The organism is Candidatus Pelagibacter sp. HIMB1623, assembly GCF_052047695.1.
Lineage (GTDB): Bacteria > Pseudomonadota > Alphaproteobacteria > Pelagibacterales > Pelagibacteraceae > Pelagibacter.
This window is the reverse complement of the sequence record NZ_JBNAJN010000014.1, coordinates 1-57,671: the sequence shown is the minus strand read 5'-3', so window position 1 is coordinate 57,671 and position 57,671 is coordinate 1. Positions and strand designations below refer to the sequence as shown.

The 57,671-nt window shown below is 29.7% G+C and carries 60 protein-coding genes and 1 riboswitch (1 of these 61 running past the window's edge); of the genes, 25 read left to right on the top strand and 35 right to left on the bottom strand.

What is annotated here, in order from left to right:
- On the bottom strand, nt 1-92 hold the beginning of the coding sequence (locus ACTTBN_RS07445) for a 5-oxoprolinase subunit PxpA (RefSeq protein ID WP_440681802.1). It extends 682 nt beyond the left edge of the window; only the first 92 of its 774 coding nucleotides appear in the window; it begins with the start codon at nt 90-92; the stop codon falls past the left edge of the window.
- Nucleotides 93-120: 28 nt separating this feature from the next.
- On the opposite strand from ACTTBN_RS07445, the gene ACTTBN_RS07440 reads away from it, so the two are divergent.
- The 10 genes from ACTTBN_RS07440 (at nt 121) to ACTTBN_RS07395 (ending at nt 10,881) form a co-directional block, all read left to right on the top strand.
- Nucleotides 121-798 carry an allophanate hydrolase subunit 1 gene (locus ACTTBN_RS07440; protein WP_440681801.1) on the top strand — a complete coding sequence of 226 codons (678 nt, stop codon included), beginning with the start codon at nt 121-123 and terminating at the stop codon, nt 796-798.
- Nucleotides 788-1,729, top strand: coding sequence for a biotin-dependent carboxyltransferase family protein (locus tag ACTTBN_RS07435; RefSeq protein ID WP_440681800.1), 942 nt, complete (start codon nt 788-790; stop codon nt 1,727-1,729). The genes ACTTBN_RS07440 and ACTTBN_RS07435 overlap by 11 nt, the downstream gene beginning before the upstream one ends.
- The gene (locus ACTTBN_RS07430) at nt 1,729-2,601 is read left to right on the top strand and encodes a DMT family transporter (protein WP_440681799.1); all 873 of its coding nucleotides are present in this window, start codon (nt 1,729-1,731) and stop codon (nt 2,599-2,601) included. The genes ACTTBN_RS07435 and ACTTBN_RS07430 overlap by 1 nt, the downstream gene beginning before the upstream one ends.
- A gap of 31 nt (nt 2,602-2,632) precedes the next feature.
- Nucleotides 2,633-2,722, top strand: a riboswitch (glycine riboswitch).
- A 78-nt stretch (nt 2,723-2,800) separates the two neighbouring features.
- Nucleotides 2,801-3,901 carry a glycine cleavage system aminomethyltransferase GcvT gene (gene gcvT / locus ACTTBN_RS07425; protein WP_440681798.1) on the top strand — a complete coding sequence of 367 codons (1,101 nt, stop codon included), beginning with the start codon at nt 2,801-2,803 and terminating at the stop codon, nt 3,899-3,901.
- Nucleotides 3,901-4,281, top strand: a complete 381-nt coding sequence (gene gcvH, locus ACTTBN_RS07420) for a glycine cleavage system protein GcvH (RefSeq protein ID WP_440681797.1) — start codon at nt 3,901-3,903, stop codon at nt 4,279-4,281. Before gcvT ends, gcvH begins: the two co-directional genes overlap by 1 nt.
- The gene (gene gcvP / locus ACTTBN_RS07415; RefSeq protein WP_440681796.1) at nt 4,281-7,151 is read left to right on the top strand and encodes an aminomethyl-transferring glycine dehydrogenase; all 2,871 of its coding nucleotides are present in this window, start codon (nt 4,281-4,283) and stop codon (nt 7,149-7,151) included. The genes gcvH and gcvP overlap by 1 nt, the downstream gene beginning before the upstream one ends.
- A 6-nt stretch (nt 7,152-7,157) precedes the next feature.
- On the top strand, nt 7,158-8,396 hold the full coding sequence (locus tag ACTTBN_RS07410; protein WP_440681795.1) for an NAD(P)/FAD-dependent oxidoreductase: 1,239 nt from the start codon (nt 7,158-7,160) through the stop codon (nt 8,394-8,396).
- Entirely contained in the window at nt 8,389-9,153 is a 765-nt protein-coding gene (locus tag ACTTBN_RS07405; protein WP_440681794.1) for a DUF1365 domain-containing protein, read from the top strand. The genes ACTTBN_RS07410 and ACTTBN_RS07405 overlap by 8 nt, the downstream gene beginning before the upstream one ends.
- Nucleotides 9,153-10,331, top strand: a complete 1,179-nt coding sequence (locus ACTTBN_RS07400; RefSeq protein ID WP_440681793.1) for a class I SAM-dependent methyltransferase — start codon at nt 9,153-9,155, stop codon at nt 10,329-10,331. The genes ACTTBN_RS07405 and ACTTBN_RS07400 overlap by 1 nt, the downstream gene beginning before the upstream one ends.
- A 10-nt stretch (nt 10,332-10,341) precedes the next feature.
- Nucleotides 10,342-10,881, top strand: coding sequence for a DUF3833 domain-containing protein (locus ACTTBN_RS07395; protein WP_440613940.1), 540 nt, complete (start codon nt 10,342-10,344; stop codon nt 10,879-10,881).
- On the opposite strand, the gene ACTTBN_RS07390 is transcribed toward ACTTBN_RS07395, so the two are convergent.
- Nucleotides 10,882-11,640, bottom strand: coding sequence for an SDR family NAD(P)-dependent oxidoreductase (locus ACTTBN_RS07390; protein ID WP_440681792.1), 759 nt, complete (start codon nt 11,638-11,640; stop codon nt 10,882-10,884).
- Between the two features lie 21 nt (nt 11,641-11,661).
- On the opposite strand from ACTTBN_RS07390, the gene ACTTBN_RS07385 reads away from it, so the two are divergent.
- Together ACTTBN_RS07385 and ACTTBN_RS07380 are read left to right on the top strand one after the other, a co-directional pair.
- Entirely contained in the window at nt 11,662-12,129 is a 468-nt protein-coding gene (locus ACTTBN_RS07385) for a TspO/MBR family protein (RefSeq protein WP_440681791.1), read from the top strand.
- 2 nt (nt 12,130-12,131) lie between these two features.
- Nucleotides 12,132-13,235: an NAD(P)/FAD-dependent oxidoreductase gene (locus ACTTBN_RS07380; protein ID WP_440681789.1), complete on the top strand. Its 1,104-nt coding sequence runs from the start codon at nt 12,132-12,134 to the stop codon at nt 13,233-13,235.
- Between the two features lies 1 nt (nt 13,236).
- Here the strand turns inward: ACTTBN_RS07380 and ACTTBN_RS07375 are convergent, their stop codons facing one another.
- The 6 genes from ACTTBN_RS07375 to ACTTBN_RS07350 are packed head-to-tail and all read right to left on the bottom strand — an operon-like array spanning nt 13,237 to nt 20,846.
- Nucleotides 13,237-14,682, bottom strand: a complete 1,446-nt coding sequence (locus ACTTBN_RS07375) for a protein adenylyltransferase SelO (RefSeq protein ID WP_440681788.1) — start codon at nt 14,680-14,682, stop codon at nt 13,237-13,239.
- 5 nt (nt 14,683-14,687) lie between these two features.
- Complete coding sequence (gene fdhF, locus ACTTBN_RS07370; RefSeq protein WP_440681787.1) at nt 14,688-17,456, bottom strand: formate dehydrogenase subunit alpha; 2,769 nt, start codon at nt 17,454-17,456, stop codon at nt 14,688-14,690.
- Nucleotides 17,456-19,111: an NADH-ubiquinone oxidoreductase-F iron-sulfur binding region domain-containing protein gene (locus tag ACTTBN_RS07365; RefSeq protein ID WP_440681785.1), complete on the bottom strand. Its 1,656-nt coding sequence runs from the start codon at nt 19,109-19,111 to the stop codon at nt 17,456-17,458. Before ACTTBN_RS07365 ends, fdhF begins: the two co-directional genes overlap by 1 nt.
- 16 nt (nt 19,112-19,127) lie before the next feature.
- Entirely contained in the window at nt 19,128-19,967 is an 840-nt protein-coding gene (gene fdhD, locus ACTTBN_RS07360; RefSeq protein ID WP_440681784.1) for a formate dehydrogenase accessory sulfurtransferase FdhD, read from the bottom strand.
- 3 nt (nt 19,968-19,970) lie between these two features.
- The gene (locus tag ACTTBN_RS07355) at nt 19,971-20,447 is read right to left on the bottom strand and encodes an HPP family protein (RefSeq protein WP_440681783.1); all 477 of its coding nucleotides are present in this window, start codon (nt 20,445-20,447) and stop codon (nt 19,971-19,973) included.
- Nucleotides 20,448-20,846, bottom strand: a complete 399-nt coding sequence (locus ACTTBN_RS07350) for an iron-sulfur cluster assembly scaffold protein (RefSeq protein ID WP_440681782.1) — start codon at nt 20,844-20,846, stop codon at nt 20,448-20,450.
- Nucleotides 20,847-20,888: 42 nt separating this feature from the next.
- On the opposite strand from ACTTBN_RS07350, the gene mobA reads away from it, so the two are divergent.
- Genes mobA through ACTTBN_RS07315 form a run of 7 tightly spaced genes read left to right on the top strand, consistent with a single transcriptional unit; the run spans nt 20,889 to nt 28,525 of the window.
- Complete coding sequence (gene mobA, locus ACTTBN_RS07345) at nt 20,889-21,497, top strand: molybdenum cofactor guanylyltransferase (protein ID WP_440681781.1); 609 nt, start codon at nt 20,889-20,891, stop codon at nt 21,495-21,497.
- The gene (locus ACTTBN_RS07340) at nt 21,490-22,743 is read left to right on the top strand and encodes a molybdopterin molybdotransferase MoeA (RefSeq protein ID WP_440681780.1); all 1,254 of its coding nucleotides are present in this window, start codon (nt 21,490-21,492) and stop codon (nt 22,741-22,743) included. Before mobA ends, ACTTBN_RS07340 begins: the two co-directional genes overlap by 8 nt.
- A 49-nt stretch (nt 22,744-22,792) precedes the next feature.
- Nucleotides 22,793-23,707, top strand: a complete 915-nt coding sequence (locus ACTTBN_RS07335; RefSeq protein ID WP_440681778.1) for a DMT family transporter — start codon at nt 22,793-22,795, stop codon at nt 23,705-23,707.
- A gap of 3 nt (nt 23,708-23,710) precedes the next feature.
- Nucleotides 23,711-24,928 carry an aminopeptidase P family protein gene (locus ACTTBN_RS07330; protein WP_440681777.1) on the top strand — a complete coding sequence of 406 codons (1,218 nt, stop codon included), beginning with the start codon at nt 23,711-23,713 and terminating at the stop codon, nt 24,926-24,928.
- A 5-nt stretch (nt 24,929-24,933) separates the two neighbouring features.
- Nucleotides 24,934-26,049 (top strand): serine/threonine protein kinase, encoded by a 1,116-nt coding sequence (locus tag ACTTBN_RS07325; RefSeq protein WP_440681776.1) that lies wholly within the window; start codon nt 24,934-24,936, stop codon nt 26,047-26,049.
- Nucleotides 26,050-26,051: 2 nt separating this feature from the next.
- Nucleotides 26,052-27,104 carry a threonine aldolase family protein gene (locus ACTTBN_RS07320; RefSeq protein WP_440681775.1) on the top strand — a complete coding sequence of 351 codons (1,053 nt, stop codon included), beginning with the start codon at nt 26,052-26,054 and terminating at the stop codon, nt 27,102-27,104.
- 50 nt (nt 27,105-27,154) lie between these two features.
- A complete protein-coding gene (locus tag ACTTBN_RS07315) occupies nt 27,155-28,525 on the top strand; it encodes an aminotransferase (protein ID WP_440681774.1) in 1,371 nt (456 codons plus the stop codon).
- Here ACTTBN_RS07315 and ACTTBN_RS07310 read toward each other — a convergent pair.
- From ACTTBN_RS07310 to ACTTBN_RS07285, 6 genes are all read right to left on the bottom strand, one after another.
- Complete coding sequence (locus ACTTBN_RS07310; protein ID WP_440681773.1) at nt 28,522-29,517, bottom strand: cyclodeaminase; 996 nt, start codon at nt 29,515-29,517, stop codon at nt 28,522-28,524. The two genes, ACTTBN_RS07315 and ACTTBN_RS07310, sit on opposite strands and share 4 nt — an antisense overlap.
- The gene (locus tag ACTTBN_RS07305; RefSeq protein ID WP_440681772.1) at nt 29,507-30,508 is read right to left on the bottom strand and encodes a pyridoxal-phosphate dependent enzyme; all 1,002 of its coding nucleotides are present in this window, start codon (nt 30,506-30,508) and stop codon (nt 29,507-29,509) included. The genes ACTTBN_RS07310 and ACTTBN_RS07305 overlap by 11 nt, the downstream gene beginning before the upstream one ends.
- A gap of 45 nt (nt 30,509-30,553) precedes the next feature.
- Entirely contained in the window at nt 30,554-30,781 is a 228-nt protein-coding gene (locus ACTTBN_RS07300; RefSeq protein WP_440681771.1) for a hypothetical protein, read from the bottom strand.
- A 97-nt stretch (nt 30,782-30,878) separates the two neighbouring features.
- The gene (locus ACTTBN_RS07295) at nt 30,879-31,109 is read right to left on the bottom strand and encodes a hypothetical protein (RefSeq protein WP_440681770.1); all 231 of its coding nucleotides are present in this window, start codon (nt 31,107-31,109) and stop codon (nt 30,879-30,881) included.
- A 46-nt stretch (nt 31,110-31,155) separates the two neighbouring features.
- On the bottom strand, nt 31,156-31,842 hold the full coding sequence (locus tag ACTTBN_RS07290; RefSeq protein ID WP_440681769.1) for a hypothetical protein: 687 nt from the start codon (nt 31,840-31,842) through the stop codon (nt 31,156-31,158).
- A 4-nt stretch (nt 31,843-31,846) separates the two neighbouring features.
- Nucleotides 31,847-32,233: a hypothetical protein gene (locus ACTTBN_RS07285; protein ID WP_440681768.1), complete on the bottom strand. Its 387-nt coding sequence runs from the start codon at nt 32,231-32,233 to the stop codon at nt 31,847-31,849.
- Between the two features lie 297 nt (nt 32,234-32,530).
- Between ACTTBN_RS07285 and ACTTBN_RS07280 the strand changes: the two genes are divergently transcribed.
- Nucleotides 32,531-33,001 carry a GFA family protein gene (locus tag ACTTBN_RS07280; RefSeq protein ID WP_440681767.1) on the top strand — a complete coding sequence of 157 codons (471 nt, stop codon included), beginning with the start codon at nt 32,531-32,533 and terminating at the stop codon, nt 32,999-33,001.
- On the opposite strand, the gene ACTTBN_RS07275 is transcribed toward ACTTBN_RS07280, so the two are convergent.
- From ACTTBN_RS07275 to ACTTBN_RS07255, 5 genes are read right to left on the bottom strand one after another with little or no spacing between them, the layout of a single operon-like run.
- Entirely contained in the window at nt 32,994-33,821 is an 828-nt protein-coding gene (locus ACTTBN_RS07275; protein ID WP_440681766.1) for a phytanoyl-CoA dioxygenase family protein, read from the bottom strand. The genes ACTTBN_RS07280 and ACTTBN_RS07275 overlap by 8 nt on opposite strands.
- Entirely contained in the window at nt 33,818-34,897 is a 1,080-nt protein-coding gene (locus ACTTBN_RS07270) for a Gfo/Idh/MocA family protein (RefSeq protein WP_440681765.1), read from the bottom strand. The genes ACTTBN_RS07275 and ACTTBN_RS07270 overlap by 4 nt, the downstream gene beginning before the upstream one ends.
- On the bottom strand, nt 34,894-35,904 hold the full coding sequence (locus ACTTBN_RS07265) for a Gfo/Idh/MocA family protein (RefSeq protein WP_440681764.1): 1,011 nt from the start codon (nt 35,902-35,904) through the stop codon (nt 34,894-34,896). Before ACTTBN_RS07265 ends, ACTTBN_RS07270 begins: the two co-directional genes overlap by 4 nt.
- 27 nt (nt 35,905-35,931) lie before the next feature.
- A complete protein-coding gene (locus tag ACTTBN_RS07260) occupies nt 35,932-36,612 on the bottom strand; it encodes a formylglycine-generating enzyme family protein (RefSeq protein ID WP_440681763.1) in 681 nt (226 codons plus the stop codon).
- Nucleotides 36,613-36,616: 4 nt separating this feature from the next.
- Nucleotides 36,617-37,441 (bottom strand): phytanoyl-CoA dioxygenase family protein, encoded by an 825-nt coding sequence (locus ACTTBN_RS07255; RefSeq protein ID WP_440681762.1) that lies wholly within the window; start codon nt 37,439-37,441, stop codon nt 36,617-36,619.
- Between the two features lie 11 nt (nt 37,442-37,452).
- Here ACTTBN_RS07255 and ACTTBN_RS07250 point away from each other — a divergent pair, with 11 nt between their 5' ends.
- The gene (locus ACTTBN_RS07250; RefSeq protein ID WP_440681761.1) at nt 37,453-38,226 is read left to right on the top strand and encodes an MOSC domain-containing protein; all 774 of its coding nucleotides are present in this window, start codon (nt 37,453-37,455) and stop codon (nt 38,224-38,226) included.
- Here the strand turns inward: ACTTBN_RS07250 and ACTTBN_RS07245 are convergent.
- From ACTTBN_RS07245 to rpsF, 12 genes are all read right to left on the bottom strand, one after another.
- Nucleotides 38,223-39,551: an MFS transporter gene (locus ACTTBN_RS07245; RefSeq protein WP_440681760.1), complete on the bottom strand. Its 1,329-nt coding sequence runs from the start codon at nt 39,549-39,551 to the stop codon at nt 38,223-38,225. The genes ACTTBN_RS07250 and ACTTBN_RS07245 overlap by 4 nt on opposite strands.
- A 31-nt stretch (nt 39,552-39,582) precedes the next feature.
- Nucleotides 39,583-40,458 (bottom strand): DMT family transporter, encoded by an 876-nt coding sequence (locus tag ACTTBN_RS07240; RefSeq protein ID WP_440681758.1) that lies wholly within the window; start codon nt 40,456-40,458, stop codon nt 39,583-39,585.
- Complete coding sequence (gene gshB / locus ACTTBN_RS07235; RefSeq protein WP_440681756.1) at nt 40,455-41,378, bottom strand: glutathione synthase; 924 nt, start codon at nt 41,376-41,378, stop codon at nt 40,455-40,457. The genes ACTTBN_RS07240 and gshB overlap by 4 nt, the downstream gene beginning before the upstream one ends.
- Complete coding sequence (locus tag ACTTBN_RS07230) at nt 41,368-42,663, bottom strand: glutamate--cysteine ligase (RefSeq protein WP_440681755.1); 1,296 nt, start codon at nt 42,661-42,663, stop codon at nt 41,368-41,370. Before ACTTBN_RS07230 ends, gshB begins: the two co-directional genes overlap by 11 nt.
- Nucleotides 42,664-42,692: 29 nt before the next feature.
- Nucleotides 42,693-43,250 (bottom strand): HD domain-containing protein, encoded by a 558-nt coding sequence (locus ACTTBN_RS07225; RefSeq protein ID WP_440681753.1) that lies wholly within the window; start codon nt 43,248-43,250, stop codon nt 42,693-42,695.
- Between the two features lie 3 nt (nt 43,251-43,253).
- Nucleotides 43,254-44,735, bottom strand: a complete 1,482-nt coding sequence (gene purF / locus ACTTBN_RS07220) for an amidophosphoribosyltransferase (RefSeq protein WP_440681751.1) — start codon at nt 44,733-44,735, stop codon at nt 43,254-43,256.
- The gene (locus ACTTBN_RS07215; RefSeq protein WP_440681749.1) at nt 44,689-45,234 is read right to left on the bottom strand and encodes a CvpA family protein; all 546 of its coding nucleotides are present in this window, start codon (nt 45,232-45,234) and stop codon (nt 44,689-44,691) included. The genes purF and ACTTBN_RS07215 overlap by 47 nt, the downstream gene beginning before the upstream one ends.
- On the bottom strand, nt 45,234-47,624 hold the full coding sequence (locus ACTTBN_RS07210) for an efflux RND transporter permease subunit (RefSeq protein ID WP_440681747.1): 2,391 nt from the start codon (nt 47,622-47,624) through the stop codon (nt 45,234-45,236). Before ACTTBN_RS07210 ends, ACTTBN_RS07215 begins: the two co-directional genes overlap by 1 nt.
- Nucleotides 47,625-47,648: 24 nt before the next feature.
- Nucleotides 47,649-49,067 carry a replicative DNA helicase gene (locus ACTTBN_RS07205; RefSeq protein WP_440681745.1) on the bottom strand — a complete coding sequence of 473 codons (1,419 nt, stop codon included), beginning with the start codon at nt 49,065-49,067 and terminating at the stop codon, nt 47,649-47,651.
- A gap of 68 nt (nt 49,068-49,135) precedes the next feature.
- Nucleotides 49,136-49,594 (bottom strand): 50S ribosomal protein L9, encoded by a 459-nt coding sequence (gene rplI / locus ACTTBN_RS07200; RefSeq protein ID WP_440681743.1) that lies wholly within the window; start codon nt 49,592-49,594, stop codon nt 49,136-49,138.
- A gap of 1 nt (nt 49,595) precedes the next feature.
- Nucleotides 49,596-49,868, bottom strand: a complete 273-nt coding sequence (gene rpsR, locus ACTTBN_RS07195) for a 30S ribosomal protein S18 (protein ID WP_440681741.1) — start codon at nt 49,866-49,868, stop codon at nt 49,596-49,598.
- Entirely contained in the window at nt 49,868-50,221 is a 354-nt protein-coding gene (gene rpsF, locus ACTTBN_RS07190; protein WP_440681739.1) for a 30S ribosomal protein S6, read from the bottom strand. Before rpsF ends, rpsR begins: the two co-directional genes overlap by 1 nt.
- A gap of 87 nt (nt 50,222-50,308) precedes the next feature.
- Between rpsF and fabD the strand changes: the two genes are divergently transcribed.
- The 4 genes from fabD to gmk are packed head-to-tail and all read left to right on the top strand — an operon-like array spanning nt 50,309 to nt 52,897.
- Complete coding sequence (gene fabD, locus ACTTBN_RS07185) at nt 50,309-51,235, top strand: ACP S-malonyltransferase (protein WP_440681738.1); 927 nt, start codon at nt 50,309-50,311, stop codon at nt 51,233-51,235.
- Nucleotides 51,232-51,969: a 3-oxoacyl-ACP reductase FabG gene (fabG, locus tag ACTTBN_RS07180; protein WP_440681737.1), complete on the top strand. Its 738-nt coding sequence runs from the start codon at nt 51,232-51,234 to the stop codon at nt 51,967-51,969. Before fabD ends, fabG begins: the two co-directional genes overlap by 4 nt.
- Before the next feature lie 48 nt (nt 51,970-52,017).
- Entirely contained in the window at nt 52,018-52,257 is a 240-nt protein-coding gene (locus tag ACTTBN_RS07175) for an acyl carrier protein (RefSeq protein ID WP_008544320.1), read from the top strand.
- A gap of 7 nt (nt 52,258-52,264) precedes the next feature.
- A complete protein-coding gene (gene gmk / locus ACTTBN_RS07170; RefSeq protein WP_440681735.1) occupies nt 52,265-52,897 on the top strand; it encodes a guanylate kinase in 633 nt (210 codons plus the stop codon).
- Here gmk and rsmA read toward each other — a convergent pair.
- From rsmA to ACTTBN_RS07150, 4 genes are all read right to left on the bottom strand, one after another.
- Nucleotides 52,886-53,671 (bottom strand): 16S rRNA (adenine(1518)-N(6)/adenine(1519)-N(6))-dimethyltransferase RsmA, encoded by a 786-nt coding sequence (gene rsmA / locus ACTTBN_RS07165; RefSeq protein ID WP_440681733.1) that lies wholly within the window; start codon nt 53,669-53,671, stop codon nt 52,886-52,888. The genes gmk and rsmA overlap by 12 nt on opposite strands.
- Entirely contained in the window at nt 53,671-54,633 is a 963-nt protein-coding gene (locus ACTTBN_RS07160; RefSeq protein WP_440681731.1) for a 4-hydroxythreonine-4-phosphate dehydrogenase PdxA, read from the bottom strand. Before ACTTBN_RS07160 ends, rsmA begins: the two co-directional genes overlap by 1 nt.
- Complete coding sequence (locus ACTTBN_RS07155) at nt 54,623-55,561, bottom strand: peptidylprolyl isomerase (RefSeq protein ID WP_440681729.1); 939 nt, start codon at nt 55,559-55,561, stop codon at nt 54,623-54,625. The genes ACTTBN_RS07160 and ACTTBN_RS07155 overlap by 11 nt, the downstream gene beginning before the upstream one ends.
- Nucleotides 55,551-57,671 (bottom strand): LPS-assembly protein LptD (locus ACTTBN_RS07150; protein ID WP_440681728.1); only part of this gene is annotated, 2,121 nt, incomplete at its 5' end. The genes ACTTBN_RS07150 and ACTTBN_RS07155, both read right to left, overlap by 11 nt.

The window sequence follows — 57,671 nt, the reverse complement described above, 5'->3', positions numbered from 1 at the left end:
GCAGAATTTACTATATCGAGTAAATCTGGATCATATTTATTAGAATGGTGTTTTGATTTTTCACCTAAATCACAATTTATATTAATTTCCATAGTTCTAATTGTTGAAGTATAACATGCCATGATAAAAAATATATCAAATCTTGGTGACGCAGCTGTTTACTGCGATTTTGGTTTAGAGGTAAATAAATCAGTTAACTCTGAAGTAATAAAATATTTTAAAGCTTTAAAAAAAGAAAATATTGAAAGTATTAATAATCTTACTCCTTCTTATAATAAATTAATAGTTTCTTACGACCTTAGAAAAACAAACTTTAAAGAAGTTAAAAAATTGATTGAAAATTTAAATGTTAATGAAACTCAAGACAAAAATAGCACTAAAATAGAAATTCCAGTTTGTTGTGATGATCAATTTTCTCTTGATATAAAAAGATTAGAAGAAAAATTAAATATTAATCGAGATAAAATTTTAGAAAATTTTTTTAGTAAGGAATATTTTTGTTATATGACCGGATTTATTGCCGGTATGCCTTTTTTAGGTGATTTGGATGAAAATATGAGAGTACCAAGATTAGAAACACCAAGAGTAAAAGTCCCCAAAGGATCAGTTGCTTTAACTGAACAATTTGCAAACATTTATACGTTTGAAAGTCCTGGAGGATGGAACATACTTGGCAATACACCTGTAGATGTTTTTGATAATTCAAAAGAAGTTGAACCTAATTTAATAAATCCCGGCGACATAGTAGTTTTTAAACAAATAAATCTTGAAAAATATAATAGTTATAATGACAAATAATTTCGAAATTATAAGAGCTGGTGTAAACACAACCTTTCAAGATCAAGGAAGAAACAATTTATACCATATAGGAATTCCATTTAGTGGAGCAATGGATAATAGGAATTATAGTTTAGCTAATAAGCTGGCAGGTAATAAATTAAATTCACCAGTGATAGAATTTGCATATCAAGGACCACATTTAAAATATTCTGGAGATAAAATTAATATTGTAGTTACAGGTGATGTGGTTTTTAAAATTATTAAAAATGGTACAGAAATTGATGGTAATTGTTATGAGAGTTATCAAATCGAAAGTGGAGATGAAATCAATCTTATCTCAACAAATAAATCAGTTTATGGCTATTTAGCAGTTGGTGGAGAATTAGATTTAAAATTTCAATGGAATAGTTGCTCTATAAATACCAAGGCAAATATCGGATCAAATGATGGAAAAAAATTAGAGAACGGTCAAAAAATAAATATCTTAAATATTAATACAGAACAAAGTAAAAAAAAGACTAATTATATAAACTCTAAAGTTGAAAATATCAGAGTAATAAAAGGACCAAACTTTGATTATTTTTCAGAGGAAGGAAAAAAGATATTTTTTGAAAAAGAATTTTCTGTATCAAAACTCTCAGACAGAATGGGGATGCGTTTAGAAGGTCCAAACATTGAAAATATTATAAATACCAATATTAAATCAGAAGGTTTGTTAAAAGGGGTCATTCAGGTACCAGCAGACGGAAACCCAATTATTATGCTGTCAGACCATGGTACTATTGGAGGATATCCAAAAATTGGTGTGGTAGCCAGCGTTGATTATGATCGTTTAGTACAAATATCACCTGGTTCAAAAATTAAATTTAAAGAGATAAATTTATCTGATGCTGAAACTTTATTTAAATTATATGAGATGGATACTCAGAACTTACTCAATCAAATATAATGAATATTATTAGAAAACTTCCAGGGCCTTTTTTAATTTTCTTAGGTGCGTGTAGTCTCAGTTTTGGAGGCTTGATCGTTAAGTCATTTGAAGGAGCAACTCTTTGGCAAATATTATTTTGGAGAACAGTATTTTTCCTAATTGTAATTAGCTTGTACTTAGCTTTAACTTATAAAAAACAAGTATTTAGATCTTTTTATAATTTAGGATTTCCTGGTTTCTTTGGTGGATTTATTTTGTCACTTGGTTTTAGTGGTTATGTATTTGCGATGTATAACACAACAGTTGCTAATGCTAATTTTATTATTCAAACACAAACAATCTTCCTAGCAATATTTGGTTATTTTTTTTTAAAAGAAAAAATTTCAGCAATCACTCTTACTTCAATAATTCTTGCAATTTCAGGAATACTTCTAATGGTTGGGAGCTCTTTATCTCCAGGCCAAATGTCTGGAAATATTGCAGCTTTCATAATGCCAATATCATTTGCTACTTTAATTTTAGTTGTAAGAAAATATCCAACAGTCGATATGGTTCCTGCTCAATTTGTTGCAGGAGTTTTTGCTTTGTTAATCGGTTATCTAATGTCAGAAAAAATAATGATATCTCCTAATGATATTTTTTTAGGATTTTTAGCTGGGTTTTTACAATTAGGATTAGGTTTTATCTTTATTACTATCGGAGCTCAACGAACACCATCAGCAATGGTTGGAATCATAATGTTAACAGAAGCAGTACTAGGTCCTTTATGGGCATGGTTGTTTATAAATGAACAACCGCCTTTCATAGTAATAATTGGAGGATCAATAGTTATTTTTGCAGTTTTACTTCAATTTTACAATTTATATACCTCAGAAAAAAAAGCGATCTAATAACATTTGACATTAAACAGTATTTATTAGAGTATTTGTTAACGGGAGAGATCACAAACTTTGTGACACCGAAGGAGCAACCGCCCAGGAAACTCTCAGGTAAAAGGACCGTATTATATTAACTCTGGAAAGAGATTGAGTTCTCGCCGAAGGAGTAAAACTCTCAGGCAAAAATACAGATGGGTACGACAGAGTTAGTATGGGAAAAAAAACATCATTAAATAAACTTCATCAAGATAACCAAGCTAAATTTGTAGAATTTGCTGGATACGAAATGCCCATACAATACAGCAAAGGAATTGTTGAAGAGCATAAATTCACAAGATCAAATGCAGGAATTTTTGACGTGTCCCATATGGGCCAATTATTTATTCATGGTAAAGAAGATTTAACTACTGATCTTGAAAAAATTTTTCCACTTGATTTAAAAAATTTGAAACAAAATTGTTCTAAATATAGTTTTTTAATGAATGATAATGCAGGAATTCATGATGATTTGATAATCACTAAAATTGAAAAAGGGTATTTAATTATTTTAAATGCAGCCTGCAAAGAAAATGATTTTAAAATTTTATCAGATTTGCTTAAAGATAAATATGAAATGGTTCTTGATGATCAAAGAGCATTAATTGCAATTCAAGGTCCAAAGTCAGTTGAGATTTTAAACAATACAATAGAGGGTGTTGAAAAACTCAATTTTATGACAGGGAACTGGTTTGATTATAAAGATCAGAAAGTTTTTGTAACAAGGTCAGGTTACACAGGAGAGGATGGTTTTGAAGTATCTATAAATAATGATCTTGCTGAAGAATTTACTCATAATTTGATGGAAAAAGGAGCTCAACTTATAGGACTTGGGGCAAGAGATACCTTGAGATTAGAAGCTGGATTGTGCTTATATGGTCACGAACTTGATATAGAAAAAACACCAATTGAAGCAAACTTAAAGTGGGCGATTTCTAAACAGAGAATTTCAAATGGTGGATTTGTTGGTTTTGATAAAATTATGAAAGAAATACAAGAAGGTACCCCTAAAATTAGAGTTGGTATCAAGCCAGAAGGTAGACTAATTGCCAGAGAAAAAACTAAAATATTTGATGAGTCAGAAAAACTTATTGGCGAAGTTACCAGTGGAACTTTTGGCCCAAGTGTAAATGGTCCAATAGCAATGGGCTATATTGATAAAGGATTTTCTAAAGTTGATACAAAAATTTTACTTGAAGTAAGAGGAAAAAAGTATCCCGCAAGTATTTGTGGGTTACCATTTTATAAAAAAAGTTACGTGAAAGGAGTAAACTAATGAGTGAAGTTAAATTTTCAAAAGAGCACGAGTGGATTACAGTGGAAGGCGATGTTGCTACCGTTGGAATTACAAAACATGCAACGGAAATGTTGGGAGATATTGTTTTTGCTGAACTACCTGAAAAAGGTTCTAATGTTGAAAAAGATGGTACAGCAGGAGTAGTTGAGTCAACTAAAGCAGCAAGTGATGTTTATACTCCAGTAAGTGGTGAAGTAGTAGATACTAACCAAACTATTGTAGATGATCCTGCTAAGATTAACGAAGACCCTGAGGGATCAGCTTGGTTTTTTAAACTTAAATTAAAAGATAGTTCAGAAATGGACAATTTAATGAATAAAGAAGAATACGATAAATTTGCAAAGGAGAGTGCTAGCTAATGTTACATAACTCACAAAAAGACTTTTTAAAAAGACACATTGGACCTTCAGAAGAAGATCAAAATAAAATGCTGAAGGAGCTTAATTATAATTCATTAGACGATTTAATAAAAAGTACAGTTCCAGAAAAAATACAATTGAAAGATGGATTAAACATAGGCGAGTCTAATTCTGAGTATGAAGCATTAAGAAAATTGAAAGCAATTTCAAAAAAAAATCAAATTTATTCAAATTTTATTGGTATGGGATACTATGGAACTTATACTCCATATGTAATTTTAAGAAATATTTTAGAAAATCCAGGTTGGTACACTTCTTACACTCCTTATCAGCCTGAAGTAGCACAAGGACGATTAGAAATGCTTCTAAACTTTCAACAAATGATTGTTGATTTCACAGGTATGGATATTGCAAACGCATCTTTACTTGATGAAGGAACTGCAGCTGCAGAGGCAATGGGGCTAGCTCATCGTCTTAACAAAAAAGATAGTAATTTAGTTTTTGTTTCAGAAAATTGTCATCCACAAACAATTGATGTAATTCAAACAAGAGCAGAACCAATGGGATTAAAAGTACTGGTTGGTAATGAAGATAAAGTATTAGACCAATTAAAAGAGGATTTAGTTTGTGGAATTCTTCAATACCCTGGAACTTTAGGAGACATCAAAGATCCAAGCGAAGCAATTAGCAAAATCCATAAAAAAAATGGAAAAGCAGTATTAGTCTCTGATTTATTAGCTTTAGCACTACTTAAAACGCCAAGAGAATTAGGTGCTGATATTGCAGTTGGAAGCTCTCAAAGATTTGGAATTCCAATGGGTTATGGCGGACCTCATGCAGCTTTCTTTGCAACCAAAGACGAGTTTAAAAGATCTATGCCAGGAAGAATTATTGGTGTGTCAGTAGACAGACATGGGAATAAAGCTTACAGATTATCACTTCAAACAAGAGAACAACATATTAGAAGAGATAAAGCGACAAGTAACATTTGTACTGCTCAAGCATTGTTAGCAATTGTTTCAGCTGCATATGCTATTTACCACGGGCCAGATGGAATAAAAACTATTGCAGAAAGAGTTTCTCAATTAGCTAAAAATTTTGCAGATAAATTAAAACAATCTGGATATGAAATTTATTCAGATAATTTCTTTGATACAGTTACAATTGTAACAAAAGATAAAACTGATCAAATCTATAAAAATGCTTTAGATCAAAAAGTAAACATTAGAAGAGTAAATTCTGAAATGTTGGCTGTTTCTTTTGATGAAAAGAAAAATGTTTATAGAGTAAATCAATTGTTGAAAATTTTTAATGCAGCTGAGTCGATTAAAAAAGAAGACCCAACAGTAAGTTTACCAAATTTACCAAAAAATTTATTAAGAACTTCAAAATATTTAGAACATCCTGTTTTCAATTCATATCATTCAGAAACTGAGATGCTTAGATATTTAAAAAAATTAGAAGATAAAGATATAGCTCTTAACAGAACTATGATTGCACTTGGATCATGTACTATGAAATTAAATGCTACTGCAGAAATGATACCTATTTCATGGAGAGAGTTAGCTGAACCTCATCCGTTTGTGCCAGTAGAGCAGATGGAAGGTTATAGAGCATTATTCACTGATCTTAAAAATTGGCTAAGATCAATAACTGGGTTTAGTGGTGTTTCACTTCAACCAAATGCAGGTGCCCAAGGAGAATATGCAGGGTTAATGGTAATTCGAAAATATCATTTAGATAGAGGAGAAGAAAACAGAAATATATGTTTAATACCAAGCTCAGCACATGGAACAAATCCTGCTAGTGCACAAATGGTTGGTATGAAAGTTGTAGTTGTTGATTGTGATAAAGAAGGGAATGTTGATTTTGAAGATTTAAAGAAAAAAGCAGAAATGCATTCTGAAAATCTTGGAGCATTAATGGTTACATATCCCTCTACCCACGGAGTATTTGAAGAAAAAATTACAGATATCTGTGAATTAATTCATAATCATGGTGGTCAAGTTTATATGGATGGTGCAAACTTAAATGCACTTGTTGGTATTGCAAGACCTGGAAATTTTGGTCCAGATGTTTGCCACATAAACTTACACAAAACATTCTGTATTCCGCATGGCGGTGGAGGACCGGGAATGGGACCAATTGCATGTAAAAGACATTTACAAGTTTATTTACCTAATCACCCAGTTGTTAAAGATTGTGGACCCGCTACAGGAATAGGAGCAGTTTCAGCAGCCCCTTGGGGAAGCTCAAGTATTTTATCAATTTCTTGGATGTATATTAAAATGATGGGATCTGAAGGTTTAAAACTAGCTACGCAAGTCGCTATATTAAACGCAAATTATATAGCTCATAGACTTAAAGATCATTTCCCAATTCTGTACAAAGGCTCAAATGGAAATGTTGCTCATGAATGTATCATTGATATTCGATCAATTAAAAGTGAGACAGGTATCACCGAGGAGGATATTGCTAAAAGATTGATCGATTATGGTTTCCATGCACCTACAATGTCATGGCCAGTTGCAGGAACTATGATGATTGAGCCAACAGAGAGCGAGAGTTTATCTGAGCTTGATAGATTTTGTGATACATTAATTAATATTAAATCTGAAATAGATAAAATTAAGTCTGGCGATTTTGATAAAGTAGACAATCCTATTAAGAATGCTCCTCATACGGATATAGAACTTACATCAGATGTATGGGATCATAAATATTCAAGAGAGCAGGCTGCTTATCCTGCTAAGTTCTTAAAAACTAATAAATTTTGGCCACCAGTTGCAAGAGTGGACAATGTTTATGGAGATAAGAATATCTTTTGTACTTGTCCAAGTATGGATGAGTTTAAAGAAGACGCGGCATAATCATTAATGAAAATTGCCGTAGTTGGTTCTGGGATATCAGGCTTAAGTGCTGCATATTATTTATCAAAAAAACATCATGTAGATCTTTTTGAGAAAGAAGATCATTTTGGTGGTCACTCTCATACAATAGATTTAATTTTTGATGAAAAGAAAGTATCTGTAGATATTGGTTTTATTGTATTTAATTTTCAAACCTATCCAAATTTAATTAATTTCTTTAAAGAAAACGATGTTCAGATTGAAAAAAGTGACATGTCATTTTCAGTATCAGTAGAAAATACAAACTTCGAATATTGTGGAAAAGGTTTGAATGGAATTTTTTCCAATAGATCTAATTTGTTTAATCCTAATTTTTTAAAAATGTTTTTTGATATTATTAAATTTTATAAAAACAGTGATCAAATAAATGTTACAGATCAAAAATTAACTTTAGGTGAATATTTAAAAAACAACAAACTTTCAAAAACCTTTATTGATTACCATATCATCCCAATGGTATCTGCAATCTGGTCTATGCCACCTTATGAAGCAAGTAAAATGCCGATAACATTCTTTTTAAAATTTTTTCAAAATCATGGGCTCTTTAAACTAAAAAATAGACCTCAGTGGTATACCGTAACCAATAGAAGTAGAACTTATGTAAATAAAGTTATTTCAAAAATAAGTGGTGAATACTTTAAAAATTATAAAATTAAAAAAATTATAAGAAAGTCAAAAGGGTTAGATTTATATTATGGAGGTGAAAGTGAATTTTTTGATTATGACAAAGTTGTAATAGCAGCACACGCTGATGAAGCTTTAAAGTTGATCGATAATCCTACTAATGAAGAGACAAAAATTTTATCTAATTTTAGTTATAAAGAAAATATTGCATATATTCATACAGACAAAAGAGTAATGCCAAAAAATAAAAAGGCATGGTCTTCATGGAATTCATCAATCAATGACAAAGATTTAGAAAAAAACTCTATTACTTATTGGTTAAATTTGTTGCAAAACCTTAAATGTGATCAGGATATTTTTTTAACTCTTAATCCTTATTTTGAAATTGATGAGAGCAAAATACTTAAAATAGTTAAATTTACTCATCCTTATTATGATCAACAAGCACTAGATGCCCAATCAGAACTGTCTAGTTTGCAAAATAAAAAAGATTTACTTTTTTGTGGGAGTTATTTTGGTTACGGTTTTCATGAAGATGGAATAAAATCATCTATTGAAATGCTAAAATACCTAAATGACTAACTCATGTATATACATCGGAAAAGTAATCCATAAACGTTTTAAACCTAAAGAGCATTATTTTAAATATAGCGTTTTCTCACTTTTAATTGATTTATCTGAGTTAAGAAAAATAGATCAGGATATAAGCTTCTTTTCATTGAATAAATTTAATTTAATTAGTTTTCATGAAAAAGATCACGGTGAACGTGATGGATCATCTCTTGAAGATTGGGTAAGGAAAAATTTAGAACAAAATAAAATAGAAACTACAAATATAAAAATTAAGCTTCTCTGTTATCCAAGGATTTTTGGCTATGTGTTCAATCCTTTAAGTATTTTTTTTGTTTATAACCAAAATGATAAATTAGTATCTATATTATATGAGGTGAAAAATACATTTGATGAACAACATACTTATGTATTTAGGGTAGATAGTGAAAATAAATTAATTCAGAATAATTGTTCTAAAAAATTTCATGTTTCACCTTTTATAGAAATGAATTGCAAGTATTTCTTTAGAATTCTTAACCCTGATGAAAAACTTTCTGTAATCATTGATCAATATGATCAAGATGGAAAAATTTTATTTGCATCTCAGGATGGAAAAAGAACAAACTTAAATAGTAGTCAATTATTAAAATCATATTTAAAGCACCCTCTGATGACTATAAAAATAATATCAGCAATACATTTTGAGGCCTTTAAATTATGGATGAAAGGAATTAAAATTATTAAAAAAAGAATAAAAATAAGAAACAATTTAACGGTTGAAAATTAATGTTATTAAATAGTGCTGCAGATAAATTAGTTTTTAAATTTTTAGGTAAAATTAAAAACGGTTACCTTGAGATTACCACCTATGAAGATGAGATATTAAAGTTTGGTAATCCTGATCAATCTTTAAAGGCAAATATTAAAATAAAAAATCCAAATTTTAATTATAATTTAATCAGGGGTGGAAGCATTGGTTTTGCTGAAAGTTATATGAGAGGTGAATTTGAAACAGATAATCTTTCAGATCTAATTGAGTTAACAGCTAGAAATATTCAAGTGATATATAAATTCTCAGGTTTGCTTGATCTACCTGTAATTAATTTTATTAAAAATAAAATAATCAAAAATACAAAAAGTCGAAGTAAGGAAAATATTGCAAAACATTATGATCTTGGAAATGATTTCTTTTCATTGTGGCTAGATGATACTTTAACTTACTCAAGTGCAATCTTTGATGATAGTTCAAAAAATTTAAGTGTTGCACAAAATAATAAATACCAAAAATTAATTGATCTAATCAAACCTAGTTCTGGAGATAAAGTTTTAGAAATTGGTTGTGGTTGGGGCGGTTTTGCAGAATATTTAGGTAAGAAATATGATGTCAAATTAGATTGTATTACTATTTCAAAAAAACAATTCGAATACGCAAAAGAGAGAATTCATAAATGTGGATTGAATGAAAAAGTAAATATTGAGATTAAAGATTACCGAGATCTTCAAGGAAAATATAATTCAATCGCTTCAATTGAAATGATTGAAGCAGTCGGGCAAAATTATTTAGAGAGTTATTTTAAAACTATTAAGCATAATTTATCGAATGGGGGAAAGGCTGCAATTCAAGCAATAACAATTGATGATAGCTTATTTGATAGATACAAAAATAAACAAGATTTTATTCAAAAATATATTTTTCCAGGAGGATTTCTTCCCAATAAAAATAGTATTAATAGATATGTTTCAGATAATGGCTTAACAATTAATTCATACATCTCATATGCAGATCACTATGCAGAAACCTTGGCTATATGGAGAAAAGAGTTTTTAAGAAAGTGGGACCAAATTAAAAATCAAGGATTTGATTTGACATTTAAAAGAATGTGGGAATTTTACCTATCTTATTGTGAAGCTGGATTTAAATCTAAAAATATTGATTTGATTCAATTTTCAATGCAGAATAAATAACAACAATAATATGAAAATAATTAAATCAATTTCGTTGATAATTTTGGCATTCTTAATTACAAGTTGTTCAAATAATAGTGCAATGAAACCAGAAGATTTTAAAAATAAAGAACCTAGATTGATTATTGAAGAATACCTAACAGGAAACGTTAAAGCCTGGGGTGTCTTACAAAATAGATCAGGAAAAGTTACAAGACAATTCTCAGCTGATTTAGATGGAACCTGGGATGGCAAACAGTTAATTTTAAAAGAAAAATTTAATTGGGACGATGGTGAAGTTCAAGATCGTGAATGGACAATTACCAAAATAGATGAGCATAATTACGAAGGTACAGCAGGTGACGTTGTTGGAAAAGCAATTGGATATTCTTATGGACCTGCATTTAAGTTTGAGTATGTTTTGTTAGTTCCAGTTAAAGGCAAAGAATTAAAAATTACTTTTGATGACTGGATCTTTAAACAGGATGAAAGAGTTGCAATCAATAGAGCTACAATGACAAAATTTGGATTTAAAGTAGCAGAGCTAACAGTTGTATTTGTTAAAGATTGATTATTTTTTTTGATGCTTAGTCATCTTCCCCACTAATTTAAAATAAAGTTTACTTGGAAGAAAACTAAACAACTTTAAAGTTAAAGTAAGTGCTTTTGGGAAATGTACCTCAAAAACATTTTTATTAATTAATCCATCATAAATTTGATCAGCCGCAAATTCAGGTGTTTTCAAAAATGGCATTTTAAAATCATTTTTATCTGTCATTGGTGTTTTAATAAAACCAGGGGAAACCAAACAAACTCGGACGTTATATCTTTGGAAATCAAAATATAAACTTTCTGCTAAATTATTTAGTGCAGATTTTGAAGGTCCATAACCGGTTGAATTAGGCAATCCTCTATAACCAGCAATGGATGAAACTATAGTAATTATACCATTTTTTCTTTCTCTGTAATATTGCTCCACTGCTTTAATAGAGTTTACTGTTCCAAAAAAATTTACTTTAAAAACATCTTCTATTTGTTCAACATCGATTTCTTTTTCTTTTTTTGGATTCCATGTACCAGTTGAAAAAAAACATATATCAATATTTTCAAACTTAGTTTTGATCTGATTAAAAACTTCTATACATTTTGCTTTGTCAGTAACATCTAATGGGAATGATGAAATATTTTCATAATTTTTTGAAAGCTCATCCAAAAGTTCAACTCTTCTTGCAGATACAGCAACATTCCAACCTTTGTTTGCAAATTTAATTGCTAAAGCTTTGCCTATTCCTGTGCTGCCACCAGTTATCCAAATAGTTTTTTTGCTCATTTTTTGTTATGTATAAACATTATGTTAAAAAATAAAATTGTAACATTTATATTATTTCTTATCATCACATTTTCAGCTTCATTAATTGGAGGATTAGCTACAATTACTTTCAAGGAGCCTTGGTATTCTTTATTAAATAAACCTGTCTTTAATCCACCAGACTGGGTGTTTGGTCCAGTATGGACAATTTTATATTTATTGATGACAATTTCTATTTGGATGTATTGGCATTCCAAAAATAAAGAGATGAATACAGTTTACATTTATTTTATTCATTTAGTTTTCAATGCAACTTGGAGTATAGTTTTCTTTGTATTTCATAAAATGCTTTTAGCTTTGTTAGTATTAGTCGTGCTAATTGCATTCATTATCAATCTAATCGTAAGATATAGACGCGTCACAATGATAAGTTCGTATTTAATGATTCCATATTTACTTTGGTGTTGCTTTGCTCTAATTTTAAATACAAGCTTAATAATATTAAATTAATTATGGATGATGTTGTTGTAGTTGGTGGTGGAATAATTGGAGCAGCAACTGCTTATTTTCTTTCAAAAGAAGGAAGAAAAGTAAAAGTCATAGAAAGAGATCCAACTTACAAAACAGCTTCATTTCCTTTATCTTTAGGAGGCTTTAGAAGACAATTTTTTCAAAAAGAAAATATCTTACTAGGTAAATTTGCAAGAGAATTTATTTTTCAAATACCAGAATTATTGAAAACCGAAAAAAACCCTAATCCAACAGCAAGTATGGTGACCAATGGTTACCTCTTGATGTTTGGTCCTGAACATGCTGAAGAACAATATAAAGCTTTAGAAAATCATAAAGAGTGTGATGCAGGCACAAAAAATATTAAAGGCTCAGAGTTATCAAAAGTATTTCCATATATAAATGATGAAGGTGTTGAGACTGCCACTTACACAGACAATCAAAGTGAAGGTTGGATTGATCCTTTTATGTTTCATAGCGCACTTAAAAGTAAGGCAATAGAACTTGGAGCAGAATTTATAAAAGGAGAGGTTAAAAGTCTTTCAGAGATAAATGCTAAAACAATTGTTTCAGCAGCTGGATGTTGGACTAAAGAATTACTAGAAGACATTCCTGTTGAGCCTCAAAAACACACAGTGTTCAGAGTAAAATGTCCAACTTATATAAAAGAAATGCCTTTAAGTGGTGACTTAACTACTGGTGTATATTGGAGACCTGAGGGTGGAGAGTATTTAGCAGGATCACCATTGTCAGTGTTTGATGCAGAAGATTTAGAGCCAGCATGGAATGATTTTGAAGAATTAGTTTGGCCAGCTCTAGCAAAAAGAATACCAGCTTTTGAAGAATTAAAATTAACTGGAGGATGGGCAGGTTATTACGATTGCAACAGATTAGATAATAATGCTGTTGTTGGAAAGCATCCTAAGTACGATAATGTTTATATGGCTACTGGTTTTACAGGAAGAGGATTAATGCAAGCCCCAGGTATTGGACGAGCATTAACAGAATTGATTACTACCGGCTCGTATCAGACAATTGATATTAGTGATTTTTCAGTTGAAAGAGTATTGGGAAAAAGTGCAAGGCCTGAGCCATACGTATTATAAATTAGGTTCCACAAAAAGTTTGATACTTTTCATTTCCAATTGGTGCAGGTTTTTGAAATTCAATAATATTTTCTTGATCAGAATAAGGATTGCCTAAAACTTTTAAAAGTTTATTCATTGTTTCTAGATTGCCTTTGTCTGCATCAGCTAGAGCCTCTTCTACTTTTTGATTTCTTGGTATAACTACAGGATTATTTTTTTTCATAAGTTCTAAATATGCATCAGATGAATTATTCAGTTTTACTCTTTTTTCCCATTCATTAATCCAACTTTTAAATTCCTCATTTTTGTAGATCTCATCATCAAACTCAACACCCATTAAATAACAGAAGGTGTTTGTGTAATCTGCATTATTATTTTTCATCCAATCTAAAAGTTTGTTAATTAATGTTAGATCGTTTTTATCTTCACCAAATAAACCAAGTTTATCTCTCATCATATTTAACCATTTTTCTTCATAAATATTTTGAAAGTTATCAACTAACTCTGTTGCAATTTTAACTGCTGTACCTTCATCTTTATCAATAAGTGGTATCAGACATTCTGCAAATCTTGCTAAATTCCATTTAGTAATTGGTGGTTGATTTGAAAAAGCATATCTTCCAAATTTATCTATAGAGCTAAATACAGTTTTTGGATCGTATTGATCCATGAAAGCACATGGTCCGTAATCAATTGTTTCGCCAGAAATAGCCATATTATCAGTGTTCATCACCCCATGAATAAATCCAACTCTCATCCAATTGATCACTAACTGACATTGTCTTTCCATTACAAGGCTTAATAAATCTAAACCTTTGTTTTTAGATGATTTAATTTCTAGATAGTGTCTATCAATTGTGTAATCAACTAATGTATTAAGATCCTCTAGATTTTGAGTAGCTGCAATATATTGAAAAGTACCAACTCGAATATGACTGGATGCAACTCTTGTTAAAATTGCTCCATTTAACAAATTTTCTCTGACAACTTTTTCTCCAGTTTTAACAACCGCAAGACTTCTTGTTGTTGGAATATTTAAAGCGTTAATAGCTTCACTAATTATATATTCTCTTAGCATTGGACCTAAAGCTGCTCTTCCATCACCACCTCTAGAAAAAGAGGTTCTTCCTGAACCTTTAAATTGTATATCAAAACGCTTATTTTTATTAACTAAATGCTCTCCCAATAGAACTGCTCTTCCATCTCCAAGCATAGTGAAATGACCAAATTGATGACCAGCGTATGCTTGTGCAATTGAATTAGTTCCATCAGGCAAAATATTTCCTGAAAATATTTCAGCTAATTTTTTTTTATCTATTCCTGAAAAATTTAAATTTAAATTTTTAGCAAGTTCTTCATTTAAAATAATAAGCTCAGGCTCATGAACTGGAGTAGGCTTGATGTCTTCTTTAAATGTTTTTGATAGTTTTGAATATGAATTATCAAAATGCCAACCGATGGTCATTTTAATTAACTTACTTCAGCTTGATGTTCTTTTGGTTTAACTTCTGTTTTAAATTGATTAGAAATTTTTTGAACCTCAACTGATGAAACTTTGTATTCTGCACACATAGTTTCTTCATCTTTTCCATGACCAGTTACCATATTAACCATGTGTTCTGGGAAGTGGAATGTTGTAAATACAATTCCTTCTTTAACTTTATCTGTTACTTCAACTTTTAAAGCAACTTCTCCTCTTCCAGAATATAATCTTCCAATATCACCCGTATTTAAATCTCTATGAGCTGCATCATTTGGATGAATTAATAAAACATCCTCATTAACAATGTTTATATTTTTTGTTCTTCTTGTCATTGTTGCTGCATTGTAGTGCTGTAAAACTCTACTAGTTGTTAAAATTAATGGATAATCTTTTTGATTAGCCTCTATCTCGCTAGATTCTTTCCAATCAAAGTTTTTCAATCTACCTTTACCAAGTTTAAATTCTTCAGTATGTAAAATTTTTGTATCTGTTCCATCTTCTTTAACTGGCCATTGTAATCCAAATTTTCCAAGTCTCTCTCTTGTTACTCCTTTGAAGAAAGGAACAATATCGGCAATTTCTTCTAAAACCTGATCAGCATCATAGGATGGCTGATCAAAACCTAATTTTTGCATCATCTCAGTTACAATCAATCCATCAGGCTTTGTACCTGGCAATGGAGGAACTGCTCTATTAACTCTTTGAATTCTTCTCTCAGTATTTGTAAATGTTCCGTCTTTTTCTAAGAAAGTAGTTCCAGGTAAAACTACAGTAGCAAGTTTTGCAGTTTCACTCATAAATATTTCTTGAACAACTAATAGTTCTAATGAATTCATTGCTTCAACAACGTGGGCACTATTGGGATCTGTTTGAACAATGTCTTCACCAATAATCCATAAGCCTTTTAGTTCTTTATTAATTGCAGCCTCAAACATTTGAGGTATTTTTAAACCAGCTTTAGAAGGGTGAGTTACACCATATTTTTCAGTATAAAATTTTTGGTTTTCTTCTTTATCGACTGGAAAGTAACCTGCTCCTTGATGTGGTTGACAACCCATGTCTGCAGCCCCTTGAACATTGTTTTGACCTCTAAGGGGATTTACACCAACTCCTTTTCTTCCAATATTTCCTGTAATCATTGCTAAATCAGCAATTAACATCACAGTTTTTGAACCTTGTTCATGTTCAGTAACTCCTAATCCATGGAATTCCATTGAATTTCTTGCTGTTGCATAGGCAATTGCTGCTTCTTTAACCAATTGTTTATCAACGCCAGCAACTTTTGCTAATTGATCAACATCTTGTCTTTCAATTTCCTTTAAAAAATTATCAAAGCCTTCTGTTCGATCTCTGACAAAGTCTGCATTATAAAGTTTTGATTTAATAATAAAGTGTAACATCATATTTAGAACTGCAACGTTAGTTCCAGGTCTAAGTTTGATATGATAATCTGCAAGTTTAGCTAATTCAGTTGTCACTGGATCAAGGACAATTAATTTTTTACCCTTCATCACTTGCTGTTTAATTTTTGCTCCAGTTACTGGGTGAGCATTAGTTGGGTTTGCACCAATAACTAAAAATAAATCTGCATGATAAATGTCTTCTGTTGAGTTAGTTGCAGCGCCTGTCCCAAATGTTTGCTGCATACCCCAAGCAGTAGGTGAGTGACAAATTCTTGCACAACAATCTACACTGTTAGTTCCAACAGCAGCCCTAATCATTTTTTGGAAAACATAGTTTTCTTCGTTTGTACATCTTGCAGAAGAAATTCCAGCAAAAGCATCTGGTCCATTTTCTTTTGTAATTCTATTCATTTCTTTTTTGATAAAATCATATGCTTCATCCCAACTAGCTTCTTCAAACTTTCCATTTCTTTTTATTAATGGAGTTTTAAGTCTGTCCGGGTGATCATAAAAACTAAATGCATACCTTCCTTTGATACATGTATGACCAGCATTTACTTCAGTTTGCTTAGGAGTATCTATTGCAATTACTTTATCATCTTTGATAGATGCTTCTAAGTTGCAACCAACACCACAATACGAACAAGTTGTTCTAACTTTTTTGTCTACTGCTGCAGACTTAGATTGGAATACGTCTGAAATTGCATCCGTTGGACATGTATGAGCACAAGCTCCACATGACACACAAGAACTATCTCCAAACATCATATCGTTGTCTGTTGTAATTCTAGATTCAAATCCTCTTCCACTCATTGTTAAAACAAATGATCCTTGAATTTCATCACATGCTCTGACACATCTTCCACAGTTAATACAGTTATCTAAATTCATTCTCATGTAGTCATGAGAAGTATCTCTTGGAATTCCTTTATGTTGCTTAGGACTATTGTATCTATGATCAGCAACGCCTAAGTCATTTGCAACTGTTTGAAGTTCACAGTTATTGTTTACTTCACAAGTATCACACTCCATAGGGTGGTCAGTTAAAACTAACTCAACAATATTTTTTCTAAGACTTGTTAGTGCTTCGTTTGAGGTAAATATGTGTTGGTTTTCAGCAACTGGCGTATGACAAGATGCAACTACTCTAGTTGGCCCGTCCTTTTCTAACGCAACTTCAACCGAACAAACTCTACAAGCTCCATAGGGCGCTAAGTTAGGGTCATCACATAAAGTTGGCACCTTTTTTTCACCAACATAGCTTTTAACAAATTTTAAAATAGATGTATGGTTAGGACCTATTTCATAAGGTTTTCCATCAATATAAGCAATTTTTCTTTTCTCTGAGCTCATTAATTATCTTTCACCATATCATTTTTCATTTCATCACCAAAGTATTTTAGGATGTTCTGAATAGGTGTTGGGATCGCTCCACATAAAGCACATAAGCAGCCTTTTTGCATAGTAACCAACAACTCTTCTAGTAATTTTAATGGAATTTTAGCTGTTTTCTTCTTAGCTTGGTCAAACATTTCTTTTCCTCTGTAAGATCCAAGTCTTCCAGGAAAACATTTTCCACAAGATTCTTCTGCAGAAAACTCAAACAGATGATGAATGTATTCAGCCATTGGAAAATCTTTTGGGATACTAACTACACTTGCGTGACCTAACATAAAACCTTTTGCAGTAAACTCTTGAAAATCTAAATTTAAATTTTCTATTTCACTTAAAGGAACAACCCCACCTAAAGGACCACCTATTTGAAAAGCTTTGACAGGTTCTTTGTATCCACCACCAATTTCATTAAATATTTTTTTCATTGGTGTTCCCATATCAATTTCATAAACACCTGGATTATTAAAGAAACTATCTAAGCAAACTAATTTTGTTCCAGCTGATTTTTTATTTCCAACTGAAGAAAATTTTTCTGATCCATTTAATAAAATTCCAGTTGCAGCTGCTAAAGTTTCAACATTGTTAACCACTGTTGGTTTTTTATATAATCCTTCAGTAACTGGAAAGGGAGGTCTTACATCTACTTCAGCTCTTCTTCCTTCAATAGAAGCTATCAAAGCTGTTTCTTCTCCACAAATATATGCACCTTGACCAATGCAAATTCCAAGATCAAAAGAAAAATCTGTTCCTAAAATATTTTCACCTAATAGATTTAATTTTTTAAGTTCATTAATACATCCATTGATTGCTTCGATTGATTTTGGATACTCACCTCTGATGTATAAAACTCCTTCATCACTTCCAATTACAAATCCACACATTACCATTCCAAAAATAACTTTTAGTGGTTGATCTTCTAACAGATATCTGTCTGAAAAAGCTCCTGAGTCACCTTCATCTGCATTACAGATAACATATTTTTTATCTCCTTTGGCTTTACTGCAGAAATCCCATTTCATTCCTGTTGGAAAACCTGCTCCACCTCTTCCTGTAAGGTTTGAGTCTAATAATGATTTTACAATATCCTTCTTATCTGTTTTTAAAAATTTGCTTAACTGATCTTTGAATTGATCTGTTGATGATAATTTATCATCCATCAAAAAACTTGTTGTCGCATAACTTTTAGAGAAAAATTTATCTTGTTCTATTTCTTCACCTTTTAAAATTTGATCAATCTTTTCAATATCTTTTCCAGCATAATTTTCACCATCATAGTGAAATGCATGATTTTCATAACAATGACCTAGGCAAAACATCTCTCCAACTTTGTCGTCACCTAGTTTTTCTTTTAATTTATCTTTTAGTTTGTCTTGAGTACCTGCACACATGCATGCACTACCGTTACATACGAAAGCTTTTTTTTCTCTATGTGAAGGTCTTAAAAATTCATAAAAAGACTCAGCGCCGTGAAGTGTTGAAACTCCAAGGTTATGTTTTTTTGCAATTTCTTTAATATCTTGAGGGTTTTCACTTAAAGTATTTTCTGAAATTTGCTTAAATAAGTTGTCTTTTAAGCCTATTCTTCCAGATAAATTACTTATGTTTTTTGACACAATTTCCCTTTTTTAATTATTCCACCTTAACTTTTTTGTTATTTGTGTAAATATTAAAACTGTCCCTCTTTACGAAACCTATGAGGGTAATGTCAAACTTATTAGCTAAATCGATAGCAAGACTTGTTGGCGCACCAACTCCGATCATAATGCCAATATCAGTCATCAAAACCTTCTGAACTAGCTCAAAATTTAGTCTCCCAGAACAGGTAATAAATTGATCTTTTGGATCAAATTGCTGTTTTTCCAAAGCAGATCCAATAAGTTTGTCTAAAGCGTTATGTCTTCCAACATCCTCTCTGAGAGCTATTAATTTTCCTTCACTATTAAATAGACCACTTGCGTGGATACCTCCAGTTTTGCTGAATTCAGACTGACCTTCTCTTAAAATATCAGGTGATTGGATAATTACATCTTTTGAAATTTTAGGTTCAGAAGCATTTGTTTTGTTTACTTTAATTATTTCAAGTGCGTCCAATGAAGATTTACCGCAAACACCACAAGAAGAATTAGTTAAAAAATCTCGCTTAATTTTTGATATATTTACATTTTCAGAATTATTAAGAGTAGCTAATATTTTATTTTGAATTTTATATTGACCTACTTTATCCCCATAACTTTCAATACTATCAATATCATTTATACTTTTTACAATTTGTTCATTAAATAAAAATCCTCTTACAAGATCTTCATCATTACCAGGTGTTCTCATAGTAATAGACAAAGTTTGTTCAACCCATTTATTTTCCTCTTTGTATTTTAAAGAAATTTCTAGTGGTTCTTCAATTGAAATTAAATCTTCAACATTTTTAAAATTATTAGATGAAAATTTTAAAACTTTATATTTTGAGTTCATAAATTATTTTAGAGGATAGTTTTTTTGTAATAAATATTTATTGATTATGATGGCCAATAACAAAATTATGATGCATCCAAAAATAATTGGATTAATTAAATAATCATAAGAAGCACTTCCAATAATTACAATAATTGGATTACCTCCTGCCGGAGGATGAACAACATTTAATAAAATCATTAAGAACACTCCAATACCTACTGCAAATGCAATACTTATATAAATTGGAAGTGGAATAAAATTTACAAACATTACACCTACTAATGCAGTTAATAAATGTCCAAAGAAAACATTTTTCGGTTGAGCAAAAGGACTTTCGGGAAAACCAAATAATAAAACCATGGATGAGCCAAATGATGCTGCAATAAAATATCCAAGTGTACTTTTATAAGTTAAAACTGTAAGCACACCTATTGTGATTGTTGAAAAAAAACCTGCAATTAATGCTTTTTGTAATAATGGTTTTGTGATTTTGATCATTTAAATTTTTAATGCTTTTACAATAGTTCTTAAAGGTAAAAGCAAACATTCTTTCCTTGAAAGATTTTTTTTGTCTAAAATTTCTTTAAAATCTTTCCAGTGTTTCTCTAGACTAACTTTAACATCTTCAAACAATTTTTCACTAGCTGTAACAAAATCTTTTATTTCTTTTAAGTTTTTATCCTTAATTTTTCTAGATAATAAGCTGACAGAGGCTTGGCAATAAATACAAGATTTACACTGATAACCCATATCTTTTACTACATCATCTTTGACAATTAAGGCTATTTCCATTTCATCTCCACAAATTGGATTTTTGTTTTTTGATTTGTGAGTAAAGTTTTCTAAAACTTTATTATTTTCTGTGTGAGACGCGATTTCTAAAATTCTTAAATCCATTTAATTTCTTTAATTCAACTTTGAATGTTTTATATTTTATTAATGGAACATAACAATATTTTAGCAACAGTGCTAGCAGGCGGGAAGTCACAAAGGTTTGGCGAAGATAAATCTCAGATATTGTTAGCTGATAAAATATTAATTGATTACATCTTGGAAGAAATAATTGATCAATTTAAGGAAGTATTAATTGTATCTAATAATTCAATTAAATTTATCAATTCAGATAAAATTTCTTTAATTGGAGACATTAAAAAAGATCTTGGTCCTCTAGGTGGAGTTCTTTCAGCAATGAAATGGGTCAAAGATCATAATAAAAATTATAAATGGATTGCAACTTTTCCAGTAGATACTCCTTTTTTTAAAAAAGAAATTTTAGAGGAATTTATTAAACAAATTGATGAAAATGAAAGTCGCTTGTTTTTTATAAAATCAAATAATACTAGGCATAATATCTTTGGCTTGTGGTCCATGAGTTTATTAGATCAATTAGAAAAAGACCTAGAAAAAGGAGCGCGCAAAGTCAAATTGTGGGCTAATAGTATTGGAGTTAAAACAATTAATATGGAGTTTCCAAATCAAGATCCTTTCTTTAATATCAATACAAAAGAAGATTTAGAGCAAGCTAAAGAATTATTAAAAAATGATTAGTTACGATCAATCTAGGAAAATTTTAAAAAAAGCAAAAATTAAAATTAAAGAAGAAACAATATTAAGTGAAAACTCTCTTAATAGAGTGATATCAGATAATATTTATTCAAAGATAAATTATCCAGCAGGAGATAATGCTGCATTTGATGGATACGCAGTTAACTCAAGAGATACCAGTGAAATTAAGAAAAATTCACCAAAACAGTTTAAAATAATTGGATCTATTGCAGCAGGAACAAAATCATTAAATAAAAAAATTAAAAAATATGATGCTGTTGAAATAATGACAGGTGGAATAATTCCTAAAGGTTTTGATACAATTATTCCAATAGAACAGATTAATTTTTATCCAAACAATAGTAAAAAAAAATACATTTTAGTTAATCAAAAGATTAAAAAGTTTAATCATGTGAGATTTGCAGGTTCAGACTTTAAAAAAGGTGAGATCGTTGTCAAAAAAAATACAATTATTCAACCAAATCATATTTTAGCTTTTAAAACTTTAGCAATTAAAAAAATTAAAGTAAAAAAAAAGATTAATATTTTATTTTTTTCAACAGGAAACGAAATTACAGATCAAGACAATATCCCAAATTGGAAAGTTAGAAACTCTAATAGTCATTACATCAAAAACCTTAAAGAAAACTTTTTATTTAATTTTAAAAATGGCGGAATACTCAGAGACAACCATCAAAATATTTATAAATCACAAATTAAAAAACTTATAAATAGCGATACTGATATTTTGATAACTTCAGGAGCTGTATCTGCTGGAAAATATGACTATATTCCAAGTGTTGTTAAGACTTTTAAATTATCCAATTATTTTAAAAGCGTAGCAATCCGACCGGGAAAACCAATTTTATTTGCTAAAATTAAAGGAAAACAAAAAGCAATCTTTGGACTTCCAGGTAATCCCATGTCATCATCTGCTTGCTTTAGATTTTTTGTTATTCCTTTTATGGAAAACATCTTGGGATTAGGTGAAGAACAGCCTATCAGAGCAACTTTAAAAAATAGTTTTTCTAAAAAACAGAATTTTACAAGATTTGCAAAAAGTAAACTAACCACAACTAAAAATGGAAAAATAGAAGTTGAAATTTTACAAGGACAAGAGTCTTTTAGAGTTAAATCTTTTGTTAAATCAAATATTTGGTCTTTGTTACCAGCTGGTAAATCAAAATTTAAAAAAGGGGATATCTTAGATTGTTTTTTCCCCAACCATTCTAATCAAACTTTGATTTAGAAACGTATTTTTGTTGTAGAAAGATCTTTTTAGAATTAGATTTCCTCAAATGCTAGAGCTTAAAAACCACAGATTAGCTATCCCAATAGTTCTTTTCGCAGGTCTATTATGGTCTTTTGGACCTTTAGTGGTTAGGTACATGGACAATCCTCAACAAGTACCTTGGCAATATATATTTGGTAGAGGCTTAACGATATTTATTTTGCTAAATCTTTATTTATTTTTTGAAGAAGGAAAAAGTTTTTATAAAAATTATTTTAAAATAGGTATTTCAGGCATAGTTGGAGGATCTGGATTGGGAATTGCTATGATTACTTTTATTTATGCAATCACAAATACTAGTGCAGCAGTTACTTTATTGTGTTTAGCTGCTATGCCTTTCTTCACAGCTTTATTAGCTTTTTTATTTTTAAAAGAGAAAATTTCAATCAGTGTTTGGATAGCAATTTTTATAGCTACCATCGGAATTGTAATAATGGCGATTGGCAATTCTGGTCAAAACTCTTTAGTGGGCTTTGTTTTTGGATTAACTTCATCAATTGGATTTTCAGTTTTTTCAGTTTCTTTGCGTTGGAGAAAAGAAACTCCTAAATTTACGACTGTTGCGTTTGCTGGTTTTTTCTGTTTCGTATTTGCATCAATTATGATCCTTAGTAAAGATCAAGTATTTTTTGCAACAAGTTATAATGGAGCTTTATTTTCTTTGCATGGAACCTTGGTTTGTTTTGGACTAATTTTATATTCCATAGGATCAAAAGCTATACCAGCTGCTGAATTAACTTTATTATCATTAACAGAAGTAGTTGGAGGCATTTTTTGGGTATGGCTTCCAATTTTAGGAATAAACGAAGTTCCCTCTACTAATACAATTATTGGTGGGTTTTTTATTTTTATGTCTTTGATTTATTATAGTTTGATCATACGATGGAATAGATGGAACAAGAGACACATAGCATTAAATTAGATTATGGAAAGACCAGATTTTTTTGAACTTAAAAATGGTGAAAAAGTAAAATTACCATTTACAGATAAAGAGTATAACGATCGAGTAAGCAAACTTAGATCAGTGATGGATAAAAATAATTTAGATATGGTTATTTTAACATCCATGCACAACGTTGCATATTATACAGGTTTTATTTATTGTTCGTTTGGTAGACCATATGGATGTGTGATTACTCAAAATAAAATTTCAACAATTTCAGCCAATATTGATGCAAGTCAACCATGGCGTAGATCGCATTGCGATAATGTTATTTATACTGATTGGAAGAGAGATAATTTTTTAAGAGCAATTGTATCAATTATTGGAAGAGATGAGCCTCCAAAAAATATTGGAATTGAAAATGATCATGTCACTTTAGATATGAGAGACAAAATTGGATCTATTTTTACTTTTTCTGTGTTTAGTGATGTTTCAAAAGATCTTATGAAACTTAGAATGATTAAGTCTGATGAAGAAATTGAGATCATTCGTAATGGCGCAAGAATTGCAGACATTGGGGGTGAAGAAATAGCTAAAAATATTAGAGAAGATAACACGGAGATCGAAGTAGCAATAGCAGCAAGAGATAGAATGGAAAGGGAGATTGTTAAAAGTTATCCGGGTGCAGAGTACATGGACACTTGGGTATGGTTTCAATCGGGTATCAATACAGATGGAGCTCACAATCCAAAAACTAATAGAAAATTAGTTAAAGGAGATATTTTATCTTTAAATACTTTCCCAATGATTTCAGGTTACTACACTGCGTTGGAGCGAACTTTGTTTTTGGACCATGCAGATGATGCCTCTCTTAAAGCTTGGGAAGCAAATGTTAAAGTACACAAGCGTGGATTAGAATTAATCAAACCAGGTGTTAAATGTTCAGACATTTGTCATGAGCTAAATGAATTATTTGCCGAACTTGGTTACCTTCAGTACCGAACATTTGGTTATGGTCATTCGTTTGGTATGCTTTCACACTTTTATGGAAGAGAGGCTGGTTTAGAATTAAGAGAAGATATTGATACTGTTCTTGAGGAAAATATGGTGGTTTCTATGGAGCCAATGATCATGATCCCAGAAGGTAATCCTGGTGCTGGTGGATATAGAGAACACGATATATTAGTGATTGGTAAAGATGGAGCAGAAAATATTACAAAATTTCCTTTCGGGCCTGAGCATAATATTATAAAAAACTAATCTTTATGAGCGAGAACAAAACTATTGTTAATAGTTGGAATGAATGGGATCCGTTAAAACATGTAATTGTTGGAAGAGCGGATGGTACTTGCATACCCGCACCAGAGCCAGCATTAGATGCAAAAGTTCCTGAAGATAGTGATATGCGAGGTCAATTTGGTCCAAGAACCAAAGACACTGTCGATAAAGCAAATGAATTATTAGACAACTTTTCAAACATGCTTCAAAAAAGAGGCATTAAAGTTGATCGACCAACACCAATTGATTTTAATCAAAAGACATCAACACCTGATTGGGAAGCAGAAACTATGTTTGGTTGTATGCCCCCAAGAGATGTATTGTTAACTGTTGGTAATGAAATTTTAGAAGCAACAATGAGTTATAGATGTCGTTGGTTTGAATATCTATGTTACCGACCATTACTAAAAGATTATTACAATCAAGATCCAAATATGAGACACGAGTCTGCTCCAAAACCAAGACTAACAGATGCAGATTACAGAAAAGATTATCTATCAGATAAAATTGGTGTTCAAAAAAGATTAGAGTGGACTGAAAAAAAATATTTTGTAACTACTGAAGAAGAGCCATTGTTTGATGCAGCAGATGTATTGAGATTTGGAAAAGATTTGGTTGTTCAGCATGGATTTACAACTAATTTAAAAGGAATTGATTGGCTAAAGAGACATTATAAAGATCATAGAGTACATGCTGTAAATTTCCCAGGAGATCCATATCCTATTCACATTGATGCAACCTTTACTCCAATAAAAGAAGGTTTAATTATCAATAATCCTCAAAGAAGACTTCCTAAGGAACAAAGAAAACTTTTTGAAGACAATGGTTGGGAAATTGTTGATAGTGCTCAACCAGCACATAATGAACCACCACCATTATGTTATTCTTCAACATGGTTATCAATGAATGTATTGGTTTTAGATCCTAAAACAGTTTGTGTTGAGAAAAGTGAAATCTATCAAGCTGAGCAATTAGACAAATTAGGAATGGAAGTAGTGCCAGTAGAACTTAGAGATGCTTATGCATTTGGTGGAGGACTTCATTGTTGTACAGCAGATGTATACCGTGAGGGTGAACTAAAAGATTATTTTCCAAAACAATAAAAATGGCCAATATTAAAACTAAACGAAAGCGAGTAAAATTCGCTTCTGATAATGTTGCTGGTGCTTGTCCTGAAGTATTAGAAGCAATTATAAAAGCAAACGAAGGTGATAGTACGCCTTATGGAAATGATCCCATATCAAAAGATTTGCAAGACAAATTTTCAGAAATATTTGAAAAAGAAGTTATTGTTTTTCCAACCGCATCTGGAACAGCTGCTAATGCTTTAGCATTATCAACGATGACACCATCTTTTGGAAATATTTATTGTCATAGATTATCTCATATAAATTTAGACGAATGTGGTGCACCTGAATTTTATACAGGGGGAGGAAAACTTGTGACTTTAAATGGGATTATGGGGAAACTGACACCTGAGGAATTAGATCAATCTATAGGAGGAAAGGGGATAGTTCACCATACCCAACCATCTTCAGTAAGCATTACTCAAGTGTGTGAAACTGGTGAAGTGTATCAATTAGATGAGATTAAAAAAATTGCTGAGATAACTCAAAAACACAATCTAAATTTACATATGGATGGTGCAAGATTTGCGAATGCATTAGTTTCTCTTAATGCATCTCCAGCAGAAATGACATGGAAGTCAGGGGTTGATGTATTATCTTTTGGAGCAACGAAAAACGGATGTTTTGCAGCAGAAGCAATTGTGTTTTTTAAAAAAGAATTAGTAGGTAATACAGCTTTTTTAATGAAAAGAGCAGGGCACTTGTTGTCTAAAATGCGTTTTGTTTCAGCGCAATTAGATGGTTATTTAGAAAACAATGTTTGGTTAAAAAATGCAAAACATGCAAATGACATGGGTAAAAAGTTAAGTGAAAGTCTAAATCAACACAAAGATATAGAATTAGTTTATCCAACAGAAGCAAACGAAGTATTTGTAAAATTTCCAAGACATATGATTGAAAATTTAAATTCAAATGGTTATGAAATGAATGATGAAGATTTTGAAGGAAAGACTGTAAGATTAGTAACTGCTTGGAATACTCAACAAGAAGATATTGATCATTTATTAGAGACCATAGAAAAAACTAATTAAAATTTAATTTTTTTCTATATTTTTTGATTAATAAGGTCTAAACACGAATTATGTTAAAAAATGATCAACTCGCTGAATGGGATAGAGAAAATTTCTTTCATCCATCAACACACCTAGCACAACACGCAAGAGGAGATGCCCCTAGTAGAATTATTACTGAAGGCGAAGGGGTTTATATTATTGATCGTGATGGCAAAAAATATTTAGATGGGTTTGCTGGATTATATTGTGTGAATGTTGGTTATGGTCGAAAAGAAATTTCTGAGGCAATTTCAAAGCAAGCACATCAATTGTCTTATTATCATGCATATGTAGGGCATGGTACAGAGGCATCTATTAAACTTTCAAAAATGATTTTAGATCGGGCACCCAAAAATATGTCTAAAGTTTATTTTGGTTTAAGTGGATCTGATGCAAATGAGACGAATATTAAAATTGTCTGGTATTACAATAATATTTTAGGAAGACCTAATAAGAAAAAAATTATCTCAAGATGGAGAGGGTACCATGGATCAGGTCTTGCAACTGGATCTTTAACTGGATTAGATATATTTCATAAGAAATTTGATCTTCCAATTGATAATATCATTCATACAGAAGCCCCTTATTATTTTAGAAGAAAGAATTTAGAGCAAACTGAAGAACAATTTTCAGACCATTGCGCTGAAGAATTAAAATCTTTAATTCAAAAGGAAGGCGCTGAAAATATTGCAGCTTTTATTGCAGAACCAATGTTAGGAACAGGTGGAATTGTTCCTCCTCCAAAAGGATATTGGGAAAAAATTCAGCCTATCTTAAAGGAAAATGACATTTTAATTATCGCCGATGAGGTTGTAACTGGCTTTGGAAGGTTAGGAAAAATGTTTGGTTCTGATTTTTATCAAATAGACTCTGATATTATAACAATTGCTAAAGGATTAACCTCTGCTTATGCACCATTATCTGGATCTATTTTTTCAGAAAAAATTTGGAAAGTTTTAGAAAAAGGAACAGATGAGTTTGGTCCAATTGGTCATGGCTGGACTTATTCAGCTCACCCGATTTGTGCAGCTGCAGGCGTTGCTAACTTAGAATTAATTGATCAAATGAATATTTTAGACAACGTTAATGAGGTTGGACCTTATTTTAATGCTCAATTAAAAGATAAAATTGCAGATCTTCCACATGTAGGAGAAGTTAGAAGCGAAGGTTTATTAGGAGCTATAGAATTAGTTGAAGATAAAAAAGCTCATAAATTTTTTGATCCAAGTAAAAAATTTGGACCAACACTTGCAGGACAACTATTAAGTAATGGCGTTATAGCAAGAGCAATGCCGCAAGGGGACATTTTAGGTTTAGCGCCACCACTATGTATTAATAAGTCTGAAGTAGATATTTTAATTAGTTCGATTGCAAAAGTAATAGAAGAAGCTAAAGCTTAATTTTCTATAATCTTTCCTATATTTTTTTCTTTAGCCAATTTATCAGTTAAAGTTGCAATAGCCGTATCTTGAACTCCAGTTCCAGTCAAATCACATAAAGTAATTTGATTTTCACTAGATCTTCCTAAATTTGGATCAACAATAATGTTACCAAGTTCAGGAAAGGTTTCATTTTCTTTAACAATATTTTCTTTTAGAGCTGTTCTTAGTTCTCCTAATTTTTTGGACTGTGAATTTCGATCTGGCACAAATAGATCTATTGATTTAAAAATATTTGGATCAATTTCATTTTTTTCAGAATTATCTGATCCCATGGCTGTAATGTGTTGACCTTGTTGTAACCAACTTTGTTTTATTAAATATTCTTTACTAGGGGTAGTCGTTATCAATACTTCATTTTCTTTAACTGCTTTTTCAATATTTAATTCTACCTTACAATTTATGTTAGTATTGCTTTTGATATCTTCAGCACATTTTTGAGCTTTTAACTGATCTCGTCCCCAAACAGTAATGGTATCAAACTTTCGAACCAAGCATGCTGCTTGTGCTTGTAGTCTTGCCTGTAATCCTGATCCAATAATTCCTAAACTTTTACTATTTTTATTGGATAAATATTTTATTGATATAGCTCCTGCTGCTGCAGTTCTAATATCTGTTAAGTAACCATTGTCTAATAACAACGATTGAACCAAACCGGTTTTAGAAGAAAACAAAACCATTAATCCATTTAAACTTGGAAGACCTAAAGATGGGTTATTAAAAAAACCAGGACTTATTTTTACAGCAAAGCCATCAAAATTCTTGATATAAGCAGTTTTTACATCTACTTCACCTCGTTGATCTTTCATTTCCATTGATAGAATTGGAGGCATTTCTACCTCTCCCTTTGCAAGCGCAACAAACGCTTTTTCTATTTCAGCAATTAAATTTAAATCAAGATGAATTAAACTTTTTATTTCCTTTTCAGATAATATAAAAATTTTATTGGACATAAGCTGAGCCACTAATTGTTAAGTCTCCCATTTTTATATCTTTACCTTCTATAATTTTTTTATGCAGATCAAGATCTATATTTTTACCAGTAATAATCGTCGAGGTTAAGCCATTTAAATTTTTGATTTTATTATTCATCAATGCAGCAACCCCAACTACACAAGCTCCTTCACAGATAATATTATCTACATAATAAACTTCTTGTAGTGCTTTATAAATTTCTTGCTCGCTGACCAAAATAATATCATCTAGATATTTTTGACAAAGGTTAAAACTATATTTATTTGATAGGCCAATTCCACCTTGCAACGAGTCTGCAAGGCTAATAAATTCTTTCACTAATGATGGCTCATTTTTCTTAATTGATTGATACATAGCAGCACCATTTTCCATTGATATTCCATAAACTTTTATATTAGGATTTAATTGTTTCAAAACAGCTGCAATTCCTCCAGCTAACCCACCACCTGAAAGAGGAATTAATACATTTTTAATATCTGGATCTTGTTCAAATAATTCTAAACCAATTGTCGCTTGTCCGTTTAAAACATCCAAGTCATCAAAGGGAGAAATATATTTTAAACTATTAGATTTTGCTAAATTTAAACTTATTTCTTCAGCCTCATCTTGAGATGAACCTTGTATTTTAACCTCTGCGCCTAGTTTTTTAATCCCTTCAATTTTATTAATTGGGACATTTTCAGACATACAAATTACTACTTTTTTATTTTGTTTTTGAGCAGCATAAGCAACTCCTTTTCCATGATTACCAGTTGAACAACAAGTTACCCCTTTATATTGATCAGATAGATTTAGAACTGCATTCATGGCTCCTCTAATCTTAAAAGCACCAATTGGCTGATTTAATTCTAATTTTAATTTTAAATCGATCCCAAGTTTTTTAGATAGGTTTGAATTTATTAATTCTGTCTTATTAATAAATGAAGAAATTTTTTTTTTAGTATTTTTTACTTCTTCAATTTTTATCATTTAAAATCCTAACTTATTTTAATTGTGACTTAAATTGTAAATCAATTAATTTGGATTTTCTTTCAAAAACTCAATATATTTTATTACTTCATCAAACTGTTCGTCAGGAATGTCTTTGTAACTTGCATTGAATTTGCTTTTCACACAAATAGCAACATGAGCATAGGGGTTTCTTCCTTTAGGGTGATTTGGGTGGTCAGGTAATTGCCCCACCAAATAATCGCCAGCTTCCTGAATAATTTTCCAGAGTTTACTTGAGTTTTCTTTATTCACACATTCACTTTTTTTGTTTTATCTCTTTTAAATCGAGTTTAAATCGAGTTATCCTATAAAATCCTATAACCCAAAACCAGGATCGATAGAAGTATTTTCATCTTCTTTTATGCATGTCTGTAAGAAATGAAAATGGAAGACCACAAAGCCAAACTTTAAATAATCCTAGTTCACCTCCAGACATAATTTTATCAATTATACTTTCTAAATTAGTTCCGAACAAACTATCAATTATTAAAAATGGAACACCCAAGATTATTAAAACTGTGGCCGCACCCCAAAGACCAGTCATAATTATAAAAAATATAACTCTTTCATAGGGTTTCATAAATATAAGGATACTAAATTATTAAATAATAGTCTAACTACTTTAATTATTCTTTAAATTCTTTACAGAAATTTCCTAAGGAAAAAGACATGTTCCAAGGTATTGGATATCCTTTATCAATTTTATAATTTATTGCAAAATTAGCATATTCACTAATACCTTTATTTTCAAAACAATTATAAATATGATTAATAACTTTTGTATAATAATCCTGCATATCTTTAGGTGCATTTTGATCTGCTAAAATCATTCTAGTTACTGAAAGTGCTCCATCAGTGTAACCTGCTAAATATACTTTTTTATTGGTGTTATCTAATTTTTTCCAAGCGCTTCTTGTTACATTTTCTATTGGTTTATTTTTTTCAATTTTGATATTTTTATATTCTTCGGTTTTAGAAAGATTGCTACAAACTGCTGATGACCAACGAAAAATTTCATTCGCTGCATTATCACCTTCCTCCCAACCTAGCATAAACATATTAGTTTGAAATCTATCAAACTCTTTCTCAATACAATATCTAAATTGTGAAATTAAAATATCTCTTGAATTATCAGGTGCATTATTCCAAATATAATACCCCCATGCATCTAAAGCACCTTTGGCATAGAAATTTTTTTGAACTTTTTTTAAGTTATCCCAGAAAGTAAAATCTGCAAAAAATTTATTATTATCAGCGGTAGCACTTCCACTTAATAATAAACTAAGAACTAAGATCGATAGAAGTTTTTTCATTTATTTAACATTCCCCAAAAAATCTTGGTGCATAATCTACGCCACATTCGCCACCAAAATCACTAAAGATCCAAATACAAAATAAGATCAATAAGACATATATACTAATACCAAAAATACTGTCAGGCACTAAATTTATACCACTGTTTTTAGTATTTTTTCTTTGCCCCTTTTTTTTGTTATATTTATCTCTAAGTTTATAATTTTGATAAGTAATAAATTCAGAATTTTTTTTTAATACGTTGTTTTCTGTTTGATTTTTTCTTAAAGCAATGTCCCATACGGTATCACTTACCCATGTAGCACCACATATCAAACAGCCATCTGAAGCAAATTTAATACCTTTTTTACCGCATACTCTACATAATCTTTTTTTAAAAACCTTTGTCATGCATCAAATTACCAAATCCTGAACAGAGAGTCTAATTGCTTAAAAAAAGACTATTTGATTTATCTCTTTTAAATCGAGTTTAAATCGAGTTTAGACATAAAAATTGATGAGTCTTAATGGGAATTATTTTCAATTAAATTTTAATTATCCGCATAACTAGTGTGAAGTAGTGTGTAGTAGTGTGTAGTAGGGTGTCCCTCTATTCCCCCAAATAATCGCCAGCTTCCCGAATAATTTTCCAGAGTTTACTTGCGTTTTCTTTGTTCATATTATTTTAAAATATTATAGTCTTTAATTATGTCAGATAAAGAAATTCATCAAGGTGGCTGTGCTTGTGGAGAAAATAGATATGAAACATCTGGTAATCCAGAACGAGCTAGAGTTTGTCACTGTAGATATTGCCAACTAAGATCAGGAAGTCCTTTTGGTGTTGGTGCTTGGTTTAAAGAAGAAAATGTAAAACACCTTTCACAAAATTATAATCAATATAAATTTGTAACAGAGAGTGGAAATACTTTTGCAACAAATTTTTGTAAAAAATGTGGAACCAGTGTTTATTGGACCATATCAGCACCTGCTTTAAAAGGTTTAACAGCAATTGCTGCTGCAACATTTGATCCACCAAGCTTTTGGTTTGGGGTATCAGGTGAGATTTTTACAAGATCAAAAGCACCTTATATTGATATTAAATGTGAAGAACAATTTGAAACATCACCTACTTATAATCCAACTAAACAGGATGAAGATAGGTTTGATGGATCTAAATAGAATTATTTTTCCACAATAAAGGAAAATACTCTTCATCTAATAAATCACTATTTTCTTTTTTATATTTTTTATAAGTTTTAGCTGTTCCACCTTCATTTGTCGGATGAAACTTTGCATTACTTGGAACACAATGAGAAACGATTGCTCGTCGATTGTTACTTGAAGTATTTATTCCTGATCCATGCCAGGTAAAGCCATGGTGAAACGAAACTCCACCAGCTGGCACTTCTACATAAGCAACTTCTATTTGTTTATTATTTTTTTCAGCAAAAATATTTAATTCTTTTTTATAATCTTCTGGAGAGTGAAATTCTCCTTTTGGAGGTTGAATTCCCCATTTATGAGAGCCTTTTATATATTCTAAGGTTCCAGTTTCTTTTGATGTATCATCTAGTGATATCCAACAAGTCATCATTGTTTGTGGAATAAGCCAATCATCATAAGCAGCATCCTGATGAAATCCTAAGGTTTTTCCTCCAGGTGGTTTCCATAAAACATTATCCTGAACTAATCTTGCACCTTGCCAGTTCATTAAACAAGAACACACTTCACCAATTATTTTATGACAAACTACTTTTTTTATTAAATGATCTGCTTTCCAAGCATTACAGATTTGACGAGTAACATCCTCAGGATCTTTACCAAATTTCCAGTTCCACTCATCTGGCTCAATTCCTGTTTCAAAATTACCTTTAAATAAAGGCTCAAATTTATTTCTAAGATCTTCAATATAATTTAAATCTAAAAAGTTATCTAAAATCAGAAAACCATTATTATTAAACTCTTCAATTAAACTCTCATTGAGCTCAAAGTTTATCATGAATTATTCGGTAACCATGAATGATAAAGTGGATTATCTTTATCTATTGGAAGTTTAATGTTTTTATTTTGTCTGGAAGAATCGTAGACAGCAGTAACAAATTCTAAAGATTTTCTAGCATCTGATAAGGTTACCTCATCACTAGCAGATCCATCTAATTTGTTTGCAATTTCATCAAACATACCAGCATACCAAGATTGTGGCTCTTCTACTTTTGCCAACACTTCATCTATTTGAGCTTGAGTAATAGGTGATCTTGGTAAGAAGTGCCACTCATCATCAGCTGGACTATAGGGTTTATCTGGGGATGCTCCAGATTCAGCTGTTAATCCTTCAAAGCAAAATCGAAGTCTGCTTGTATCGTTTGCAGCACCAAGTGTAATTGAGCTTGTAACTAAAGTTCCATTTTCCATTTCAATTGATAATGCTGCACAATCTTCAACTTCAATATCATTTACTCTTGTTGATAATTTAGCAAATACATTTGAAACTGGACCTAAGATCATGCTTACTAAATCATGAATGTGTATCGAATGACTTAATATAGCTCCACCTTGTTCACCTTCCCAAGTTCCTCTCCAAGGTTTTGAATAATAATCTTTCCCTCTATTCCAATGAGTTTCTAAAGAAGCAACCAAAGGTTTCCCCGCTAAACCAGATTTTATTAATGTTTTTAACTTTGAAAATCCTAGACCATATCGATATTGGAAAACTGGAAAAATAATTTTACCTGTTTCTTCACTGATCTTTTCTAAATCATCGACTTCTTTAAGACTTGAAACTAAAGGCTTTTCACAAATTACATGCTTTCCAGCTTCCATAGCTTTTTTACAGGCTGAAAAATGTAAGTGGGGCGGAAGACATATATCGATGATATCGATTTCTTTTACTTTTAATACTTCATCAAAGTTGAGTGATACTTTTGTTTCAGTGTCATTTGATAAAATATTGTCAATAGCCTCTCTTGTAAGTCCACATAAAGTGTGAACATTAAATCTCTCTTTAACTTTTTGAAAATCTTCATAGTGTTTAGCACCAATGTTTGTTCCAATAATTGCTACTTGATACTTTTTCATTTTGTTTCAGCTTTTAATTGTGCTTTTATTGCAAGTTCCATTGAAAGATACGTTAATTCCTGTGAGCAAGCAGTTTCAGTTCTATTGATTACATCATTAATTAAATTGCTAAAGTAGGGAAGTTTAATATCAGAGCAATCAATGTACTTAACTTCTTCATTATTAGCTAAATATAAATGATTTCCTTTTTTTGATTTTGCTAAATCTGTATATTTTCTTATTTCAATATAGCCTTTATCTCCAAGGATTAATAATCTTCCATCCCCCCATGTTGGAAGTGCATCTGGAGTAAACCAATCTAATCTAACGTAACCGTGTCCACCATTACCAGTTAGATTAACCTCTCCAAAATCTTGAAAACCTGGCTTTTCTTTTTTGGTAGTGTTTTCTACAAGTGCATGATTAATTTTTGCTTCATTTGAATTTGTAAACACTAAAAACTGATGAATTTGATGTGAGCCTATATCAGTAATTATCCCACCATAACTTTCTCTATCATAAAACCAATCAGGTCTTTCATAATTACCTTGTCTATGCGGACCAGTACCAATTGTTTGCTTTACTCTACCAATTTTTCCCTCGTTGACTAGTTCCTCTGCCTTTGTAACTGCTGCAACATGAAACCTTTCTGAAAAATTCACTGACCATATTTTACCAGTTTCTTTTACTGTTTCTTTAAGCTCTTTTAATTGATCTAAGGTAGTACAACCAGGTTTATCGACCATTACATCTTTTCCAGCTTTTAAAGCTTCTATTGAATTATGAGCTCTATCTTTAGGAACTGAAGATATTAAAATCATATCAATTGAGGGATCATTTAATATTTCTTCCTTATTTTCTTTTCTTTTAATGTTTGGGTATTTTGAATTAAACTCTTTCAAGGTTAATGGATCACCCTCTGTCCAAAAATGATCACACGTACATCCTTCTTTTAACATTTCATCCAACATGTCAAAGATATGACCATGATCGATACCTATAACTCCTAATTTTAAATTATTTTTCATTTGAAGATTTAATTTTAAAGTAAAATTCTAATCAAAAGCACATCTAAAACCAACATAAATTGCATAGAAATTAGATGGCTTGTATTGTGCTCCACTTTTAGAAGTCTTGGAACCTCCATACCACCAAGAAGCACCGGCTGTTAATGAATTATCATTTTTTTTATCGTCTATCCATTCCCAAACATTTCCTCCCATTGCAACTAAACCATTAATTCCTTCTGGTAATTTAGTTACATCCATATGTTTGTCATAATTTAATAGTCCTTGAGAGTTCATATTTTTAGCTTCATCTCCACTTGGGTACTTATAGACTTTGCCTTTTTCAAACTCTGAAGAATTAAATACTTGCTGATATGCAGCATAAGACCATTCATCAAAAGAGGGCAGTCTACCATCTATTGATTTGCAGTAATCTTCAGCTTCATATCTACTAATATGTACCGCTGGCTCTAATTCACTATCTGGATTTTCACCATATGGAGTTTTATACGTCCAACCAGCTCTTTTTTCCCAACCTGCACCCCATTCATATCCACCACCAGTTTTCTCTGCTTCAGTTATTAAATTATTTTTTTTGGCATAATTTTTAAATTCTTGAATAGTAATTTCATATTTATTTAAAGAAAAGTTTCTAAAATCAATTTTGGGATTTTCAAAAGCAAATGTTTTAGAAAACAAAAATAAACTCAAAATAATTAATTTCTTCATTTAATTAGTAGTTTCCTTTTTTATCTGAACCTTTATAAAAAATATCTTGTAGATTTTGATTTTCTCTTTTTTTAATCAACAAATCTTCTTTATTCATCAATGATTTTGGTCTTTGAATTATCTCATGGTGATGAAATTCATCAACTCCTCTTGCTAATTGAACACTATTTTTGCCTAATACTTGTTTAACATTGGTGCCAATATAACTTTGGATTACAAAGCCAATTCTTCTGTCATTACTTTTGTTTATGCCCGAACCATGAACTATTCTTGGATGGTGCAATGACATTTGGCCTGCAACAAGCTCAACAGACTTAACATCATCATCTGGAACATCATTAACTGTTTGACCTCTCGTTAATAAATTTCCTTCATTAAATTTTTCATCATGATCTCTAATTTCTATATGTGATTTAGGCCACATTTTCATACAACCATTTTCTTCATTTGAATCTGTTAAAGCTACCCAAGCGGTAACCCAATTATGAGGTTCTAAACCAATATATTTTGCATCCTGATGATAACTTACAAAACCTTCTTGATTAGGATTTTTTATAAATAAAGTTGTTCCACATACTAAAATATTTTTTCCAATAATACTTTCTACAGCATCTAATAGTTTTGAATTATGAACTATGGCATCTAGTTTTGGAGAAATTAAATGAGCATTGTATCTTTCAGATTTATCAATTTCATCAGGCATTTCTTTTTCTATTAATTCAATTTCATCCCTAGCTTCTTTAGCTTCTTCTTTTGATAGAATATCAATTGGGGCTATGTAACCTTGATCTTGGTATTCTTTAAGTTGATTTGAATTTAAATTAGCCATATGTTTTTGGAATGAATATTAGCATATCCTCTATTTATTTTTCACCAGTAAAATCAATCTCGTTTCAAAAAATTAATAAATGTGAGATTAAAAAAAATATAGGAATTATTAATGATCGTTTGTTTGCATTCTCAAGATTGTTAAATAGTGGAAAGGCTCAAAAGATGGAACAGGAGCCAAGTGAAAGAAAATTAATCAATTTTCTTACTTTAAAAAATACACCTACGCTTAACAAATATTCATTTGAATTTAATGAGGGAAATCTCGAATTATTTGATAATCAAAAGAAATTAATTTCAATTAATCCTAATAATCCAGAAGAAGTGAGTTTAATAGAACAAGAAGTATTAAATTTAGATGACCAAGTTAAAGGACCAGTATTTTTATTAAAGAATAACCAAAATCCTTTTTTTGATACTAATAGTGGGGGAGAAGTAATGAACTCAATATCTTTGATAAATCACAATAGTATTAAAGACTTTGAAAAGAATATGGGTAAAGAAGTTCAGCATCAAAGGTTTAGAGGAAACTTCTATATTGACGGATTGGACGCTTGGGAAGAGAGAAATTGGATAGGAAAAACTATCAACATTAATAATGTGCCTTTTAAAGTTGATGACCATATTCCAAGATGCTCAGCTACTAATTTGAAACCTAAATCAGGTGAAATAACTTTTAATCTTCCTCAGAAACTTAAAGAATTTTATCAACACATGGATCTTGGAGTTTATTTAATTCCTCTAGAGGATGGTGAAGTATCTATTGAAGATGAAATTATGATTTAATTTGTTGAATTAGGTTCTTCAAATACAGTTTTTGTTTCATTTACAGCGGTATTATCTAATGTTGCTGGAGTATCTGGGTCTAATTCTAATCCAGCAGGTGTAATGGTTGCAGGAACAGGTGTAAATGTAGAGTCTGGATTGTCCACAGTCTCTCTTACTCTCATTCTGTACAAGCCAAATGCACCAATTAAAGCATGAGCTAAAATTAAGAATAGAAAAAATCCATTTAGTTCAAACCATTCCATAAACAACGAACACAATATTGGACCAGTAATTGCACCAACACCAAAGATTAATTGAAGTCCTCCACCGGCAGCAACGAATTTAGATTTTGGAACAAAGTCATTAGTGTGCGCAAGATTTAAAGAAAACAATGGAAGGCATAAACTTGAATAAAGACCAACCGCGATAAAGAAAACTATTTTTTTAAACGCAAATTCATCCATATAATAAATATTTTGGATAGGATCATTAGAAGTTAATATTGATAGCAATGCTAAAGCAGAACTTCCAAATGTTGTTATAATAATTACTCTTCTTCTATCGAACTGATCTGAAAAATATCCAATTGGTCCTTGACCAAATACACCTGCAATCGTTGCAATAAATAATAAAATTGAAGTTTCAAATAAAGTAAGTTGTGCAAGAGTTGCATAAACTGAAATTAAAGAAAAAAATGCAGCATGAATTACTCCAGTGAAAAAAGAACTAAAAGTTCCAAGAGGAGAGATTTGATAAAGTTCTTTAATACTAATTGTTTCAATTTTTTTAAATTTTGGAGCTGGTCTTTTTGTTAATAATATTGGAACAAGCGCTAAAGATAAAAGTACAGATACTAAAATAAAAGGCTCATATGCTTTTGGTTCACTCAAGTTAAGTAACAACATTCCAACTGCAAGACCAAAATAAATTATCATCATGTATGCAGATAATAATTGACCTCTATTCTTATTTGTTGCCCTATCATTTAACCAACTTTCAGTAACAACATAACAGCTAACTAAACTGATACCTGTTATAAATCTACTAACTGTCCACATAAATGGATTTACATAAACTACAGCAAGTAATGCACTAAGTGATGCAAGGGATGCAAATGCTGCAAACACTCTAATGTGTCCTACCTTAGATACAAAATTTGGAGTTGTTCTAGAACCTATAAAGTAACCAACATAATATCCTGACATGAAAATTCCTGTAGTAAAAACACTAAAGTCTTCAAGTACAGACCTAATACCCATTATCTGCATCTGCAGTCCATGAGCTATCATCATGGTTCCAATACCTATAAATAGGGCCCAGGATTTTTTTACTTCTTTTTGCATTTCTAAATTTTAAGTACTAATAAATTGCGGGCTAAGTAGTTTTGGTTTGTGTTTTTTTTATGGCCAGGAATGAGTGAACAGCGATAGTTAAAATGATCACCACTCCTCCTTGAATTGTCTCCATCGAAGGTTGCTCTTTAACAACCATCCACACCCAAATAGGTCCTAAAACTGTCTCCATTAGAAAAAATAGATTTACTTCAGCTCCCGTTATGTATCTTGGAGCTAGTGTTACCAACACAAAAGGAATAGCTACACACAAAATACCCATTGCTGGAATGATATAAATATCATTGTCTTTTAGCTCAAATGTATCAATAAAGAATAAAGCAACTAATGCTACGACCAGTTTACCTATCACAGCTGAAGGAACCAGATTAAGCCTTTTTCCAGCTCTGATAATAGTAGCTCCTGCAGCAAGACCACATGCTGTAATAAATCCTAAAACATCACCAAAAATATTTCCTAATTTGACCGAGTCGTAAAATATATAAAGAACACTTAAAAACGTAATTGCTATAGCAACCAAAGTATTTCTATCTGGTTTTTCTTTTAAAAATATTGCCCCAAAAATAGCTGACAACATTGGAGCAAGTGCGATCATAACAAGCGTGTTTGCAACGTTTGTATTTTGAATTGATAATACAAAAGTAATATTGGTTATAGAAAATGTAATAATATAAGCAACACCATAAATTGAATTTCCATAAAGTAATTTAAAAAAACTTGATTTATAAATAAACAACATTCCAACAAACACTGTTACAAATGGAATAATGCCTCTATAAAAAACTAATCCCCAAGTATCTACATTTGAAAGTCTAATAAATAAACTATCAGGAGTGAGAAACATCACTGCAACAAAAGCCATTAACGAACCTTTTTGCTGATCAGTTAAATTGTTCATGCTTTTAATTCTTTCCAAAAAGTTTTTGCTAAGTTTATTCCTGATAAATCAAAAAAAGTTTTAAGCCCTGTAGGGGAGGTAACGTTGATATCACCATTTAATTTTTGATCTATAAAATCAATCCCTGCAAAATAAATATTTTCTTTTTTCAAATCTCTTGCAATTAATTTTGAAATTTTGTTTTCTAATTTTGTTAAATTGATATTAATAGGTTTAGCACCTTTACTCATATTGCTTAAATAAGATCCTTTTTTAGGAACTCTAGAAATTGCACCACAAACTTTTCCATTAATAATAAAAACTCTTTTGTCTCCTTTATTGATCTTAGGTAAAAATTTTTGACACATAATATGATCATGTTTTTTAATAAATTTATTTATAAGTTTTGAATTAAATTTATTTAATAAATGAATATCATTGCCACTGTAACTATGGATAGGTTTGATAATTACTTTCTTATGTTTTTTAATAAAATTTTTGATTTCATTTATATCCTGAGAAAACAGTGTATCAGGCATATATTTTAAATATTTTGCTGAATATAACTTTTCAGAAATATTTCTTATAGATGTTGGGTTATTGATTATTTTAACCTTGTTCTTGATAAAATCTAATATGTAAGTAGTTGAAATATATTCTAAATTAAATGGGGGATCTTGACGGATTAAAATAAACTTACACTTTGTAAGGTCTAAAGTTTGTTTTTTAATGATTTTATAAAATTTTTTGTTTTGATAATTGAACTTAATGAAGAAGCCTTTAGCTAAAACTTTTTTGTTAATTATTGATAGATCCTTTGGATCGTAATAAAAAATTTTATATTTGTTTTGAATTTCGTTAGCTAAAAAAACACTAGTATCTGTTATAGGGTTTAAGGTAGAGGGATGATTTCCTTGAACAGCTACAATTCTATTTGTCATATAATTCTTCTAAATTTTCATCTTTAGAAAATTTACTAATCATATGATCTGCATTTGTAGTCTTATTATCAACTACATTTTGCAAGTGATTTAAGAAGATAGTTTCGTTATTTCCTTTTTTGCTAATGATATCTCTATTCTCTAATCCTTTTCTAGAAATGTTCAGAAGAGCAGAAGTCCAATACAATAAGTCTTTACCCATTAATTGAGTATTAAATCCTTTTTGGGGAGCTTCTAAATAAGCATTGATTATTTTATCTGTTTCCCATGAAGAGACTAATTCGTATGCTTCATCTAAATTTCCATACAACATCCCAATATTAAAAGCTGGTCCAGCACATAGGCAATCCCAACCACAGGTATCCATTGATCTAAGCTCAATATATTTCTTCAATCTATTTTCTGTAAAGATTGTACTTAAGTGCGTTGTAAGATCAGATTCAGTTGGAAGTCTATTTCCTATTTCTTCAATCTTCCCATCCATAAAATCTTTAAATGTATATTTTCTACCTGAAATATACAGATCATTATGTTGGATGAATAAAATTGGAAAGTTCATGACAAATTCTGCGTATTTCTCAAAATCTAAATTTTCAAAAAATAATTTAGGCAAACCTCCTCTTGAAGTGCTTTGCCAAACTTTAGATCTATAAGATAAATAATTACTATTCTTTTTTTCAACTATTGATGAATTTGCAAATAGTGCAATTGAAATTGGAACAATAGAATTAGCTAATTTAAATTTTTTATTAAAATCTTTTTCTGAATTGTAATCAATATTTAATTGTGTTCCACAAGTTCGATACATCATATCTAAGCTAAGCTCTCCACCTAGTGGCATATCTTTTGTCATCAGTTCATAACGTTGCTTAGGATTGTTTGGGATATCTTCTAATTTTGAAATAGGATCAAAGCCAGCACTAACTATTTTGATACCTAATTTTTTTGTGACTTGTTTTAATTCAAATAAATAATCTTGAGACTCTGCACATGCTTCATGCATATGGTTTAACTTGTCACCTGATAATTCAATTTGATTACCAGGTTCCAATGTAATATTTTTGCCACCTTTATTAAGACCAATAATATTTTCTTTTTCAAATACAGGGTTCCAGCCAAACTCAGTTAAGGCTGTAAACATTTCTTTTACTTTTGGATAATCAATTCTTTTGTTTTCTTTGGTGTCGAACAAAAATTTTTCATGTTCAATTCCAATTTTAAAATATTTTGTTTCTTTAATACCTGACTGAAAATATTCTATAATTTGCTCTTTAGTTTTAATCATGGGCTTTAATTAGTGATTTATAAATGAATTTAAAGGTAATAATAAGGTTCTTTTGAGAATATTTTTCTTATTAATGGCGTAAAATCCTCTAAAGACATACTTTTATACTCAGGATCAAATGAACACTGATCATATTTTTCGCAAAAATCTATCGTGTCCTGGTAGTATTTGTGATCTTTAAATTTGTCTCTTGCATTTCTATCACCACCTAAATGATGAGCACTATAATAAGTTTGAAAAAGACCATGATGAAGAATGATCCAATAAGTTCTTTCAGAAACGTAAGGTCTTAAAATAGAAGCAGCATATTGTGAATGATTCATCGGCGCAAGGTCATCTCCTATGTCATGTAATAAAGTTGCAACAACCATCTCATCATTTTCATTATTTTTAAATGCTCTTGTTGCAGCTTGTAAAGAATGTTCTAATCTTGTGATTTTATATCCTTCTAGCGTTGTAGTTTGCTTCGATAAATAATTAATAATTCTATCTGCTGTCTGTCTTTCAAAATTTTTTTCAAATTTTTCTAGTAGCTCATAATCCTCTTTGGAGCCATTTTTCATTTCAGTAAAATTTACTGTTTTCATATTTTAATTATTAGATGCTGTACTTAATAATGAAAGTTGAGTTATTTTATTATCTCCCAATTCATCAACAGGTTTAACTGGGTAATCACCAGTAAAATAATGGTCAGTTAATTGAGGATAAGCCTCATTTCTTTTGTCAAAACCAATTGCTCTATACAATCCATTAATAGATAAAAATTTAAGTGATTTTGCTCCAATATATTCACAAATTTCCTCATTAGTTTTATTTGCTGCTAATAACTCTTTTTTAGTTGGAGTATCTACACCATAAAAATCTGGATATCTGATTTCAGGACAAGCAATTCTAACATGAACTTCTTTTGCACCGGCATCATATAACATTTTAACAATCTTATAAGAGGTAGTTCCTCTAACTAACGAGTCATCAATTAGGATAATTTTTTTATCTTTAATTGTGCTTTGGTTTGCATTTAATTTTAATTTTACACCTAAACTTCTAATTTGCTGACTTGGTTCAATAAAAGTTCTTCCAACATAGTGATTTCTAATTAGACCATGTTCAAAATTCATTTTTAAGTGTTGCGCAAAACCAAGTGCTGCAGCGTTACCAGAGTCTGGTACAGGCACCACTATATCTGCATCAACATCATTTTCTTTTGCAAGTTCTTTTCCTAGATTTTTTCTATGTTCATAAGCTGTTTTGTTATCAAGTAAACTGTCTGGTCTTGAAAAATAAATATACTCAAACACACATGGTCTTACTTTTTTAGGAGGGAAGGGTTTGATGCTAGTTAGTTCATCATTTTCTATTAGCACTATTTCACCATTTTCTACTTCTCTAATAAATTTAGCTCCAATGATATCTAATGCACAAGTTTCAGAAGCTAACACATAGCTACTTCCTAATTTTCCAATCATCAATGGTCTAATTCCATATGGATCTCTTACACCTATTAAAGATTTTTGGGTCATCATTACTAATGCATATCCTCCTTGGATTTGGAATATGGCATCAATAACTTTATCAATAGTTTTTGATCTCTTAGATTTAGCAATTAACTGAACTATGGTTTCTGTATCAGAGGTAGTATAAAAAATTGCTCCTTCTTCTACGAGTTTATTTCTTAAAGAGATTGAATTTGTTAAGTTTCCGTTATGTGATACCCCAATTCCACCTGCATTAGTATCTGCAAAAAAAGGCTGGATATTTCTTAAAATATTATTGCCAGTAGTACTGTATCGGTTATGTCCAATAGCATAATTACCCTTTAGATTTTTTAAAACTTTTTCTTTATTAAAATTATCTCCAACTAAACCAAATCTTTTTTCTGAATAATATTTTTCACCATCAAAAGTAACAATTCCACAACCTTCCTGGCCTCTATGTTGTAGTGCGTGCAAACCTAAAGCTGTTAATGCAGAAGCGTCTTTTGCATTGCTTATACCAAATACTCCACATTCTTCTTTTAATTTTGGATCAAATATCTTCAATTTTTTCTTTAGATTCTTGATATGTTTTTTCATTAGGGAATTCTTTTATCAGATAATTACTACCTTTTTCTAAATATGGAAAGGTGTATGATTTATCTAAATTTATTGGCCATTTATCGTAGTTATAAACAATATGTACACCTGAAAATATACAAACAGAAATAATATATGCTTTTACAAACCCAAAAAAGAATCCAAAGGTAGTGTCTAAGCCTCCTATACCAGTATATTTTACAGCTTTACTGATACCTTTGTTAACTAATAAGACTAAAAAGATAACAATTATAAATATTGTAATTCCAAGACCTATATCGAGAACATATTCATTGTCGATTATATCTTCAAAATAAGGTTTTATACGTGGAAATAAAATTAGAGTAATAACATAGGCTAGGAGCCATTTTGCCATTGAAAGGATGCTTAAGACAAACCCTTTTCTGTAACAACTTGTTAAAGACCATACGGTTATTACGATATAGATTAAATCAATAATAGAGGATGCTTGATAAAAATCTTTAAGAGCATCTACCATTAGGCATTTTTACCAAAGGGTTTAGCTACCAATATCAATGCTGGCAGCAAAGTTAATACTGATATCATTGCAAGTAACATTGCAAGACCTGTAAACATTCCAAAATAAATTGTTGGTATAAATTTAGATAATACCAAAATTGAAAAACCAAAAACAATGGTGATTGAGGTATTTAAAATTGCAACCCCAACTGTTGAGTGACATGTTTTTAAAGTTTTGTTGTAATCTTTTAGTTTGCTAAATTCTTCCTTGAACCTGTAAATATAGTGAATGCTGTTATCTACAGCTATACCGATTGTAATTGCAGCGATTGTGATAGTCATCATATCCAATGGAATTCCTAACAAACCAATAATTCCTAAAATAAAGAATGCAGCTATAAAATTTGGTACAACTCCAATTAATGAAAGTTTTATATTTCTAAATAAAATAATGAACATTGAAAAAATACCAATCATAACTAAACCAAGTGTTAAAATTTGTGACTTAAATAAACTTTGTAACAAATTATTAAACAATATTAATACTCCTGTTAATTTGTAATCATCTTTTTCTAAACCTAATTCATTTTCTAGATCAAAATTAATTTTATTAATTAAGTCATTTCTTCTTAAATTTTCTTGCGAGTCTATAATTCTAAGACTAACTCGAGCTTCATTATTTTCTATTGATAGATATGGATCAATTATTTCTGTTTTAATACTTTCAGGTATTTTTGAATATAATACTCCCATCTCTAAAGTACCAAGTGGATTATTGTTATTCAGTTGGGTTGCAACATCTATGATTGATGAAAAAGATAAAACTTTACCAACTTGTGGAAGACTATCTAAATAATTGTGAACAGATGTAATTCTATCTATTTTATCTTTAGTAAACCAATACTTTTCATCATTAGCATCTTCTTCATCTCCCCAATCTTCAAACTCATCATCATCTTCTAATTTGTTTTCTTCTTTTTTAGGAAACTTTAAAATAACTTCTAAAGGAGTAGTTCCACCTAGCTGCTCATCAATTAGTTTCATCCCTTTATAGATTTCAGTATTTTTATCAAAATAATTTATAAAACTGTTTTCAACTTCTAACTTACTTATACCAATTACACTCAAGACAATAACAATCCCAGTTGCAGAAAAAATTGTAAATTTATTATTTAAAGAAATCGAACCTAGTATTGATGTAATTTTAGAATCTTGTTCTTTTTTTAAGGCCACATTTCTATTTGAAGTAAAATTTAAAAGAGTAGGGAGTAAAGTAAAAGTAATTATAAAAGATGTAATCAAACCAAAAGTCATCATCCATCCAAAATCTATAATAGGTTTAATTTCACTAAAGATTAAAGATAAGAAAGCCAAAATTGTTGTTAAAACTGTATACAATATAGGCCAAAACATTTTGCTTGTTGTTAGAGAAATGATTTCAAAGTTATTTTTTGATGGAAAATTTTTTTTAAGCTGAAGAAATCTTGTGCTCATATGAATATTCATCGCCATTGTAAGAATAAGCATTAAAGCAATAAAGTTTGATGATATAACAGTTACTTTCCATCCAAGTAATCCTAGTAGACCCATCATGATAATAACGGAGAAAAAACAACTACTAATAGGAACAATAATCCAAATTAGATTTCTAAATACAAACCAAAGAGTTGCAATAATAAATAGTAAAACTCCAATACCAAATACAATGATATCACTTTTTATAAAAGTCATCATATCGTCTGCAATCATTGGAATTCCACCTAAGTAAATTTTTCCAACGTCTACATAACTTTGAATTACTTGTCTTATCTCTAAAATATTTTGATGATTTTGTTTTTTGATTTGATCTTTATAATTTTCAATTTCATTTTTTGATTTGTTATCAATATCCTCTAATTTATTATTTTCCTTAATATTAACTATAATACCACTCGTTTTACCATTTTCGCTTACAACAAAGTTTCTAAATACAGGACTGTTTAAGATTTCTTCAAAACCTCTTTTTCTATCAACATCTTCATCTTTTAAAGTTTTAAAACTTTCCAATCTTTCTTGAAGAGGAGCGTCTGAATTATCTAATAAAGGAATATCTAACAGAGTGATAACGCTATGAACCCAATCTAAACTCTGAATTTTATATTTTAAACTTAATAGGTTGTTGATGGAGGAGTCGGTTATCATTCCCTCTTTAGGTGTATAAGTAAGGATTAAAAACTCTTTCGAACCATATCTTTTTGAAACCTCTTGTAAATATGCAAGATCTGGATCACCATCTATTAGCAGGGTCTCTGATGAGGCATCTAGCCTAAAATCTTTTGTATAATTACCAAAACTTAAAATAGCAAATAACAGTATAATAAATATTGCCTTAGGATTTTTTAAAATTAAGTTTTGATACAGTTGAGCCATCTTTCAAGCTCTTTATATTGGAAATTAACTTAATTGAGTATCCTTAAATTTTGTAAATCTTTCCTCAAATTCAAGAGTTACATTACCAATTGGACCATGTCTTTGTTTTCCAATTATAATTTGTGCTAAATGAGCAACTTCATTCATTTTTGCCTGCCATTCAGCGTGTTCGACTGTAGCTTCTCTTGGTTCTTTTCTTTGTAAATAATACCCTTCTCTGTAAACAAACATAACTACATCAGCATCTTGCTCGATAGATCCAGATTCTCTCAAATCTGCAAGTTGAGGTTTGTGATCATCTCTTTGTTCAACTTGTCTGGATAATTGAGATAAAGCAACAACTGGTACAGAAAGTTCTTTTGCAATTGCTTTAAGTCCTTGTGTTATTTGAGATATTTCTTGAACTCTTCCATCTTTATTAAAAGTTGTACCTCTCATTAATTGAATATAATCAACAACAATCATATCAAGACCAAATAGTCTTTTTATACGTCGAGCTCTATTGCTTAACGCGGCTATACTTATTGCAGGTGTTTCGTCAATATAAAGAGGAAGTTCTGATATATTTTTTGATGTTTCTAAAAATTTATCAAATTGATCGTCAGAAATTCTCCCTCTTCTAATATCATTTGAACTTATTCTAGCTTGTTCAGAAATAATTCTTGTAGATAATTGTTCAGATGACATTTCTAAAGAGAAGAAAGCTATAGAGGATTTTTTTCCACTATCTTGTAATTTTTGTGCAGCATTGAAAGCAATGTTAGTTGCTAAAGAAGTTTTACCCATTGAAGGTCTTCCTGCAATAATAATTAAATCTGATTGATGTAAGCCACCAAGTTTATCATCTAAATCTCGTAATCCAGTTGGTACACCTACTATTCCTTCTTCATTTTTATAAGCTGCTGAGGCCATTTCAATTGTTTGCTTCATGGCCTCATCAAATTTTACTAATGAGGAATTAAATGAACCTTTTTCTGCTAAATCAAAAAGTAATCTTTCTGAATTTTCAATAATTGTTTGTCCATTGCTATCTAAATCATTTAATTTTGCACTATCAATAGTTTGTTCAGAAATTTTAATTAATTCTCTTCTCACAAACATATCGTAAATAATTTTTGAGTACTCTAAGGCTTGCCTAACTGATGTGGAAAATTTTGTAATCTTAACTAAATATTCAGGTACATTTATTTCATCTTTTTCATCTTCAAAATAATTTTTAAGAGTAATAGGATTTGCAAGCATTCCCTTATAAATAAGACTTTCAATTGCTTCAAAAATTTTTTGATGCATTGGGTCATAAAAATTAATACTTGAAATAATTGTATTTACTTCATCAAAAATATCATTGTTCACAAGAATAGAGCCAATTACAGCTTGCTCAGCCTCTATATTATTAGGCAGTTCTTTAAACTGATCTTTAACAATGCTTAAGTTATTTTCCATAAATAAAATTTACAAAAAAAATTTTTAAATTAACAATGGAAATTATTGTTGGGGAAAAGAGTGTATAATTATTGAATTGAGTCTGCAGAAGAAACATTAATAACTATTTCTGCATCAACTTCAGAGTGTAAAGAAATTTTTACTTTAAATTTCCCTAATGCTTTTATTTCTTCAACTGGTTGTATCATTGAAGGTTTAATTTCAATTTTATTTTCATTCTGAATAAGTTTTGATATTTCAGTTGGCTTAACTGATCCGTATAATTCATTATTTTCAGTACTTAGTTTTTTTACAGAGTACTCTTTATTATTAATTTGTTCAGAAATTTGAATAGCCTCTTTTTTCTTTTCATCATCTTTTTTAGATAATTCTGATTTTATTTTCTCAACTTCTTTTATGTTTTCTTTTGATGCATATAGGGCTTTTTTATTTGCTATTAAAAAATTTCTAGCAAAACCTCTTTTTACATCTATAACTTCACCAATAGATCCAATTCTTTTTACGTTTTCTAATAAGATAACTTTCATTTTATAATAATGCTAGGTTTCTAGCTCTTTTAATTGAAAGAGATAACTCTCTTTGTTTTTTTTGTGAAACATTTGTAATTCTTGAAGGTAAAATTTTACCATTCTCAGATACATATTTTTTTAATAATTTAATATTTTTGTAATCTACAACAGGCGCACCTTTCACTGATAAAGGACAAGTTTTTTTAAATTTATATTTGTTCGGTTGAAAAATACTTAATTTTGCAAAGTTACTTTGTTTACCTTTTTTATTTCCACTTTGTCTCTTTGGCATTAGTTTTTAGCGCTCACTTTTTTTTCACTATCTTCTTTTTTTCCAAAATAGTTTGTTTCTAAATCAAATTTTTTTACTCTAACTGTTAGATATCTTAATAATTTTTTATCGATAGATTCGTTTTTTTCCAATTCATCAATTACATTCCCTTTACCTTTAATTTTAAAATGAATGTAGCTACCTTTTTTGTTTTTTTTAATCAAATAAGATAAGTTAAGAAGTCCCCAGTTCTCTGTTTTAACAACTTCGCCATCATTTTTTTCCACAATTTTTGAATACTTTTCAGTTAATTGCTTTAATTCACTTGGTGAAGTATCTTGTCTAGCTATAATAGTATGTTCGTATAAATTCATTTAAGTTCTTTAATAAAAAGTGAGGATATACTATTATAAAAGTTCAATTACAATAGTTAAAAAGGCAAAATAATTAGTTTTTTTTATATGTTTTCTGTAATTTTTCCAGGTCAAGGATCTCAAATAGTAGGGATGGGAAAAGAATTTCATGACAAGTTTGATCTTGTTAAAAAACTATTTAAAGAGGCTGATGAAACGCTTAATTTTTCAATATCCAAGCTTATTTTTGAAGGCCCAAAAGAAGATTTAGATCTAACTATCAACACTCAGCCAGCTATTTTTTTAATAAGTTATTCAATTTTCAATGTTATTAAAACTGAATTTAATATTGATTTAAATAAAGCAAAATATTTTGCTGGTCATTCATTAGGAGAATATTCAGCTTTATCTTGTGCTGGGTATTTAAAATTTTCAGATACTTTAAAAATATTAAGAGTTAGAGGGGATGCAATGCAAAATGCAGTTCCTAAAGGACAGGGAGGAATGGTCGCTGTGCTAGGCTCTACTGTTGAAACAATAGAAAAAATTCTTCTAGAAAATGAAAATAATTTTAAAGCTCAAATTGCAAATGATAATTCTGAAGGTCAAATTGTTTTAAGTGGTAAAACAGATGATTTAGAAAAGTTAATGAAGGTGCTAAAAGATAATAATGTTAAAAATATTAAACTACCAGTAAGCGCACCATTTCATTGTAGTTTGATGAATAACGCTACAAAGATAATGACTGAGGAATTAAATAAATTAAATTTTGGAAATTCAGAAAACAAATTGATTTCAAATGTAACTGCTGAAGAAATTAAAAATTCTGAAGATTTAAAAGAATTATTAATAAAACAAATAGAAAATAGAGTAAGATGGAGAGAAAGTGTAATTAATATGATTAATAATAAAGTAAATCATTTTATAGAAATTGGGCCTGGAAAAGTATTGTCAGGTCTTGTAAAGCGAATTAATCGAGAAGTAAAAATTGACACAATTAATAATACAGAAGATATTGAAAGTCTAAAAATATGAATGATTTAAAAGATAAAAATATTATTGTTACTGGAGCATCTGGTGGTATTGGAAATTCAATTATTGAAAAATTTATTGAAACCGGCGCGAATATACTAGCTACAGGTACTAGAATTGAAAAATTAGAGGAATTAAAAAGTAAATATAGCCAAATTAAAATATTAAAATTTGATATTTCACAAAGTGATAAAATTGAAGAATTTATAGATAATTCAATTACCGAATTAGGTGGAAGTTTAGACTGCTTAATTAACAATGCTGGGGTCACTCAAGATAATTTAGCCATAAGAATGAGTCTTGATGAATGGAAAAAGGTTATTGATATAAATTTGACCTCTACTTTTTTACTTAGCAAAGCAGCAATAAAAAAAATGTTAAAAAATAAATCAGGAAAAATTGTAAATATTACCTCTGTAGTAGGACATACAGGCAATCTTGGTCAAGCAAACTATACAGCATCTAAAGCTGGGATTGTTGCAATGTCCAAAAGCTTAGCGATTGAATACGCAAAAAAAAATATAAATATTAACTGCATTTCCCCAGGTTTTATTCAAACAGCGATGACAGATAAACTGGATGATAAATTCAAAGAAGCAATTATATCTAAAATTCCATCAGCACGTTTAGGAGAGCCAGCAGATATAGCTAATGCTGTTGTATTTTTGTGCTCAAACAAAGCAAGTTATATCAATGGAGAGACATTACATATCAATGGTGGAATGTATATGGCTTGACAAAATAGCTTTTTGAACTATTAAGAATTTATAACAAAAAGGATCAATATGTCAGAAGACGTTTCAAGCAAAGTAAAAAAAATTGTAGCAGATCACCTAGGTATTGATGAAGCTAAAGTAACCGAAGAATCAAGTTTTATTGATGATTTAGGCGCTGATAGTTTAGATACTGTTGAATTAGTGATGGCTTTCGAAGAAGAATTTGGATCTGAAATTTCAGATAGTGAAGCAGAGAAAATTTTAACTGTAGGAGACGCGGTTAAATTCATCGAAGGAAAAGCAAACTAATTTACTAATGCCCTCGCAAAACGATGGGGTAATGATAATTTTATCATCTCCTTCGGGAGCTGGTAAAACCACGTTAGTAAAAAAATTATCAAAATTAGATAATTACGAAATCTCTATATCTCATACCACAAGACAACCAAGAGCAAATGAAACTCAAGATGAGGATTATTTTTTTGTTAATGAGGAAGAATTTAAGAGACTGATTAAAAATGAAGAATTTCTTGAGTACGCAAAAGTTTTTAAAAATTATTATGGCACTACAAGAACACCAGTTATTGATAAGTTAAATAAAAGTAAAAATGTTTTATTTGATATTGATTGGCAAGGAGCAGATCAAATTAAAAATAAAAAATTAGATTATAAATTAATTACTTTTTTTATATTACCCCCTAGTAAAGAAATTTTATTTGAAAGATTGTCAAACAGACATATGAAAGATAAATTAATTGCTGAAGAGAGAATTAAGCAATTTGAACGAGATGTACTGCATTGGATAAATTATGATTATGTAGTTATCAATGATGATTTAGACAGTTGTTTTTCAAAAATTAAAAATTTAATTGAGGCTGAAATAAATAATGGATCAAAAGATTATGATGCTAATTTTATTAGAAATCATGTTGAGAAATTAACACATTAAATTTTCATATTCTTTTGTTAGTTGATAATAAGTTTCATAATCTAAATTTTGTGGCCTTAAGTTTAGATTAATTTTTAATTTTTTTAATATATTTTGATTTCCATTAAAAATTTGGTTGTAAGGTTTTTTAAGCATTTTTCTTCTATGATTAAAAAATGTTCTTGTAATTAATTCTAGATTATTTGAATTTAACTTGTGAAATTTACTTTTGGGTGTGAAAAATAATAAAGAACTATCAACCTTTGGTTTAGGAAAAAATGAACCTGGTTTAATATCACATATTTTTTCTATTTTAAGTTTCCAGTTGCTCATAATAGATAATCTTCCATAATTCGATGAATTATATTTAGCTATAATTCTATCCGCTACTTCTTTTTGAAACATGAGTATTAGATAATCAAACCAGCAATTATAACTATCAAATCCAACAATCCACTTAATTAGAATTTCTGTAGAAATATTGTAGGGAAGATTCCCAAATACAATTATTTTTTCTTCTGATAAAGATTTTTCATCAAATTTTAAAATATCCTTATTAAATATAGTTATATTTTCTTTAAAATTATTATTTAGCTGTAGTGCTAATTCATTATCTTTTTCTACAACAAAAATTTTTTTTGGATTTTTTTTTAAAATAGATGAGGTTAAGTTTCCTGTTCCCGGACCTACTTCTAAAATTATTCTATCTTGGATGTCTATTATATTTGCAATTTTTTCAATAATATTTTTATCAATTAAAAAATTTTGACCTAAGCTTTTTTTTGCTTTAATCACTAAAAATCTAGAAACTGAATTGAGTTTAGCAAGCTAGTATAATCTGATTTTTTTTTGCCTAACATCTTTTCATTTGGACCATGATCAGGTGAAACTCTTATAAAAGGCAAACCTACCGTTAAATTAATTGCATCATATTCATATAAAGTTTTAATTGGGGCTAAAACTTGATCATGATACATGCCAATAATTAAGTCATATTTTTCTCTATTTGATTTTATGAAAATAGTGTCTGCCGATAAAGGTCCGTTAATATCAATTTTTAATTTTTTTAAAATTTTAACTGTTGGCAAAACAATTTTTTTATCTTCATTAAATTTATCACTACTTTCACAATGTGGATTTAGTCCTGTAATGGCAATTTTAGCTTTTTTATTAAAGTAATTTTTCCAAAACTTATCAATAATTTTTATTTTTGATAATATTGTTGACTTATTTATTTTTTTCGAGACAAACTTTAACGGTTCATGAGTAATTATAGGGCTTACGGATAATTTTTTATTGAAAATTACCATAGCAAAATTTTTGGTATTTGTTTTGTGGGCCAAGTACTCTGTTATTCCAATAAATTTATTTTTTAAAAAATTTTCTTTCGAAATAGGACCATTGATAAATTTATTAGTCACATTGGTTCTCATTAAATTTAAACCAATTTTGAAGCAATTTTCTATATATTTATTTGATTTATCTGAGATTTTATCAAAGGCTTTTGGTTGGTTAAATTCTACATCTATTAAATTTAATTTTTTATACTTATATTTATTATTTAGGATATTCTCTATTTTTATTTCGTTAAATTCAATTTTAAGCCTTAATGCTAAAGCTTGTTTTAACAATATTTTTTTTGAACATATTAATATAATTGAACTTTTAAAATTATGTTTGTTCAACGTTCTTATAAAAATTTCTGAAAAAATACTATTAGGCTCACCAGCAACAATAACTATTGGTTTAAATTTCATTAATTTCAATGTCTGATTTTATTTTATTAAAATAAATGATCGAAAATTGATTTAGTTGATTATTTTTTGTTATATTAATTAAATTTTCTAATTCTTTTTCCTCATTTTTGATAATACCTTCAATTTTTTTTACATCATTTAGCTGAAGAACCACAAAACCACCTGAAACCATTATAGGCTCAGAATACTCATTAATTTCCATTTTTTTAACTACATCTTTGATTTTTTGGTTTAATGAATTTGAATCAATCCAATCAAGCTTCCCACCCATACTTGATGTGCTGGATGAACTGTATTTTAATGCTGCACTTTCAAAACCTTTTTCTAATATTATTTTTTCAATTTCTTTATACTTTTGATTTATGTCCTTAGTTTGTTTAACTTCATAAAATATCTCTGATAACAAATATGATTTATTTGTTTCATTTATATTTTTTCTTATTTTTTCTCTTAATTTTATTTCATCAATTTTAACTTTATCTGAAAATTTTATATAAATTAATTCATTCCAAAGAGCTTCAATTTCTATTTTTTTTAAAACATCAGAGTGCTTAATCTCTTTACTCTTTAAGTAGTTTTTAAATTCTACTTCGTCTAAAATACCTAATTTAGAATATATATTTTTTGTAAGTTTTTTTAAGTATTCTAATGGTAATTCAGCTTTTTGAAAGTTTTTTGAAATTTCAATTTTTTTTATTTTTTCTTGTATCACTGATTTTTTTGATATTTCATACAATTCATTATTATTTAAATTTTCTATGCCTGGGTTTAAAGCTTTAAGGTAATTTAGCTCATTTTCTAAATCATAACTTGTGATAATTTTATTATCTACTTTTAAAATTATTTTGTTCTCGAAAGTAAAAGCTAAAGAGTAATTGCAAATAAGTGCAATTAATAAAATTAAAAATTTTATTCTTTTAATTTTCATACAACCTTCTCTCATAAGTAGTAAGAGGAATTAGTGTTACAGTTAAAAATAAATTTTCAGATGGTTTTAAATCATTATCTTGATAGAAAGTTTTGTTATATTTGATACCAGCAGTTAAGCAATCATTTTTATATTCATAACTTAAATCATAATATTCTGTTAGCGATAATTTTTTATTTCTTCTTGTTGAAAACGAAAATGAATTATTTTCATCTAACATGTAAGAAGTTTTATTATTTATTAGATGATTTGACCCGATCAAGTTTCTTTCTTCTAGAAAATTAAATTCTGTAACAAAATTATTAACTTTTATTTCAGTATTGATTGAATGTGATTCAAATGTTTTAAAATTGTTGTCTATTGAAAAGTCATATCCAAAATTAATGTTTTTGTTCAAATTAGTGTTGATTGATCCAAATAAATTTGAATTCTTGTGATTAAGCGTACTGCTTGAGGGAATGTTTTTTTCAAATTTATCTCTTATTACTGTGGCTAACTTAAGTTCTACAAATTTATTTTCTGTGTCATTTTCATTTATACTTTCTAGTTTATAATCCACACCTAGTGTAAGAGATTTTCCTGTTTCCAGCGTATCACTTAAACCCAATCTATTAAGTTCAAATATATTACTTGTTGTGATTGATTTTTTTGAAGTGCTATAATTCTTCATATTTTTATTGGGATTTAATCTAAGAGATAACTTCGGAGTTAATATTTCTTTTGAATTTTCCTTTTTTTTAATTAGTGGCAAGCTTGAGGCTATTTCAAAAATATTCATTGCCTCAATTCTTGGTGAAGATTTGTAATTTGGATCATTTTTTCCAACTGAATTTAGATTTTTAAAATATAAATTAAAATTATTTTTAATCCCATTATTTGAAATAAAATTAATTGAACTATATCGCACATCATTTGTTACAGAAGTCCTTAAATTATTAGTATTTTTTAAACGATTGTCACCAGATGAAGAAAAATTAATTGATCCATTAAAACTATTTAAATCAAAACTTCTATTGAAATTATAAGAAGGCAGAACATATTGATATCTGTCACTATGCTTTTGTCCTAAATTTTCATAGATTTTAAAACCGGTTGTTAAATTATAATCCTTATGGTCAAAGTTGTAATCCACTCTTGTTTGCATAATATTTTTGTCATTAGGCATCACCGGACTAGGGAATAAATTATTTTGAAATACTTTGAGGTATGTATCATTATTCACTCTTTCAATCTGTAAGTCTAGTTCACTATTTATGAAATCTGGAAAATTTAAATCTTTCTTAAAATCGACAAATAAATGATTAATATTTTTCTTCTTATTGTCAGCAGAGGACTTGTAACCTTTAGTTAGACTAAAATCAGTTATTAGAGATGAATATTTTGTTTTTTTTCTAAATTCATTTTGAAAAATAACTTTATCGTCAAAAATTGTTGGTTTGAATGTGTAGTCTTGGTCAGTTCCTATGGTTTTAAAGTAAGGAATATAAACTGATGAACCCAAAGTTTTTGATCTATTAAATTGTGGTTGTAAAAATCCAGTTCTTCTATCTACTGTAGGATCAGGATGAAAAAATTTTGGAAAATACATAACAGGAATATCATAAATCTTAAGTACAGCATTTTTATAAATTAAATCTCTTTTAATTTTATCGTGTGTTATTTTTTCTGATTTTATACTCCAAGGGGGACAATTATCGTTTAATTTACAGCTTGTGAAAATGCCTTTATTAACTATTGTAACTTCATCATTTCCAATTGATGATGATCCGTAAAGTCTAGGATCTTGATTTTCATTATTGAAAATACTTTTATGTATTTTGATTTTAGTATCTTTTGATTTAAAACTATTATCTTCAAAATCAAAAAAACCCTCTGCAAAAAAATAATTATCTTTTTTATTATTATCAACTTTTGTGATTAAATTAATATTAATTGCTTTTAAAAGTTTATTGTCTAAATGATATAGAAAGTTATTGGCTATATATTTATTCTCATTGTCATCGATAATTGTAGATTTATTTTTTGATGATATTTCTTTATTTTTTTTATCATATAAAACATTTTTAGATATAAAATCATACTTATTTTCTATTTTAGCTGAGGATTTTCC

What these genes read in the sequence shown, in the direction of transcription:
- ACTTBN_RS07440 (WP_440681801.1), top strand. Translation starts at nt 121, where the DNA reads ATGATAAAAAATATATCAAATCTTGGTGACGCAGCTGTTTACTGCGAT.
- ACTTBN_RS07435 (WP_440681800.1), top strand. Translation starts at nt 788, where the DNA reads ATGACAAATAATTTCGAAATTATAAGAGCTGGTGTAAACACAACCTTT.
- ACTTBN_RS07430 (WP_440681799.1), top strand. Translation starts at nt 1,729, where the DNA reads ATGAATATTATTAGAAAACTTCCAGGGCCTTTTTTAATTTTCTTAGGT.
- gcvT (WP_440681798.1), top strand. Translation starts at nt 2,801, where the DNA reads ATGGGAAAAAAAACATCATTAAATAAACTTCATCAAGATAACCAAGCT.
- gcvH (WP_440681797.1), top strand. Translation starts at nt 3,901, where the DNA reads ATGAGTGAAGTTAAATTTTCAAAAGAGCACGAGTGGATTACAGTGGAA.
- gcvP (WP_440681796.1), top strand. Translation starts at nt 4,281, where the DNA reads ATGTTACATAACTCACAAAAAGACTTTTTAAAAAGACACATTGGACCT.
- ACTTBN_RS07410 (WP_440681795.1), top strand. Translation starts at nt 7,158, where the DNA reads ATGAAAATTGCCGTAGTTGGTTCTGGGATATCAGGCTTAAGTGCTGCA.
- ACTTBN_RS07405 (WP_440681794.1), top strand. Translation starts at nt 8,389, where the DNA reads ATGACTAACTCATGTATATACATCGGAAAAGTAATCCATAAACGTTTT.
- ACTTBN_RS07400 (WP_440681793.1), top strand. Translation starts at nt 9,153, where the DNA reads ATGTTATTAAATAGTGCTGCAGATAAATTAGTTTTTAAATTTTTAGGT.
- ACTTBN_RS07395 (WP_440613940.1), top strand. Translation starts at nt 10,342, where the DNA reads ATGAAAATAATTAAATCAATTTCGTTGATAATTTTGGCATTCTTAATT.
- ACTTBN_RS07390 (WP_440681792.1), bottom strand. Translation starts at nt 11,640, where the DNA reads ATGAGCAAAAAAACTATTTGGATAACTGGTGGCAGCACAGGAATAGGC.
- ACTTBN_RS07385 (WP_440681791.1), top strand. Translation starts at nt 11,662, where the DNA reads ATGTTAAAAAATAAAATTGTAACATTTATATTATTTCTTATCATCACA.
- ACTTBN_RS07380 (WP_440681789.1), top strand. Translation starts at nt 12,132, where the DNA reads ATGGATGATGTTGTTGTAGTTGGTGGTGGAATAATTGGAGCAGCAACT.
- ACTTBN_RS07375 (WP_440681788.1), bottom strand. Translation starts at nt 14,682, where the DNA reads ATGACCATCGGTTGGCATTTTGATAATTCATATTCAAAACTATCAAAA.
- fdhF (WP_440681787.1), bottom strand. Translation starts at nt 17,456, where the DNA reads ATGAGCTCAGAGAAAAGAAAAATTGCTTATATTGATGGAAAACCTTAT.
- fdhD (WP_440681784.1), bottom strand. Translation starts at nt 19,967, where the DNA reads ATGAACTCAAAATATAAAGTTTTAAAATTTTCATCTAATAATTTTAAA.
- ACTTBN_RS07355 (WP_440681783.1), bottom strand. Translation starts at nt 20,447, where the DNA reads ATGATCAAAATCACAAAACCATTATTACAAAAAGCATTAATTGCAGGT.
- ACTTBN_RS07350 (WP_440681782.1), bottom strand. Translation starts at nt 20,846, where the DNA reads ATGGATTTAAGAATTTTAGAAATCGCGTCTCACACAGAAAATAATAAA.
- mobA (WP_440681781.1), top strand. Translation starts at nt 20,889, where the DNA reads ATGGAACATAACAATATTTTAGCAACAGTGCTAGCAGGCGGGAAGTCA.
- ACTTBN_RS07340 (WP_440681780.1), top strand. Translation starts at nt 21,490, where the DNA reads ATGATTAGTTACGATCAATCTAGGAAAATTTTAAAAAAAGCAAAAATT.
- ACTTBN_RS07335 (WP_440681778.1), top strand. Translation starts at nt 22,793, where the DNA reads ATGCTAGAGCTTAAAAACCACAGATTAGCTATCCCAATAGTTCTTTTC.
- ACTTBN_RS07330 (WP_440681777.1), top strand. Translation starts at nt 23,711, where the DNA reads ATGGAAAGACCAGATTTTTTTGAACTTAAAAATGGTGAAAAAGTAAAA.
- ACTTBN_RS07325 (WP_440681776.1), top strand. Translation starts at nt 24,934, where the DNA reads ATGAGCGAGAACAAAACTATTGTTAATAGTTGGAATGAATGGGATCCG.
- ACTTBN_RS07320 (WP_440681775.1), top strand. Translation starts at nt 26,052, where the DNA reads ATGGCCAATATTAAAACTAAACGAAAGCGAGTAAAATTCGCTTCTGAT.
- ACTTBN_RS07315 (WP_440681774.1), top strand. Translation starts at nt 27,155, where the DNA reads ATGTTAAAAAATGATCAACTCGCTGAATGGGATAGAGAAAATTTCTTT.
- ACTTBN_RS07310 (WP_440681773.1), bottom strand. Translation starts at nt 29,517, where the DNA reads ATGTCCAATAAAATTTTTATATTATCTGAAAAGGAAATAAAAAGTTTA.
- ACTTBN_RS07305 (WP_440681772.1), bottom strand. Translation starts at nt 30,508, where the DNA reads ATGATAAAAATTGAAGAAGTAAAAAATACTAAAAAAAAAATTTCTTCA.
- ACTTBN_RS07295 (WP_440681770.1), bottom strand. Translation starts at nt 31,109, where the DNA reads ATGAAACCCTATGAAAGAGTTATATTTTTTATAATTATGACTGGTCTT.
- ACTTBN_RS07290 (WP_440681769.1), bottom strand. Translation starts at nt 31,842, where the DNA reads ATGAAAAAACTTCTATCGATCTTAGTTCTTAGTTTATTATTAAGTGGA.
- ACTTBN_RS07285 (WP_440681768.1), bottom strand. Translation starts at nt 32,233, where the DNA reads ATGACAAAGGTTTTTAAAAAAAGATTATGTAGAGTATGCGGTAAAAAA.
- ACTTBN_RS07280 (WP_440681767.1), top strand. Translation starts at nt 32,531, where the DNA reads ATGTCAGATAAAGAAATTCATCAAGGTGGCTGTGCTTGTGGAGAAAAT.
- ACTTBN_RS07275 (WP_440681766.1), bottom strand. Translation starts at nt 33,821, where the DNA reads ATGATAAACTTTGAGCTCAATGAGAGTTTAATTGAAGAGTTTAATAAT.
- ACTTBN_RS07270 (WP_440681765.1), bottom strand. Translation starts at nt 34,897, where the DNA reads ATGAAAAAGTATCAAGTAGCAATTATTGGAACAAACATTGGTGCTAAA.
- ACTTBN_RS07265 (WP_440681764.1), bottom strand. Translation starts at nt 35,904, where the DNA reads ATGAAAAATAATTTAAAATTAGGAGTTATAGGTATCGATCATGGTCAT.
- ACTTBN_RS07260 (WP_440681763.1), bottom strand. Translation starts at nt 36,612, where the DNA reads ATGAAGAAATTAATTATTTTGAGTTTATTTTTGTTTTCTAAAACATTT.
- ACTTBN_RS07255 (WP_440681762.1), bottom strand. Translation starts at nt 37,441, where the DNA reads ATGGCTAATTTAAATTCAAATCAACTTAAAGAATACCAAGATCAAGGT.
- ACTTBN_RS07250 (WP_440681761.1), top strand. Translation starts at nt 37,453, where the DNA reads ATGAATATTAGCATATCCTCTATTTATTTTTCACCAGTAAAATCAATC.
- ACTTBN_RS07245 (WP_440681760.1), bottom strand. Translation starts at nt 39,551, where the DNA reads ATGCAAAAAGAAGTAAAAAAATCCTGGGCCCTATTTATAGGTATTGGA.
- ACTTBN_RS07240 (WP_440681758.1), bottom strand. Translation starts at nt 40,458, where the DNA reads ATGAACAATTTAACTGATCAGCAAAAAGGTTCGTTAATGGCTTTTGTT.
- gshB (WP_440681756.1), bottom strand. Translation starts at nt 41,378, where the DNA reads ATGACAAATAGAATTGTAGCTGTTCAAGGAAATCATCCCTCTACCTTA.
- ACTTBN_RS07230 (WP_440681755.1), bottom strand. Translation starts at nt 42,663, where the DNA reads ATGATTAAAACTAAAGAGCAAATTATAGAATATTTTCAGTCAGGTATT.
- ACTTBN_RS07225 (WP_440681753.1), bottom strand. Translation starts at nt 43,250, where the DNA reads ATGAAAACAGTAAATTTTACTGAAATGAAAAATGGCTCCAAAGAGGAT.
- purF (WP_440681751.1), bottom strand. Translation starts at nt 44,735, where the DNA reads ATGAAAAAACATATCAAGAATCTAAAGAAAAAATTGAAGATATTTGAT.
- ACTTBN_RS07215 (WP_440681749.1), bottom strand. Translation starts at nt 45,234, where the DNA reads ATGGTAGATGCTCTTAAAGATTTTTATCAAGCATCCTCTATTATTGAT.
- ACTTBN_RS07210 (WP_440681747.1), bottom strand. Translation starts at nt 47,624, where the DNA reads ATGGCTCAACTGTATCAAAACTTAATTTTAAAAAATCCTAAGGCAATA.
- ACTTBN_RS07205 (WP_440681745.1), bottom strand. Translation starts at nt 49,067, where the DNA reads ATGGAAAATAACTTAAGCATTGTTAAAGATCAGTTTAAAGAACTGCCT.
- rplI (WP_440681743.1), bottom strand. Translation starts at nt 49,594, where the DNA reads ATGAAAGTTATCTTATTAGAAAACGTAAAAAGAATTGGATCTATTGGT.
- rpsR (WP_440681741.1), bottom strand. Translation starts at nt 49,868, where the DNA reads ATGCCAAAGAGACAAAGTGGAAATAAAAAAGGTAAACAAAGTAACTTT.
- rpsF (WP_440681739.1), bottom strand. Translation starts at nt 50,221, where the DNA reads ATGAATTTATACGAACATACTATTATAGCTAGACAAGATACTTCACCA.
- fabD (WP_440681738.1), top strand. Translation starts at nt 50,309, where the DNA reads ATGTTTTCTGTAATTTTTCCAGGTCAAGGATCTCAAATAGTAGGGATG.
- fabG (WP_440681737.1), top strand. Translation starts at nt 51,232, where the DNA reads ATGAATGATTTAAAAGATAAAAATATTATTGTTACTGGAGCATCTGGT.
- ACTTBN_RS07175 (WP_008544320.1), top strand. Translation starts at nt 52,018, where the DNA reads ATGTCAGAAGACGTTTCAAGCAAAGTAAAAAAAATTGTAGCAGATCAC.
- gmk (WP_440681735.1), top strand. Translation starts at nt 52,265, where the DNA reads ATGCCCTCGCAAAACGATGGGGTAATGATAATTTTATCATCTCCTTCG.
- ACTTBN_RS07160 (WP_440681731.1), bottom strand. Translation starts at nt 54,633, where the DNA reads ATGAAATTTAAACCAATAGTTATTGTTGCTGGTGAGCCTAATAGTATT.
- ACTTBN_RS07155 (WP_440681729.1), bottom strand. Translation starts at nt 55,561, where the DNA reads ATGAAAATTAAAAGAATAAAATTTTTAATTTTATTAATTGCACTTATT.